Annotated in this window: 38 protein-coding genes, 1 tRNA gene and 1 pseudogene (2 of these 40 cut by a window edge); 9 read left to right on the top strand and 31 right to left on the bottom strand. The window is 36.7% G+C overall.

The features are described 5' to 3' along the window. Positions 1-2883: the 5' portion of a SusC/RagA family TonB-linked outer membrane protein gene (locus AC2A07_RS05715; protein ID WP_484049620.1), read on the bottom strand. Its footprint begins 162 nt before the window's first position; the window shows 2883 of its 3045 coding nt (coding positions 1-2883); it begins with the start codon at positions 2881-2883; its stop codon lies off the left edge, out of view. A 355-nt stretch (positions 2884-3238) separates the two neighbouring features. Further along, the gene (gene rhaT / locus AC2A07_RS05710; protein ID WP_484049619.1) at positions 3239-4327 is read right to left on the bottom strand and encodes an L-rhamnose/proton symporter RhaT; all 1089 of its coding nucleotides are present in this window, start codon (positions 4325-4327) and stop codon (positions 3239-3241) included. Between the two features lie 211 nt (positions 4328-4538). Between rhaT and AC2A07_RS05705 the strand changes: the two genes are divergently transcribed. Next, on the top strand, positions 4539-4916 hold the full coding sequence (locus tag AC2A07_RS05705; protein WP_484049618.1) for a GxxExxY protein: 378 nt from the start codon (positions 4539-4541) through the stop codon (positions 4914-4916). A gap of 158 nt (positions 4917-5074) precedes the next feature. Here the strand turns inward: AC2A07_RS05705 and AC2A07_RS05700 are convergent, their stop codons facing one another. From AC2A07_RS05700 to AC2A07_RS05670, 7 genes are all read right to left on the bottom strand, one after another. Beyond that, positions 5075-6235 (bottom strand): glycoside hydrolase family 88/105 protein, encoded by a 1161-nt coding sequence (locus AC2A07_RS05700; RefSeq protein WP_484049617.1) that lies wholly within the window; start codon positions 6233-6235, stop codon positions 5075-5077. A gap of 492 nt (positions 6236-6727) precedes the next feature. Then, positions 6728-8599 carry a rhamnogalacturonan lyase gene (locus AC2A07_RS05695; protein WP_484049616.1) on the bottom strand — a complete coding sequence of 624 codons (1872 nt, stop codon included), beginning with the start codon at positions 8597-8599 and terminating at the stop codon, positions 6728-6730. A gap of 269 nt (positions 8600-8868) precedes the next feature. Then, entirely contained in the window at positions 8869-9675 is an 807-nt protein-coding gene (locus AC2A07_RS05690; protein ID WP_484049615.1) for a DUF4350 domain-containing protein, read from the bottom strand. 158 nt (positions 9676-9833) lie between these two features. Continuing rightward, entirely contained in the window at positions 9834-12611 is a 2778-nt protein-coding gene (locus AC2A07_RS05685) for a glycosyl hydrolase (RefSeq protein ID WP_484049614.1), read from the bottom strand. A 907-nt stretch (positions 12612-13518) separates the two neighbouring features. Then, entirely contained in the window at positions 13519-14844 is a 1326-nt protein-coding gene (locus AC2A07_RS05680) for a rhamnogalacturonan acetylesterase (protein WP_484049613.1), read from the bottom strand. Next, the gene (locus tag AC2A07_RS05675) at positions 14844-17699 is read right to left on the bottom strand and encodes a glycoside hydrolase family 2 protein (protein WP_484049612.1); all 2856 of its coding nucleotides are present in this window, start codon (positions 17697-17699) and stop codon (positions 14844-14846) included. Before AC2A07_RS05675 ends, AC2A07_RS05680 begins: the two co-directional genes overlap by 1 nt. Beyond that, positions 17696-19120 carry a rhamnogalacturonidase gene (locus tag AC2A07_RS05670; protein WP_484049611.1) on the bottom strand — a complete coding sequence of 475 codons (1425 nt, stop codon included), beginning with the start codon at positions 19118-19120 and terminating at the stop codon, positions 17696-17698. The genes AC2A07_RS05675 and AC2A07_RS05670 overlap by 4 nt, the downstream gene beginning before the upstream one ends. A gap of 600 nt (positions 19121-19720) precedes the next feature. Here AC2A07_RS05670 and AC2A07_RS05665 point away from each other — a divergent pair. Further along, complete coding sequence (locus tag AC2A07_RS05665) at positions 19721-21160, top strand: peroxidase, FMP-type (RefSeq protein ID WP_484049610.1); 1440 nt, start codon at positions 19721-19723, stop codon at positions 21158-21160. A 203-nt stretch (positions 21161-21363) separates the two neighbouring features. Here AC2A07_RS05665 and pgl read toward each other — a convergent pair whose 3' ends face one another. Genes pgl through gndA form a run of 3 tightly spaced genes read right to left on the bottom strand, consistent with a single transcriptional unit; the run spans position 21364 to position 25013 of the window. Further along, positions 21364-22074, bottom strand: a complete 711-nt coding sequence (pgl, locus tag AC2A07_RS05660) for a 6-phosphogluconolactonase (protein ID WP_484049609.1) — start codon at positions 22072-22074, stop codon at positions 21364-21366. A 27-nt stretch (positions 22075-22101) separates the two neighbouring features. Next, positions 22102-23583: a glucose-6-phosphate dehydrogenase gene (gene zwf / locus AC2A07_RS05655; RefSeq protein WP_484049608.1), complete on the bottom strand. Its 1482-nt coding sequence runs from the start codon at positions 23581-23583 to the stop codon at positions 22102-22104. A gap of 11 nt (positions 23584-23594) precedes the next feature. Beyond that, positions 23595-25013 carry an NADP-dependent phosphogluconate dehydrogenase gene (gndA, locus tag AC2A07_RS05650; RefSeq protein WP_484049607.1) on the bottom strand — a complete coding sequence of 473 codons (1419 nt, stop codon included), beginning with the start codon at positions 25011-25013 and terminating at the stop codon, positions 23595-23597. 704 nt (positions 25014-25717) lie between these two features. On the opposite strand from gndA, the gene AC2A07_RS05645 reads away from it, so the two are divergent. Continuing rightward, positions 25718-26725: a helix-turn-helix transcriptional regulator gene (locus tag AC2A07_RS05645; protein WP_484049606.1), complete on the top strand. Its 1008-nt coding sequence runs from the start codon at positions 25718-25720 to the stop codon at positions 26723-26725. Between the two features lie 107 nt (positions 26726-26832). On the opposite strand, the gene AC2A07_RS05640 is transcribed toward AC2A07_RS05645, so the two are convergent. Further along, a complete protein-coding gene (locus AC2A07_RS05640; RefSeq protein ID WP_484049605.1) occupies positions 26833-27558 on the bottom strand; it encodes an NUDIX hydrolase in 726 nt (241 codons plus the stop codon). 122 nt (positions 27559-27680) lie between these two features. Here AC2A07_RS05640 and AC2A07_RS05635 point away from each other — a divergent pair, with 122 nt between their 5' ends. The 4 genes from AC2A07_RS05635 to AC2A07_RS05620 all read left to right on the top strand — a co-directional run bounded on the left by AC2A07_RS05635 (position 27681) and on the right by AC2A07_RS05620 (position 34163). Beyond that, positions 27681-27983 (top strand): CIS tube protein, encoded by a 303-nt coding sequence (locus AC2A07_RS05635; RefSeq protein WP_484049629.1) that lies wholly within the window; start codon positions 27681-27683, stop codon positions 27981-27983. A gap of 206 nt (positions 27984-28189) precedes the next feature. Beyond that, positions 28190-29305 carry an alpha/beta hydrolase gene (locus AC2A07_RS05630; RefSeq protein ID WP_484049604.1) on the top strand — a complete coding sequence of 372 codons (1116 nt, stop codon included), beginning with the start codon at positions 28190-28192 and terminating at the stop codon, positions 29303-29305. 293 nt (positions 29306-29598) lie between these two features. Further along, the gene (locus AC2A07_RS05625; protein ID WP_484049603.1) at positions 29599-31974 is read left to right on the top strand and encodes a PAS domain-containing sensor histidine kinase; all 2376 of its coding nucleotides are present in this window, start codon (positions 29599-29601) and stop codon (positions 31972-31974) included. A gap of 467 nt (positions 31975-32441) precedes the next feature. Further along, a complete protein-coding gene (locus AC2A07_RS05620; RefSeq protein ID WP_484049602.1) occupies positions 32442-34163 on the top strand; it encodes a S41 family peptidase in 1722 nt (573 codons plus the stop codon). A 400-nt stretch (positions 34164-34563) separates the two neighbouring features. On the opposite strand, the gene AC2A07_RS05615 is transcribed toward AC2A07_RS05620, so the two are convergent. From AC2A07_RS05615 to AC2A07_RS05545, 15 genes and pseudogenes are all read right to left on the bottom strand, one after another. After that, a complete protein-coding gene (locus AC2A07_RS05615) occupies positions 34564-35169 on the bottom strand; it encodes an NAD(P)H-dependent oxidoreductase (protein ID WP_484049601.1) in 606 nt (201 codons plus the stop codon). A 31-nt stretch (positions 35170-35200) separates the two neighbouring features. Then, positions 35201-35884: an NAD(P)H-dependent oxidoreductase gene (locus AC2A07_RS05610; RefSeq protein WP_484049600.1), complete on the bottom strand. Its 684-nt coding sequence runs from the start codon at positions 35882-35884 to the stop codon at positions 35201-35203. Between the two features lie 370 nt (positions 35885-36254). After that, a pseudogene (locus AC2A07_RS05605) lies at positions 36255-37097 on the bottom strand (SDR family oxidoreductase). A gap of 436 nt (positions 37098-37533) precedes the next feature. Next, positions 37534-38052, bottom strand: coding sequence for a DUF2911 domain-containing protein (locus AC2A07_RS05600; protein WP_484049599.1), 519 nt, complete (start codon positions 38050-38052; stop codon positions 37534-37536). A gap of 32 nt (positions 38053-38084) precedes the next feature. Continuing rightward, positions 38085-39776, bottom strand: a complete 1692-nt coding sequence (locus AC2A07_RS05595) for a sodium:solute symporter family protein (RefSeq protein WP_484049598.1) — start codon at positions 39774-39776, stop codon at positions 38085-38087. A 100-nt stretch (positions 39777-39876) separates the two neighbouring features. Then, the gene (locus tag AC2A07_RS05590) at positions 39877-42384 is read right to left on the bottom strand and encodes a PIG-L family deacetylase (protein WP_484049597.1); all 2508 of its coding nucleotides are present in this window, start codon (positions 42382-42384) and stop codon (positions 39877-39879) included. A gap of 523 nt (positions 42385-42907) precedes the next feature. Next, positions 42908-44041, bottom strand: a complete 1134-nt coding sequence (locus AC2A07_RS05585; RefSeq protein ID WP_484049596.1) for an aldo/keto reductase — start codon at positions 44039-44041, stop codon at positions 42908-42910. A gap of 136 nt (positions 44042-44177) precedes the next feature. Then, complete coding sequence (locus tag AC2A07_RS05580) at positions 44178-45044, bottom strand: helix-turn-helix domain-containing protein (protein ID WP_484049595.1); 867 nt, start codon at positions 45042-45044, stop codon at positions 44178-44180. A 1371-nt stretch (positions 45045-46415) separates the two neighbouring features. Beyond that, entirely contained in the window at positions 46416-47132 is a 717-nt protein-coding gene (locus AC2A07_RS05575; RefSeq protein ID WP_484049594.1) for a hypothetical protein, read from the bottom strand. Then, the gene (locus tag AC2A07_RS05570; protein WP_484049593.1) at positions 47125-48318 is read right to left on the bottom strand and encodes a DUF262 domain-containing protein; all 1194 of its coding nucleotides are present in this window, start codon (positions 48316-48318) and stop codon (positions 47125-47127) included. The genes AC2A07_RS05575 and AC2A07_RS05570 overlap by 8 nt, the downstream gene beginning before the upstream one ends. 289 nt (positions 48319-48607) lie before the next feature. Continuing rightward, positions 48608-50533 carry a DUF3732 domain-containing protein gene (locus tag AC2A07_RS05565; RefSeq protein WP_484049592.1) on the bottom strand — a complete coding sequence of 642 codons (1926 nt, stop codon included), beginning with the start codon at positions 50531-50533 and terminating at the stop codon, positions 48608-48610. Beyond that, positions 50530-51000: a three component ABC system middle component gene (locus AC2A07_RS05560; protein WP_484049591.1), complete on the bottom strand. Its 471-nt coding sequence runs from the start codon at positions 50998-51000 to the stop codon at positions 50530-50532. Before AC2A07_RS05560 ends, AC2A07_RS05565 begins: the two co-directional genes overlap by 4 nt. Continuing rightward, positions 50993-52231, bottom strand: coding sequence for an ABC-three component system protein (locus AC2A07_RS05555; RefSeq protein ID WP_484049590.1), 1239 nt, complete (start codon positions 52229-52231; stop codon positions 50993-50995). Before AC2A07_RS05555 ends, AC2A07_RS05560 begins: the two co-directional genes overlap by 8 nt. Before the next feature lie 200 nt (positions 52232-52431). Next, entirely contained in the window at positions 52432-53136 is a 705-nt protein-coding gene (locus AC2A07_RS05550; protein ID WP_484049589.1) for a hypothetical protein, read from the bottom strand. 32 nt (positions 53137-53168) lie between these two features. Then, on the bottom strand, positions 53169-53744 hold the full coding sequence (locus AC2A07_RS05545) for a hypothetical protein (protein WP_484049588.1): 576 nt from the start codon (positions 53742-53744) through the stop codon (positions 53169-53171). A gap of 153 nt (positions 53745-53897) precedes the next feature. On the opposite strand from AC2A07_RS05545, the gene AC2A07_RS05540 reads away from it, so the two are divergent. Together AC2A07_RS05540 and AC2A07_RS05535 are read left to right on the top strand one after the other, a co-directional pair. After that, entirely contained in the window at positions 53898-54755 is an 858-nt protein-coding gene (locus AC2A07_RS05540) for a recombinase family protein (RefSeq protein ID WP_484049587.1), read from the top strand. Beyond that, positions 54742-54924 (top strand): PTS sugar transporter subunit IIBC, encoded by a 183-nt coding sequence (locus AC2A07_RS05535; protein WP_484049586.1) that lies wholly within the window; start codon positions 54742-54744, stop codon positions 54922-54924. The genes AC2A07_RS05540 and AC2A07_RS05535 overlap by 14 nt, the downstream gene beginning before the upstream one ends. A 169-nt stretch (positions 54925-55093) precedes the next feature. Here the strand turns inward: AC2A07_RS05535 and AC2A07_RS05530 are convergent. From AC2A07_RS05530 to AC2A07_RS05520, 3 genes are all read right to left on the bottom strand, one after another. Next, positions 55094-55167: transfer RNA gene (locus AC2A07_RS05530), tRNA-Arg, on the bottom strand. 73 nt (positions 55168-55240) lie between these two features. Beyond that, positions 55241-57010, bottom strand: a complete 1770-nt coding sequence (locus AC2A07_RS05525) for a TonB-dependent receptor (protein WP_484049585.1) — start codon at positions 57008-57010, stop codon at positions 55241-55243. Between the two features lie 81 nt (positions 57011-57091). After that, a protein-coding gene (locus AC2A07_RS05520) for a tetratricopeptide repeat protein (protein ID WP_484049584.1) crosses the window boundary here: on the bottom strand, positions 57092-57671 show its 3' end. 2384 nt of this gene lie beyond the right edge of the window; only the last 580 of its 2964 coding nucleotides appear in the window; its start codon lies off the right edge, out of view — the gene reads right to left on this strand; its stop codon occupies positions 57092-57094.

The following is a 57671-nucleotide window of genomic DNA, read 5'->3' as shown; positions in this document are numbered from 1 at the left end:
TGCATTGGATAATTTGACATGGCTCAAAAATTCTTTTGGAAAAGAGTATCCAACTGTTACCATAGCAATTCTTAAATATGAACCATCTTCTACATAATAGGATGAAGGATAAGTAATGTAGCTGGAATTTGTATTTCCTAAGCTCCAAAGTCTATCGCTTTCATTAGGGTTAAGTTCTTTTAATCTCACCAAACTCGTTGCAGCCTGACCTGTACTAGGATCAACCACACGATAATAGTTGTCTCCAAATTCTGACGGTACGTTTTGGAATAAAGCATATGGGCTCATACTGTGTTTAGTTGCATTGTAAATATCACCACCTACACTGAATTTCATAAATACTGCCAAATCAAAACCTTTGTAAGAAAAGTTATTACTCAATCCGCCAATAAAATCCGGAGTACCGTTTCCTATTTTCACCAGTTTTCGTGTAAACTGGTCTCCTGCTTCATTATCAGCTGCAAACTTGATATCTCCTGGTCTTGGAGTTCCGGTAGCTGGCTTTACAACTCCAGGCTTTAAAGTAAGTACTCCATTTGAAGCCTGTGTAAAGTCATCAGTTGTATAAATCCCCTGATAAACATATCCATACATATCGCCTAATTCTTCTCCAACTGTTGCATAATAAGTTACCATACCTGCTCTATTGCTACCGACACTGAAGTTTCTGAAAGTTCTTCCTTCATCAAGTGACAGTACTTTAGACTTATTAAATCCAACATTCGCATCAGTAGACCATCTGAAGTCTTCTGATTTTAAGTTTACCGTATTTAAGGTGAATTCCATACCGGTGTTCTTCATAGAACCGATGTTTTTAAACTGTCTAGAATATCCTGTAGAAGTAGGAAGTACCGTTTCTAATAACATACCAGTTACATTGTTATTATACCATTCCGAAGTTAGTTTAATTCTATTATTAAATAAAGCTAAATCCACACCTACGTTGGTAGATTTCATCTCCTCCCACTGTACCATACGGTTACCCAAAACACTGCTTGTTACTAAAGCCAGGTTTCCCACAGTACTATTGACAGGATAATCTGTACCAATCACATTTGTTCTGAAAACATTATTTGGTATACTGTTATTCCCCACAATTCCAAATTCGTATCTGAATTTCAGATCATTAACAACTTTTTCAATCTTAGAATCTTTCCAGAAACCTTCCTGAGAAACCCTCCATGCTGCAGCAACTGATGGAAATACTCCCCATTTGTTTTCTGGTCCAAATTTTGAAGAACCATCACGACGCACTGTTCCTGTTAATAGATAACGGTTGTCATAATTATAATTTACACGTGCAAAGTATGAAAGTAAAGCATTGCTAGATTTGTCTGCATCTTTATCTGCCACTGTAGCATTTGTAATATCATCCAGCCCGTAATTTAGAATAGAAGGAAACCTTATCAGCCTCATGCTGCTGCTTTCAGATTCCTGATAGATAATTTCATTACCAATCAATGCAGTTAACTTATGTTTTTCAGCTAACGTTTTATTATAAGTTAATGTATTTGTGATTTGATATCTGTACGCTTCAGAATTTCCGATACTTCCGTTGATTCCTGTATTTACAGGATCTGTAAGAAATGCACGCGAGTTTTTATCTGAAAATGATGTAGATTTACTGTTTGTCCAGTTATAAGATCCTGCAGTTCTGAATGTGAAATCTTTCATTAAATCAAATTCTAAACCTACATTCGCCAAAAATGTTCTCGCTCTTCTGTTTGAAGTAGAAGCTCTGGTCTCAACATAGGGATTCTCTGTATCAAAACTTGAATCTAATGCAGTATAATCTGGAAATGTCTGAGTATTGAATAACTGATCCTGAGTAAACAATGTTCCTCCTGTAATAGGCTGTAGCAATATTTTTTTCATTCCGGAATATGCTCCTCCTCCATTTGTTGAATTGGCAGTAAACATTGAACTGAAATCCAATCTTATCCCTTTGTATAATTCAGAATTGATGTTGGCTCGTAATGAATTTCGTGTTTCACTGAAGTTCTGCAGCAATCCTTCCTGCTTATTGTAGTTGTAACTTACAAAGACCTGCGTTTTATCGGTACCTGCAGAAACGTTGACGTTATGGTTTTGAGTGAGTCCTGTCCCGCCAAGCATTTTTTCCTGCCAATCTAATGCAGGCGCTGATGCATAACGGTTACTGATCCTGTTAAAAGCACCTGTATAAAATCCCGGCGAATCTATACCTAAGGCGTTATCAAAAACATTACTCCAAGTGGTCGTTTTTGCCTGAAGCTGCGCCATCTCGTACTGATATTTCACATACTGCTCAGCGTTTGACACCATATCTAATTTCTTTGAAAGCATATCAAATGCCATGAAAGAATTGTACTGAATAGTAGTTCTGCCTTTTTTACCTGTTTTAGTTTTAATAACAATAATACCATTTGATCCACGAGCACCATAGATTGCGATTGCTGAAGCTCCTTTTAAAACATCTATACTTTCAATATCATTTGGGTTGATGATATTCAATGCGTTATCAAACTGGAAACCATCTACAATGTAAAGTGGTTCTGTACCCTGAGTAATCGAAGCTCCCCCACGCACGGTAACGTTGGCACCTGCTCCGGGAGCACCGCCTGCCGTGACAATATTCAGACCTGCCGCTCTTCCCTGCAACGCTTGTAAAGCATTCATTGCCGGTGTTGCCGCCAAATCTTTTGCAGAGACAGAAGATACAGATCCGGTAAGGTCAGATTTTTTCACTTTGCCATAACCTATAACAACCACCTCTTCGATATCTTTTGTATCCACTTTAGCAGTATCACTCGTTGCCTTCTGACCGAACATGAAGCCGGACGCAAGCAAAAACAGCGGTGCGATAAGCGGCTTAAAATTCTTGTGTTTAATTATTAGAGACATATATTAATTTTTATTTATATTGTTTATCATTCGCCAAAGTACACTGTTACTAAAATTCCTGCATCCTGCAATATCCTGCATTATAAAATTCTTAATTTATCTTAATTATTTATAAACATTTTTATGATAATATAAATACATTAATAATTTAATCACAGAATCTTATAAAATATTTGAAATATATAACCAAATCAACTCTAAGTACAGGGATGGTTTTCTGAAATAATTTCACAAAAAAACACATTATTTGACCAAAAAAGCACTGAAAAAATCAGTGCCTTACAAAACAATTAAAATGTAACTGTACTTTCCGTTTTAGAATCCCTACAGGATTGAATACTTATTTATACAAAATTTACCGTAAAGAATTTCCATATCCGACAATCAGTATTGAGATCAGCAACACCAGCATCCCTGCTGAAATGGTCCTGATAGTTTTTTTGGAAACTCCTTTCCATTCTTTGATGACAACTCCCCAAAGATTAGCGATTAAAATAATAAATGCCATGTGTAAGATCCACGAACTTGCTCCGTTGCCCATTTTACTTTCTCCCATTCCGTAGAAGAAAAACTGTAAATACCACATCGTTCCTGCCAGTGCGCAGAAGAGAATATTTTTGACAACAGGTACATTTTTTTTGGTATAATCTGTATACGATTTGTTTTTGAAAGCTAAATAAAGACAGCCGATCAGGTTAGAAGCCATACCACCCCACAAAACAACAATATACGTTACGTTATTCTGAAAAAGAAATTCTCCCTGATCCGGATTAGCAGCTTTCCATGCTTCGTTAGCAACCATTGCCATGGGCTTTCCTGCTTCCAGACCGAAATTGAAACATGCGCTCAAAACTCCGGAAATAATGGCTACCGTTAAACCTAAACCAAATTTATATTCTGTTTTTACAGCTACACCGTGGGGATCTGTCGATTCACTCTGAAGTTCTTTATCCTTCATCACCCCGGCTTTTCCGCTGATAACAATTCCGATCACACAAACAAATAGTCCCAGAAGCACCATCTGTCCCCAGGAGCTTGACATCATCAAACCTATACTGTCTTTTCCGGTCTCCGGAGAAAATTCGTAAAAGATAGACGGGACGAGTGAGCCGATTACCATTGTAAGTCCCAACATAATGCTGCTTCCCAGTGCTACGCCCAAATAACGAACACCCAAACCATACATAAAGCCTCCAATTCCCCACAAAGCACCGAATAAAAAGGTCAAGCCTAAGATTGATGAACTTGCATTCTGAATAATATCCCAAAATCCCGGAATGGTAAGATACGCTGCCAATGGCGGAACAATGATCCATGAGAATGTTCCTCCAATCAACCAAAATGTTTCCCATTGCCATCCTTTCACTTTTTTATAAGGCAAATAAAAACTTCCCGAAGAAAAGCCTCCTAAGAAATGAAATAAAACTCCTAATAATGCATTCATAATTTATTCTATTGGTTGAATTTGAAAATTAACAATATGCATACAACTTTGCATCTTGTAGTGTCATGCATGCTGAATTTGACAAAGGTATTTTTTTCACGCAGATTTCCGCAGATTTTCTGCGCGGATTTCTGTAGATTTATCTTTGAATATTTTTTAGAATCGTAGGGAAAGTTTTCATTGAAATTTGTAATTTTAATAAAAAACAGTGATGAATGAAAATGATATTTCCTACGAAATCCGAGGGTGTATTTTTACTGTGTATAACAAATTGGGACCAGGATTGCTGGAGTCCGCTTACGAAGCTGCCTTAGCTTACGAGCTTATAAAGAAAGGCTTGCAAACTTCCACACAAATTGGCTTACCGATGATTTACGAAACCGTAAAAATGGATATCGGCTATCGTCTTGATATTTTAGTGGAGAACAAAGTAATTATCGAAATAAAATCTGTAGAAAATTTACTTGATGTACATCACAAACAATTGATTACTTATCTAAAATTATCCGGCTTAAAACTGGGATTGCTCGTTAATTTTAATTCCGGCGATATCTCCAAGACAATTTTCAGAAAAGTAAATGGGCTGTAATTTTAGCTTTCTGGATCATTCCACTACAAGTTTTCCATTAAAAAAATCTGTGAAAATCTCCGCTCTACATCTGCGAAAATCTGCGGGAAAATCCCGGAATTTAAAAAAATAAAGCGACAATGTCTGTCGCTTTATTTAATACTGCTTGCCTCTATAGCCTATTTCAATTTATAAACCTCACTTCCAGCCAGCAAGAAACACCCCAATCCATAATCTTCAAAATCAGGTACTTTGCTTACAGAAAGAGGCTGCCCGTCTTTTGGCTCTTTTCCGGTTCCCTGAACCCAGCCTAAAAATCCATTGGGCTGAACAGAATCTTTTACCATTGCGTTCCAGGCTTTCACCAAAACAGGCAGATAAGTTTCTCTGTCAATCAATCCGTTATTGACTCCATAAGCCATTCCATAAACAAACAATGCAGTTCCCGTTGTTTCTTTTCCTCCAAAATTGTTTGGATCATGTAAACTTACATTCCAGAAACCATCTTCTCTCTGAACAGGAAGCAGAGCCGCCAGAAGATCTTTATAATCCTGTAAATATTCCTGATAGTGAGGATCTGATTTCGGAGTGTCATGTAACGTTTTTGCTAAAGCAGCTACAACCCAGCCGTTTCCTCTGCTCCAATAACAGTCTTCACCATTCGGCTCTTTGTAAGGTGGAACAAAACTCTTATCTCTCCACCAGATTTTATCCGCCTGATTGTACAAGCCGTTTCCGCCATGCTTATATTTCGTGTAGGCATACATTTCATAATTTCTGTCGAAATACTTCTGCTCACCAGTTATTCTTCCTAATTTCGTGAAAATCGGCATTGACATTTGAAGCGCATCAATCCACCACCAGTCATCCACTTTTGGAGTAGCAATCATACTGTCCATTGCAGCTTTTACATTTTTAATTCTTTCCGGATGCTTTCTTCCGTCGATTTCATAAAGGTCAATATAGGTTTGTCCGCAAGCCTGATGATCAGCATTCCTGGTATATGTCCCACGCTGTAACTCCCAGTTGTGACTGTTTGCCCAGGACATTGCATAATCATAGTACTCTTTCTTCGGATCAACCGTATAAAGTGCCATCAAACCTTCATAGTAAACTGCTCTCGTCCAGAGATTACTGGGCCAGACTTTTTTGCCGACAATCTCTTTTTTCGTATCCGGCCACTTGTTCATAAAATACTGATTGGCTCTCCTGGAAACTTCCAGGACCTCTTTTTTGTTAGGAATTTCCACTTTACCTGCCGAACTGTTTTTCTGTACCGAGCAGGAAACGAGACCTGCGATTACCAGTGCAAAAAAACCTGTTGTTAATAGTTTTTTCATAAGTAATTATTTATTTTTTTAATTTTTATTTAATTTATAATTGAATAATTTTATTAGAATTTGAACACGAAGTTCACAAAGTTTTTTACATGCTACACTTTTTTAAGTTTCACAAAGCCGCTAACGCTTATATAAGATTAATATGAAAATCTTTGATTTTGAAACTTATGTGCTCTTCTCATAAGCCGAATCAAAAACTTATATGACTTATGTGTTTATTAAGTCTCACAAAGCCACTGATACTTAGAGAAGACCACTACGAAAATCTTAGATTTTTAAAACTGATGTGCCCTCTTAATAAGCCGAATCAAAAACTTATATGACTTATGTGTTTATTAAGTCTCACAATGCCACTGATACTTAGAGAAGACCACTACGAAAATCTTTGATTTTTAAAACTGATGTGCTCTTCTCATAAGCCGAATCACAAACTTATATGACTTATGTGTCCAAAATCTTTTGTGACTTTGTGGTTAATTTTTTTCTCTAAATCTATTTTATGGTTACAACATTAGGTTTTGGTATTTCCTTAATCGATTCATCCAGATAATAATCGGTGTGCGGAGGCTGATTATACCCAACATTTTGCCACACAATACTTAAACGATACTGCGGGTTATGCATCAAAGTATACAATCTGTGCTTCGTCGGAATATTTGTGGAAAAAATTCTCAATTCCTGATTGTCTGCGGTCCTGTATATTACTTCTTCCCTCCAGTCTCCAAATAAATCAGCAACTAAAGCAGGGTTTTTCTTCGTCCCGTTATTCGATTCACACTGGAATTTTTTTGCATCAAAAATAACATCGGGTCTCTCTTTCTGCCAGTTCCATTTTGAAACAGTGGTTCCGTCTAAAATTTCACTCAAGAAATCACCGTCCCAATATATTCCCATATTCGCCGGCGGATTTTTGTCACTTATTTTTTCACCCTTTGTATTGTAAATTCCTTTTAGACCAGCACCTGCTGCCCACGACTCTGAACCTTCATGACGAGTGTCAATATTTAAGGACAACCCTCTTCCCGGACCCTGGAACTTACTTCCGGCACTATACACAGTAGACGGCAATTTCCACAGCACTTTTCCTGTTTTGCCATCTCTGAAATGAGCTCCTGCATCATCAAACCTTTCCTGGATATCAAAAATTTCCAGGCCTGGATTGGATGGGTCTAAATCTCCGACGTGCAAAGCATCTCCGTGACCAAATCCTGTACTGTTCAATACTGTTCCATTGTCATCAACGGTCATTGCTCCGAAAACAATTTCGTCTTTTCCGTCGTTGTCAACGTCTGCAATACTTAAATTATGATTTCCCTGCCCGCGGTATTTTTTATTCTCTTCTGAACTTTCGGTATCAAAAAGCCATCGCAAAATGAGTTTTTTATCTTTATAATCCCAGGCTGCCATTGCGGTTCTGGTGTAATAACCTCTCGACATAATCACACTCGGTGTTTTGCCGTCCAGATAAGCTACAGCTCCTAAGAATCTGTCGAGGCGGTTCCCTTTGGCATCGCCCCACGTGTCGGTCATTTCTTCGCTGGTCGGATGTAGGCTGCCTGCAAATCTTGGAACCAGGTAATTCACAGTATGAATTTCCGCGCCGGTTTCTCCGTTAAAAACGGTCATAAATTCAGGTCCTGAGAGAATCATTCCGTTTTCATTGACGTAATTTTTTGTCGGATCGCCAATGAATTTTCCTTTTCCGTCTCTGCTGCCATCGGCTGTTTTCATCACGATTTCGGCTTTGCCGTCCTGGTCTAAATCATAGACTAAAAACTGGGTATAATGCGCACCTTCCCGGATATTTTTGCCTAAATTAATTTCCCACAGAAGCTTTCCATCCATTTTATAAGCCTGAATGATTGGCGGGTCAGTTTCTCCTTTCTGGCTGTTGTCTTTCGATCTTCCGGTTTGATGGAGAATGATTTCATATTCGCCGTCACCATCCAAATCGGCTACAGAAGCATCATTGGGCGTGTAACCTTCAGGCGTTTTCAACGGAATTGAAAAGTACGGTTTTTGATTGGCTATGTATTTTGCAGAATCTATATCGACCGATTTGTCCTGAGTATTTGATTTGACGAAATACGTGTAATTCTTTGTTTTATCTGCGGTTTTATCTAAGAAATTGGTTTCGTTAAAAAGTGGTTTTCCGTTCAGTTTTTTTGAAGAATTATTTTCAGTCCGATAGATATCAAAATGGGTATCCTCAGCTTCAGTACCGAGCAGACGCCAACTCACAAAAACACCTGAATCTGCAGACATGGCAACGATTCCTCTTTTCAGATATTCCATTTGTCTTTGGGCTGAAAATACCTGTGAAAGAAAAATGGCAGATGTAATGATGATATATTTAATTCTCATAATTCTATTTCTCAATTTTTGTAAGCTTAATGTCGTTTATTCTTTATCAAACAATCAGTTCTTTGTCTTGAAATCGAATATTCGACAAAGTCAGACAAAAGAAACAATCCTGAATCTTCGGGACAATGCCTGGAAATTCAGCTAAGATTTTAAATAAATTCCTAAAACTTTCAAGCTCAGGCAGAAAGTCGACCAGGTTGTCCGATAACATTTCTCGCTTTGATTCATTTATTCTGATTAGTCAAATTCAACCGATTGCACTCCAAAAATTATTTACCGGAAGTTTGCTTCAATAACCATTTTACCCACTCTTCAGTTCCCTGATAATTGGTAAAATCTGCGGGAAGTTTTTTTCCGTCGATGTACTCGTTATAACACCAAGGATCGCCCAAGGCGAAAACCGTCCCCTTGCCGAATTTGGCAATCGCTCCGATAGTCTTTCCTTCAGCGGTCAAAATTCCTTTGGCAGGGGATTTAGCATCGATGGAACTCACTTCTTTCATGTATAATTTCTGCTCAGAAAAAATTTCATTGCCGGCCGGGACCATGACTTTTCCCTGCTCAAATTCTCTTTTCTGAACGCGGTTGTAACTGTCATCATTGAAATGAATCCCAAATTCTCCTGCCAGTTTATTGAAATGTTCAAACTCCGAATTGCCATTATCATTGCTCATCAAAACCAAAACTCCCCCTTTTTTAACCCAGTCCGTCAGGTTTTTAATGCTTGTCGGGTCTATCAGATTGGCCTTTCCGCCATATGCTTCTTTGTCAATATCCGCATCTACGATGATGTAAATACTGGCGTTCTTCAGATCTTTCCTGGAGGGAGCAGTATTCAAAGTACTGATTTCTGCGCCCTGCTTTGTGAATATTTCTCCCAACAGCGAAAATCCTCCGTTACTGGTGTCGTTCCACGTGTAATGCCACGATTCTAAAACTTTTGTTTCCTTGTTTTCCTTTTTTTCGTTGTTGAAAAAGTTGTCTAACACGACTTTTGGTTTCTGCTGGGCATTAGAGAAACTAAAGGTCAGTAAAGTTGCTAGTGCGAATGTTTTTATGATGATTTTTGTATTCATTTTTAATTATTTTATTTTAATTTTTTGTCGTAATTTTTTGAACGCAGAGTTCTCAAAGTTTTTTAGACTGCTAACTGTTTAAAGGGGTACAGAGCCGTTTCACTTATATAGAACGCAGAGTTAAGTTTTATAGATTTCATGCTTAGTCATTGTTAAAATCACTTTGAATAATGAATTGGAATTAACTGAATTTCGCCATCAAGACCGGAAGGCTGAACTTTCCAGTTGGATGCATCGAAAGGCTTGTAGTTAATATTCACAAAATTGATTTCATGGTAATTTCGCCACTGAATTTTCTTTTGATCCATATCGCGGATTCTGTTGGCCATCAGGTTGCAGACTTCGATTTGAATGGTATTTTTTCCTTTCTTTAAATATTTTCCAATGTTAATTTCGAAAGGCAGACTCCATACAATTCCTGCTTCCTGACCGTTGATCGTCACTTTTGCACTTTCGTAGAGTTTACCGAATTTCATAAGATAATCGTCGGCATCTTTCTTTTTTAATTTTAAAGTGGTCGTGTAAACTCCGGTTCCCGAAAAGCTTTGCGTTTGAGTGTCTTCTGTGAAATTCGTCCACGGCTTAAGCTTTGTTAAATTTTTCGCTTTCGGAAATTGAGGCCCGCCTTCTTTAAAAGTCAGTTGCCAAGGTTGGCTGAGAACTATCGGCGAATCAGCTTTTTCTGTGTAATGCCAATTAGGTATTGACGTATTGATATTTTCAGTATTCCTTATTATCAAAGATTCTCCTGATTTCAACTGAATACGAACTGAATTATTCTGAGTCTCAGCAATTCCGAAATCACCATTTCCGGGATTCATCAGAACTACCTGTTTCCCTGTAAAATTCAAATTAATATTTTGATTGATATTCTTTGAAGTGTGATTGACGATGTAATAGTATTTTCCGCCGTCAAATTGTCTTCTTACGAATTTTAATCCGGTGTCAGTCAGCTTTTCTCTATCAATTTTTAAATATTCCAAAGCTTTCGCAACATCAGGACTCATAACAATTTTTCCTTTACCGAAATTCGCAATTGTCATCTTTCCGGCTTGGTTTTGGAACCGAATCTGATGCCATAAGGATTTTAACTGAGTTTTTCTTTTCTCCACCTCAAAATTCCCGGGAATATCTTTTGGTTCGTTCTGAAAAATGATTGAAGCTCCGTTTTGAGCCAGATCCAGAATGTTTTTTAAAGTAGATTCGGGCAGATACGTCAGCTCAGGAATGATCAAAACCTGATACGCAGAACCATCTTTTGACACCTGAATTTTCTGGTTTTCCGACTTCGATTCGCCAATCATTTTATCCGAAATCATATCCAAAGAATATCCCATTTTACTGAGTTTATTCAGATTTTCATACATTGGAGTCGGCTGTAACCATTTTTCAACATTATGAACTTTGAATGTCATATCTTTCCCTTTCGGACTCGCCCACTGATCGTAAATCGGCCAGTACATCAGCAGTTCGTTATCCGGTTTTCCGCTTTGTAAAACAGATTGAGTCCTTTCGACGTATGAATTTAACCCTTTCAAATGCGGCCATAAACTGTTTTCCGGAACGAAATTCACCGAGGCATAAAACAGCCATCCGGGAAAAGGTACATCCGCCGGCGTATATGTTGTTCCGTGATAGAAAACGTGGTTGATTCCTGATAAAAACACCTGTTCCACTTCCGGTTTTGCCTGAGACCATGAGGTTTTAAAATGTTCGGTCAGCCAAGTGAAAGTTTCATTGGAAGTAAGTTTTTTGCCCGTAACATTCGCAGCGGACGAAGCAAACTTCAACATAGTAAAATCCGGCATATCCGATTTCTGAATGTCTGCGGTATCTCTTTTCAACCCCGGAATTTCAAAAACTGAACTTCCGAAAGTTTCAGAATCGGGAATGTCGACTGCAGCGTACAAATCCAGTAGATTTCCTGGCGAACCATGCGCCTGATTGGTGTTTTTTGAGTTTTTGGCATGTGCCCAATTGGTAAAATCTCCGGTAAAACGATTTAAAATCAAATCGCTCAACGTTTCTCTGTAATCTGATTTTATTCTTGCTGCTGTTTCATTTTCCTCATTGCTCACGAGATATTTGATGTACGGACTTATATCATAACCCCTTCTTTTCTGAAATTCCTCTTTAAAATCAGGCGTCCAGTCTGCGTTGTACACTTCATAACTGTCGTTGAAAAAAGAACGAATCCCATAATTTGAATTGCCAAAAGCTTGATCAAAAGTTTTCAGATAATCTTTTGTAGCATGGGACGAAAAGTGGTCTAAAGTATAGCCTTCTCCACCCGGTGCAGCACGTTTTACTTTTTGCAGGGTTTTCCCAACGAAAACTGCATAAACTGACCATTTTCCCGATGTGGGTTTCCAGTCTAAAGAGCCGTCAGCACTCACTTTATCAGTTAAAATGAGCGCTTCGTTTTTTTCATTATAGGCGGTAACAATATCAAGTTTTACGGTCTTTAAATTCCTCTGTTTTTCGTCTTTCAGAACAATTTTATCTGAAAATTTTTCATTCGGTTGAATTTCGTAAGTCTGCACGATCATCTTCGTTGCCGCATCATTTTCGCTGACCTGAGGTCCGCCAATTGGCCAACCTGTTCCTACTGACAGATCAACGCCCATATTCAGGCTTTTTGCTTTGTTGGTGGTAAACTGCAGCATTTTCATCCATTCGGGAGAAAGATAACTGAGGTATTGTTTTTCAAAACCTTTTGCACCGTAAATGGGTACAATCTCTACGCCTCCGAAACCTGCTTTATTTAAAGTTGTCAATTGCTTATCCAATCCTTTTTCATCTACGGCATTTCCCATCCACCACCAGCGCGTCCATGGTTTTGCGGTCTCTGTGGTTTTAGGCCACGGATTTTGTGCGGAGAGATTTCCGAAGGCAAAACAGATAACACTGAATTTTATAATATTTTTGATATTCATTTTTACTTTTTAAATTTAACCACAGTTAAAATTAACCACAAAGTCACAAAATATTTTGGACACATGAGTCATATAAGTTTGTGATTCGGCTTTTTAGAAGAACATATTAGTTTTAAAAATCAAAGATTTTCTTCGATGCTGCATCACGATTTCGTCCTTTCAGGGCTTTCATATCTTATTAAAATTATTTCCCCGAACCAAAAGGAAACGATTTTGATACAATTTTCAAAGGACTTTTGCTCCCTTTAGGGTTGGGGTAAACAAAATCCCTTTGAAATCATTTAACAATTAATTTCCATCAGGCTCATTTTTACTTTTTAATTTAACCACAGTTAAAATTAACCACAAAGTCACAAAATATTTTGGACACATGAGTCATATAAGTTTGTGATTCGGCTTTTTAGAAGAACATATTAGTTTTAAAAATCAAAGATTTTCTTCGATGCTGCATCACGATTTCGTCCTTTCAGGGCTTTCATATCTTATTAAAATTATTTCCCCGAACCAAAAGGAAACGATTTTGATACAATTTTCAAAGGACTTTTGCTCCCTTTAGGGTTGGGGTAAACAAAATCCCTTTGAAATCATTTAACAATTAATTTCCATCAGGCTCATTTTTACTTTTTAATTTCACCACAGTTAAAATTAACCACAAAGTCACAAAATATTTTGGACACATGAGTCATATAAGTTTGTGATTCGGCTTATAAAGAGAGCACATCAGTTTTAAAAATCAAAGATTTTCTCCTGCGGCTGAATCACGATTTCGTTCTATCAGGACTTTTATATTTTATCAAAATTATTTCCCCGAACCAAAAAGAAACGATTTTGATACAATTTTCAAAGGACTTTTGCTCCCTTTAGGGTTGGAGTGAACAAAGTTCTCTTGAAAATTTTTATAAAATATCTAATTTCCATCCGGCTTCAGACTTTCCGTAAAGACAGATTCCGGCCAATTGAATTTTTCAACATCATCAGGTTTATTTGGATTAAAATTTTTATAATTTTTTGAAATATATCTCTTTAAGGGTAAATTTTGGTCAACGATGGATTTCACGACACATTTCGCTAATTCGTAAGCACCGTAAGTATTGAAATGCGTGTCATCTGCCAAAGCTGTCGGTTGATTCGGATTAGCGTTTGCCGGATAATGAACGAATGCTCTTTTCGCCTTTTCCGGTCCCATCGATTCAAATAAGGTTTTGCTCAACGCATTTAAATCGATTAAATCAACATTCTCTTCTTTCGCAATTTCCCGCATTGCATCGGGAAAATCATCCAGTGTATTGACAATTTTATTGTTTACATCAAAAACCCTGCGGTTCATTGACGTGACCAAAACCGGAATTGCACCCAATTCTCTGGCTTTCAAAATCCATTCTTTGAGTCGTTTTCTGTAACCGGATTTTGTACTGTTGCCCGCTTTTTGGTCGTTGTGCCCAAACTGAATGAACAAATAATCTCCCGATTTAATTTTATTCCGGATTTTATCGATTCGGTGACGGTCTTCAAAGGCTTTTAAAGTTTCTCCGCTCTCGGCGTAATTGGCAATCACGACTTCATTGGGAACGAAAAAGTACGGTAATATCTGTCCCCACGATGCCCAAGGTTCGTATTGTGCATCCACAACCGTAGAGTCTCCGGTCAGATAAATCGTTTTAGCAGTTTTGTTGGGTTCAATAATAACCGAAGAAACCTTCAGAGCTTTGCCATTGAATTCTATTGTCAGCAAATTGTCCCAATGTAAATATTTTCTTTCTCTCGGTTTCAACTTTACAATTCCAATCTGAGTACCGTCCTGATTTCGGATAATGCTGTCTTTTACATGAACCGAAATTTGTTTTTCAGTGATTTCGCCCTTTTTTGTTTTGATATCATTCAGCATCAGACGGCGGTTTTCAACGCGTATGGTTGTTTTGGAAGTTCCCTTTGAATCGCCCAGATTCAGTTTAATATCATAATTTCCTTCCGGAATTGCCACTGAAAAATAAAACGGTTTGTCGCTGGTGATAAAATCACCTGTCAAAGGATTCCCACCTCTGTCAACCGATTTCAAACTGGAAATATCCATAAATCCGTAACCCGTTTTTTGATCAAATTTTGACATAGATGTAATCGGAATAAATCCGTTTTCGATTCTGCTTCCGCCAAAATCAAATTTGAAACTGGTCTGTTGTCCAAAATAAAATGAACAAATCAATAGTATCAAAAACGCTAATCCTTTTTTCATCATTAATCTGTTAAAATATTTTCTTTTGGCATTGTAAACTGCTTATTTTCACCGCTTAAATCCTGCAGGCCAAAGTAGAAATACAAGGTTCTTTTAAATGTTCCGTTCAGATGATTCGGTTCGCTTTCAGGTCCTAAAGTTGAAGTATCATTATTAATATTAAAAGCCAAAGCTGTTCCCAGTGGCGGAATCGCATCAAGGAAAGAAACATTTCCTGCCGGCAGTTTCGGATACCCTTCAGCACCGTAAATTCCATAAAAATCAAAAAGTCTGACGAACATTTTTTCTTCTTTTGTTCCGATCGTAATCTTTCCTTCGGCAGTATTGAGCTGCAACCAGGACACATCATCGAAATACCCTTTAAATTCGGGATAAATCCAAGGTGAAAAACCTGTTCGGGTTGAGTTTTTCAGATTTTGCCAGACGTTGTAAGTTTGTCCCTGAGTTCTGTTTTTCCAAACGTGATACGGACCTTTTCCCAGCCATTTTGCGCTGATCACGTAATTTTCCGGATAGTCAAAACTTACGCCTGCAAACTGATAATCTCCTGAGAGAGAATATTCGTAATTTAATTCCAAAATTCCATTCGGATTTAGTTTCCAGACTGCTTTGTTTCCGTTTTTGTAGGCAATCTGAATAACCTGATTTTGTCCTTCTGCAAAAGATTTTACAGCTGATAATTCGGTTTTTCCGTTAACGAAAACCGGTCCGTTTCTGAAAGTCATTTTCTTGCCCTTTTTGTCGACAATAACTGACTTTAACAACCCATCTTTTTTTCTAAATGAAAATTCTTTTTCGTCTGATTTTAAAATAAATAATGAATCATTTTCAACCACTGAAACCGCAAATTCTTTGATTAAAGATTTCGAAAACTGTTTTGAAATATCATCATTAGATTTGATTTTCCAGTTCCACGTGTAGATTTCCTTTCCGAAAGAATCGGTTGCAGTCAGCATTAATGCCTCACTCTCTTTCCAGTTTTGAGGAAGATTTAGTTTAATATTTCCCTTTTCTGTTGGTTTAATATTCGGAGATACTGCTTTTCCATTTTGAAGTACATTAAATCCGGGTTCTGAGGAAAATGCTGTATTAAATTTGACCAGTTTCCATTCGAGCTGACATTCAATTAAATTCGTAAAATGATATCTGTTTTCAACAGGAACAATTCCATTGAAATCATTCGGCAAGGTTTTCAAATCAATTTTTACCGGACTGTAAATTTCCCGAATGGCATAAAAGCTCCCTTCTTTTTCACGATGCGGACCCACGACTCCGTCCGGAGCATTAATCGCATTGACGTCAACCTGATTATTAAAATCTGTCCGGACAAGACCTTCATCTGCAAACGCCCACAGAAATCCACCTGCTCCTTTTTTTGAATTCCAGTGAAGTTCCCAGTAATCGACCAGAGAAGTTCCGCCACCGCCGTCATCCTGCGCGTGCAGAAATTCGGTCGGCATATAAATATTTTCTCCTTCAAGGATTTTTTTGGTGCTGTAATAGTCTTCGTAATGATTGCAGTCGATACCGTTAAAAGCGTTTCCCGGTTTATGATGTGCATGAATGACAGGACGGTTTGACAAGTCGTATTTTGCATATTCTGCATCGAGATCAAAATTATGTCCGCCCTCATTTCCGTTGCTCCAGAAAATGATTGATGGATGATTGGCATCTCTATTCACCATTTCTCTCACAAGCTTTTTGCCAACTTCCGTGCTGTATTTTTTTTGCCATCCTGCCAATTCATCCAGAACATACAAGCCCAGTGAATCGCAAATCTGCAGGAAAGATTTATTGGGTGGATAATGAGCACAGCGAACGGCATTCATATTCATTTCCCTGATGAGCTGAAGGTCCATTAAATCAATATTTTTGTTGACCGCTCTTCCGGTTTCAGGCCACCAGACATGGCGGTTGATCCCTTTCATTTTGATTTTGGTTCCGTTGATGTAAATCCCGTCGCCTTTTTTGATTTCAATCGTCCGGAAACCAAATTTTTCTTCGCTTTGGAAGACGTTTTTGCTGTTTTTATATAAACTGAATTTCGCCCTATATAAATCAGGGGTTTCAGCCGTCCAGAGTTTTGGATTTATAACAGAGAAGTAAACCTGTTTTAAAGTATCTTCTTTCTGAATGATCATCTGCGATTCACCAACGAGATTATTTTTAGCATCAAAAATTTCGACCTTTACCTTATTGACAGACTGGATTCCTATTAAATGAATATTTGAACGGAAACTTCCGTCTGCTTTGGCATCAATCGCTGTCCATGAGATGTTTTCTTTTGAAGTGGCTTCAAGATAAACCGGTCTGAAAATCCCTCCCAAAACCCAATAATCCGCCAGCCGTTCTGCGTTGTTGACCGACTTATCTGCAGACATTTTGGAAACTTTTACTTCCAGAATATTTTCTTTTCCAAAAATTAATTTGTCAGAAATATCATATTTGAATTCATAAAAAGCGCCCTGATGCATTGCTCCGGCTAATTTTCCGTTGATTTTCACTTCGGTGTCCGTCATCGAACCTTCAAAAACGATGTTGACTGATTTTCCTTTCCACGAATTCGGAACTGAAAATTTATGTTTGTACAAACCTACTTCATCATTGAATTTAAAATTCTTACCGTAGGTGACGTAATCCCGTCCGTAGTTATACGAGCCAAATCCCTGCTGTTCCCATTGTGAAGGAACCTTAATTTTGTTCCAGCTTCCCGACTTTCGTCCGCCGGTTATCCAAAAATCCCATTCTTTCGTATGCTCAGAATCTGTCCCGCTCAGGAATTGGATTTCCTTAGATTGAGCATGCAGAAACTGTGAGCAAAAGCATAAAAGAACGAATATTTTGGAAAAAAAACTCATTTAGCAGAAATATCAGAATCGTCTTTTTTGTCGTAAGATTGCGTGAGAGAAGCCACCTGCGTTACACTGACATTTTTTTGCTTTAAATTCTGAATACTATTTAGATTTTGCATTTCAGGTTTTAAAGCTTTTATTTTAATGTTTTCAAACGTAAAATCCTTCAGATCAAAAAGGTCTGATTTTTCAATAGAGAATGCTGTTTCACAACTGATGTCAATGTTCTTTAGCGTAATGTTGTTTGCCAATCCTTTTTTAGGTCTTTCTTCACCCTTCAAATCAAAAAACTGGTTCCAGCCTTTCACATACAGGAACGTTTTTACATTTCCGGTAATATTTTCAACCGTCAGATATTCGTAATGCTGAGGCGTGTCGGGACGCATTTTTAAATGTAATAATCTTGATGCATCATTCACTTTGGAATTTCTAAGAATCACATTGTAATTGTGAATTGATTCGCTTCCGCAAGTCAGAACACTGTGGCAGAATCCGAAACTGTTATCTTCGATAATGATGTTTCTGTTTTCCCCGTTATTCGGGTCTTTATCGGACTTCGGACCTTTCCCACCTTTCAATGCTATCGCATCGTCGTTAACCGACATATAGCAGTTTTTGATCAGGAAATTGGTACACGCATCGATGTCAACAGCATCTGTACTTGGTGCTTTTACAGGTTCTTTAGGAGCAAGAATCGTCAGGTTTAATAATTTAACAAAATCACTCTTATAATAATGCGTGCTCCAGAAAGGTGAATTTTTAATCGTAATCCCCTCTACCTGAACGTTTTTTGAATTGGAAACATAGATAATTCTGGGTCTCATTTCGTCCATATTGGTACACTTGGGATTCCATTCGCGTCTTTTCCAGAATGATTTCCAGAAGCGAAGTCCGTTTCCGTCCAAAGTTCCTTTTCCGGAAATCGTAAAACCGTCCAGCCCGTCAGCATTAATTAAAGCCGGAAAATATTTTACAGTCTGACCTTCCATCCTTGTGGTTACTACCGGAAAATCATTAATATCATCACTCCCTTTTAATTTCGCCCCATTTTCCAGATGCAAATGTGTTCCCTGTCTGAAGAAAACCGAACTGATGAGAAATGTCCCCTTTGGCACTACTACAACTCCGCCTCCGTTTTTCGCTGCCAAATCAATGACAGCCTGAAGTTCTCTGGTCTGAAGAATCGTACTGTCATTCTTCATTCCGTTCGCTGTAAGAACGTATTTCTTTCCCAATCGGTTGATATCGGTCGGTTTGTTTTCCTTAAACCACTTTGGAATTGTTGTTCCGTCAGGGAATTTGTCCTGGCTTTTCAATCCTGCGGAAGAAAGAAGAAGCATCAAAAAAGAACACAGGATATTGGATGTATTTTTAAATTTCATAAGATAGTTATATTGCTGTATCACCAGATTTATCTGACTGTTCATTTATAAAGCACAAAAATCAGTAAAATAACCTTCAGTCAGACGTTCCTCATAATAGTAAAATGCTGACATGTAACGCAAAGTTTGTATAAACGTTCTGCTCAACACAGAGCACAAAGACTTTTTTAATTAATGTGCGTAGAGGACCATCATCTGGAATATTATTCTTTCATTTCATTTTCATAAAAATATATATTCTGAGCGCTTACAGCATCCTGCTCTTTCATGTGAACAGTTTTGAGATACGTTTGAGCCTGCTGATCAATCAAATTCAGCTTATCATTATAACAATAATACAATTTCCTACAGGATTACCTCTCCACTTATCAAAACAGATTTGAGTAGAAATACTGAATTTAATTCAACAGTATCTGAGTAATTTTGGGATTGCTGAAACCGATCATTGTGAATCATTTATAAAACTGAAATCATTCATACCGTGTTTATTCTTGTCAGAAAATTTACAGTTTACCGGAATATACTGATTTTCATTAACATAAACTGTGACTATTAAAGTCCGAAGTCAATGTTCTGATTCACAACAATTCAGTACTGCATTAACCTACTTATATGATTTATTAATAACCATAAAAACGATCTATCATGCTTAAAAGAAAAAAAGAAAGTAAAGAAACAGGTGAACAGTTATTCCGAAAGAGCCCGGGAGAGCATAAAAGTACTTTGGCTCAGATCATGTCGGGGTACTCAAAACTTCTCATCGATGATCCTGTGCTGCCCTTCAGGAAAAAAAACCTGCAGGAGATAGCCAACAATGTTGATTATGGTGTTTTAGCAGCATTGGACGGCACATGGGTAAGTTATAATGCCAACTACAATAAAAATATAAATCAACCTTCACTGGGAAGCGGAATCCATACGACAATCATGCCCTCGCCGGGAACAAATTCCGGAACGATTCCCGGAAAATTCAGTTTCGACTGTGAGGAATATATTGAAAAGTTAACATTTTCACTGGTTCCCGGAGGGGTCCGTAACCGTGGCGGTGCAAGTGAGTTATTTTGTGGTGCTGTAAAATATGAGCAGACGATTAAAAGTGTCAACAGAGAAGCTGGAAAGCAGGATTTGCAGTACATGTCTATCCATGAGGAAAACGGGATGTATTTATGGCTTAGCGATGTGTACAATCATGCTGCGACAAAGGAATCCATCGAAAAAGACCGCGGTATTCATGCATTTTCTGAAGAAGATTATAAAAATTACGGATATACCGGAGAATACAGAGATGAACCTTTAGTTCAGATATCAGCCGATGAAAATCATAAGAAGTACATTCTTTTAAGCGAACTGCAGGAAGGACAGGAATATTACGAGATCATACCTGCCCAGGAACTCCAACCGGGAGACGGGATCAAAGGTCCTTACTTTATTCCTGATTACTCTATTTCAAGAAGCGGTGTTATTCCTCACGGCAGTACAATTACTTTACTGGGAGATATTGCGCCGGAAGGTTCTGATTATTTAATTAACGGTTCGCCTCAATTTCCATACGGCAATGCTGCATGGGAACCTGATCATCTTGCCATCTCCCGCACAATGGGTGGTGCAGGGGCAAGTGTTTCATCTCCCATTGACCTTGATGAACCTGCTCCTGCGTGGGTGCATGAGAAACTCACTGATGAAAATGACCCGGGCTCCAATAAAATTTATACACAGAGAATACTTGCTGATGACCTGTATCCGTACTCCGTAAGGCCTGATCTGCGTCTGAGAGATACTTTAAGCGGGCAGAAGGTAACGAATTATGTGCTCGTGCAGATGTCCTCAAAGATGAAGACCGGAGCGCAGGGTGGGATTTTAAATGTTCCTTTTGTCAACCGGTTTGTTCCTACGGTTGAAGTGGATTTCCGCCTGTGGATTGAAACAGTAGTAGAAGACGGAAAGGAAATTATTCAGCTGCAGTACGAACAGATCGTATTTTTCGAATTTGATTTCGGAAATGACGGTGGTACGACAAGCTGGCCTCACATTCAGGTCATACCCTTCGTAAACTGGAAGATCTCCCTGCTGATCAGAGACGTGTGATCGAAGAGCAGTTTTTTGACAGTCAGAAATTACAGACTGTTCCTCTGACTGAAAGTGCGAATCCTCCGGCAGGCTGTCCGTATCATAAAGAGTAAATAAAACAGTCTCTGAAAATAAAACAGCACCAATAGAAATCTGATCTATGGTGCTGTTTTGATTCTGACAGGAAATATATTCTTTATATAAATTTCATGCTGTTTTTTTTAACCCATCGCTTTTTTGTCTGTGAAAAACAGGAAACCCTCTTTTTTACGGATAAGCTGTAAAGGATATAATTCCGGATTGTATTCTCCATTCAATACTTCATTCAGAGCATGTTTTTTGGATTCACCGAATGCAACCACCAAAATATTTTCGGCATTATTAATTACCGGTGCAGTCAAAGTGATCCTGAACATTTCCTGTGGTTTCAGATAGTACGCCGAAACCCATTTTTCATTCTCATTCAGAACTTCTTCACCCGGAAACAAAGATGCGGTGTGACCGTCATCTCCCATTCCCAACAGAATAAAATCAAAAACACCTTTTTCTCCAACAGTCTTTTTAATCTGCTGTTCGTATTCTTCAGCATATTTTTCCGGCTCTGTTCCATCCTTATACATAGGGAAGATCCTGTCTCTGCTGACAGGAACTTTATCGAAAAGTGCTTCAAATGTCATTTTTGCATTGCTTTTTTCATCCTGCAGTGAAACCCAGCGTTCATCAACCCAGAAAAAAAAGATCTTATTCCATTCTATCTTTTCTGCATATTCATCTGTTGCCAGTAAATTAAAAATAGCTTTCGGAGAAGAACCTCCGCTCAGAGCAACCGTAAAACAATCATGCTTCTCAATTGATTTTTTTGATAAATCAACAAAATGATCTGCTGCTTTTTTATATAGTGTTCCTAAATCTTCAAATACGGTAATATTCATTTTCTTTTTTTTTACATGTAAATCATTCTAAACCCAACTGTGCCCCTGTCTCTCAACCAAAGCAAAACTTTCTTCCGGCCCCCAGCTGCCTGCTTCATAATCCGGAAATGAAGAATCTTTTCTGCCTTCCCAGGTTTCCTGAATTGTTTTGACCACATCCCACGCTTCTTCAACCTGATCTGAACGCATAAACAGGGTAAGATCACCGATAAGCGCATCCAGCAGTAAAGTTTCGTACGCTTCGGGAGTATCTTCCTGACATGCAAAATTATCAAAGATCATTTCAACAGGCTTTAAAACCAGGGAAAGCCCCGGCTGTTTGGCCATAAACTGCAATCTGATATCCATCAATGGCTGAATATTGATGATCAGCCTGTTGGCAGACAGTTGCTGAGAAGTCTCTGAGAATGTTGAAGTTGGAAGCGGTTTAAACTGAATCGTGATGTAAGAATGTTTTTCTTTCATCTTTTTTCCGGTGCGGACGTAGAATGGGACATCCTGCCATCTTTCGTTATCGAGATAGAATTTTACGGCTGCAAAAGTTTCTGTATTTGAATCGGGAGCAATTCCGTCCTCCTGGCGGTACCCTTTTGCTTTGACACCGTTGACAGTGCCTTTTCCGTATTGTCCTCTTACCGCATAATGATCTACTTTATCAGAAGAAATCCTTCGGATGGATTTCAGGACATCTACCTTCCTGTCTCTGATTTCTCCGGATTCAAGCGAAGCCGGCGGCTCCATGGCGACCATGCAGAGGATTTGCAACAGGTGATTCTGAATCATATCCCGAAGTGCTCCGGTCTGTTCGTAAAAACTTCCTCTCGTTTCTACGCCCACTTCTTCAGCGACCGTAATTTGTACGGATTCAATATGTTTACTGTCCCACAATGGCTCAAAAATAGAATTCCCAAATCTGAATGCAAGGATATTCTGTACAGTTTCTTTCCCTAAATAATGATCGATACGGTAGATCTGTTCCTCTTCGAAAGTCTCAGACAGCAGATCATTCAGTTCTATCGCCGACTGTTTGTCGTGTCCGAAAGGTTTTTCGATGATAATTCTGTCTTTTTGAGGATCGGAAGCTAACTCAGTATTTTTAATATGATTGGATATCGTCGAAACAAAATTGGGACCGATTGAAAGGTAAAACAATCTGTTCCCCCGTTTTCCGTAGACGTTATCAAATTTTTCTAACTTCTGATATAAATCTTTATAAGAACTTTCTTCATCCAGCTGATGTCGGAAATAGGTGATATGTGCCTGAAAACCTGCCCAGTCTTCTGAACGTACTTTTTTTCTGGAGAACTGTTCAAGATTTTCTCTGATGTAATTTTTAAAATATTCATCGCTGTTATCTGCTCTTCCCAATGCCAGAATATTGAAGCCTTTGGGCATTCTGCCGTCGATATACAGATTGTAAAAAGCAGGAAAAAGTTTTCTTTTGGCTAAATCTCCCGTTGCACCAAAAATAATGATCGTCGTTGGCTGCAGGATTTTATTTTCACTCATTTTTCGGAATATTAAATATTTTCAGTTTTCCAGAAAGTATGGAAAATACCTTCCCTATCTGTTCTCTGATAGGTATGTGCTCCGAAATAATCACGTTGGGCCTGAATCAGATTTACAGGCAGAGATTCTGTTGTATATGCATCAAAATATCCTAAAGCGGTCTGAAGACCCAGCCCTGAAATTCCGTTTGATGATGCAAATGCGGCAGTTTTCCTTAATGATGAAATTTTCGCTTTTACGATTTCAGAAATGTCCTGATCCAGTAGGATATTAGATAAATCTGAATCTTTTGAATAGGCTGTATAGAATTTTTCCAGTAAAACAGAACGGATGATACACCCTCCTCTCCAGATTTTCACCACATCTTTAAGAGAAGTTTCGAAACTGTATTCTTCAGAAGCTTTTACCAATAATGCCAACCCCTGCGCATAGCTGATCAGGGTTGCCAGGTACAGCGCCTCACCAACTTCTTTGATGAATAGTTCTCTATTTTCAGGATTGATAATTTCATTTTTTGAATAGATCTGAGATGCTTTTGTACGTTCTTCCTTGTAGGCAGATAGGATCCTGGAAGTTACCGCAATATCAATAGTCGGAATAGAAACACCGATTTCCATGGCTTGCTCGGAAGTCCATTTCCCTGTTCCTTTTGCTCCTGCTTTATCTAAAATCCGGTCAACAAGATAGCCTTCTTCCAAATCATCTTTCTGCTTAAAAATATCTCCTGTAATCTCAATCAGATAAGAATTCATCTCGCCTTCATTCCATTCTCTGAAAACTTCGTGTAACTGATCATTATTGAGACGGGCACCTTTTCTCAGTAAATCGTAAGCTTCACTGATCAGCTGCATAATGGCATATTCAATTCCGTTGTGAACCATTTTTACATAATTTCCGGCTGCACCATTTCCCATATAAGCTGTGCAGGCATCACCATTCACTTTTGCAGAAATTGCTTCCAGCATAGGCTGAATTAATTTAAAAGCTTCCAGATCACCTCCAGGCATGATACTCGGTCCTCTTCTGGCTCCTTCTGCACCTCCGGAAACACCAATTCCCATAAAATGAAGGTTTTTCTCTTTCAGATCAGCTACCCGTCTTTCGGTATCTTTGAAATAAGAATTACCGGCATCAATTACGATGTCACCGGGACTTAAAAGCGGTTTAAGACTTTCCAGAACGGCATCAACAGGGACGCCGGCAGGAACCATCAGGATAATTTTTTTAGGACTTTCAAGTGTGGCAACAAAATCTTCTACCGTTGCAGTACTGATGACTTTTGTTGCAGGAGTAACCCCTTCCTGCAGTTCTCTGATTTTGACAGCATCGAGATCAAATCCTGCTATTGAAAAGCCGTTATCGGCAATGTTATAAAGAAGATTTCGTCCCATTACGCCGAGACCGATCATTCCGAAATTATATCCTTCCATTTTACTGATATTATATGAATTCTGTTATCAGCGCATAAATTTACGGAAATGCCTATAAGTAAAAAACAAATGGAGGTAAAAAATATAGGGTATTTTTGCATTTGCCTGATTTATAACAGAATAGTAAAAATCTGTTTTTTTATTATTCCAACTGGTAACCTGCGATTGAAAATGAATAAACACCCCAGAATTACTTCGAAAAATTAGTAGATTTCCTCTATTCATTTTTAGCCAACATTTATTTACGCCCGGATCATACGTACTATTATCTCTCAAAAACGTAAATAGATTTTTCTGGAATTTCTATTTTTTAAGGATAACCTACGTTATCTATTCTTTTTAAAAACATTGTGAAAGTTGCACAGTGGCAGCTATTTTTAAAATTAACCTTTAAGAAGATTATTCACAGTCTTTTCATCCCCTTTTATCCGTTTTACAAAGAACTGATTGTCAATCACTACACAAATAAAGAATACTTAAAATTCCACGCGTGGTATTTCGATTGCCTGAAATTTCGTGCCTTATATATCAGAATATTATATTTGCACTCTTTTGCATGATTTCTTGCAAGACGGAATGTTATCTACATTCGTAAACTGTTGCTCAATTTCCCATTTAAGTTAATTTGATTTATTGATCTATATCAATGCTGCTTACTGTTATATACAACGAAATTTACAATCTATTAAAAACACAATCAATTTATGAAATTAAGTTTATTCGATGCCCTGTTCTCAAAAATTTACAAAAGTATCTCATTTTATGGCTTAGAAGAGTCCGCCAGTAATCGTGACAGGGATCTGCATATTATGATCAATCAATATCTATCGGTTATTTTTATTATACTGATTATTCAGTTCTCTGCCTCAATGTACCTGATCGGTTTTACCTACCATCTGATCATTATATTACTGACTGTAGCTGCAATCACTTTAATAGGATTATTTTTACAACGGTATATCAGAAATAAATACCTTACATTTTCTGTATTTATGTATGTAATCATGCTGATTACTTACTATTCGTCATTGATGGGAGCAGAGAGCGGCTATTTCCTCTTTTATTTTTCTGTCTTTCTTGCCGTACATCAATTTTTCAGTATCAAAAAAGACACTGTTTTTGTCATTACTATATTTGCTTTTACCTTGATATGCCTCTATATTTCTGTTTTAAACAATTTTCAGTTATGGGGTCCGTATATTTCTGAACCCTATAAAAATATTGCCCACCGTTTGTTGCTTATTAATATTACATGTAAAATTTTCCTGCTGGCAATCAATTATTTCTTTTTGGAAGAAAAAAGAAATGACTATTATAATTCCCTTTACCGAAACAGCTATAAAATTTCTCAAATTGATGATTTAAGTACTGAAAATAAACAACTTAGAAAACAGATAAGTAAAAAAGAACTTTCTGATAAAGATTTAAAAGATCTTCTGGATTCTATCTCCTTCAACGACATACAGTTCCTTGAAAAATTTGAAGCAGCATTTCCTCTTTTTACTAAAAAATTATCTGATTATACCAATGCATCATTTTCTTCTTCGGAACTGACCTTGTGCGCTATTCTTAAACTTGGACTTTCAACAAAAGAAATTTCCATGTATACCAACTCATCATTGAAAGCGATTGAAGGCAGAAAATACAGGTTACGCAAAAAGTTTAATATTTCTTCAGACGCTGATTTAAATTTATGGTTTTCCAACTTTTAAGATTTGTCTTAAAATATATACTTTTCAGATCTGCCCCTATAAGACAAACTTTTACAGAAGAACTGCCTATATCATAAACTGATAAATACATAACATTGGAAAATGAATCATTTAATTAATTTTGAATTGTTTTTTTTGAAAGCCTTTCCGTCAAATTTATAGAACCTGGCTGCCCGGTGTGAGACATTCTTCTCAATCTCATCCAATGGAATGATGTAACTGAACGAAGAAACTTTTTTATGAAAATTTTTAATGTCAATTTTCTTCTCACTTAATGCACAATATAACTGATACAGTTGTCTTATTGTAAATTTTTTAGGTAAAAGTTCAAAAATAATTGAAAAATCAATCTCGATCCATTTTCGGATTTCAATCATGGATTCCTGTATGATCTTATTATGGTCAAACGGTAAGGACGGTACTTTGTCAACAGGATACCAGTCAACATTGCTGTATTTTGTACTGTTGATCTTATGGTCTATTTTACAGAGTGAAAGATAAGCAACCGTAATTATCCTGTCAATATTATGCTTATACTCCTTATCCATCCATTTAATATCATTTTGGTTACTTGCACGCATAGGATCAGCATAACATTTAAATTGTTTCAAAACCATTTTTTTGATTCCTGTAAGTTCATAGAGAACTCTGCCTGCAGCAGCATCAACATCTTCATTACTGTAGATCAGACTTCCCGCTAATCTTTTCTGCATTTCGCTCGGTGAACCTTCAGAATCGTGCTGAACCAATAAGATGTTTAGTTTATTGTCAAAGTCAAACCCAAAAACAACACAGTCAACTGAAACATAAGTATGAATAAAATCCGGAGCCATAATCAATGTTAACTTTTACGTAACATCACAAATATAAAAATTCAATTGATAAAAAAATAAAATTTACATTATATATTATATTCCTGATGGATATATGCGGGGTAAATATATAGGGCAGGTGTATCTCCTGTGATAAACTGATTACTGATAACGTTGATCCCAAACATATCGATGTGACAAACGCAACAAATGCACTGGGAATGATTGTTTACACATACAGCGGTAAGATCCACCATCCGAATTTTGTAAAGGTACAAGAGTTAAATTCTGACAATTTTAACGGCATGCCCAATTTGACTGACATTTCTTATACTTGGTGTAACCCTGATGGAAATATTTTAAGAGCAGAAATAACGTTCGTGTTCGGTCCCTGTATCTTTTCCTTTGCCTTAATGAAAGTATTTACAACCTCATCTCCGGACTAGTCATATCGTGACGGCTGACGAAGGAATATTTTCACTGCCATTGTGTTTACATTCGTGGAATGGAGCCGCGGTTTATACAGAAGTTGTAATTTAGTTAGTTTCCGGTTAGTTTCTCTAAAAGTTTGTTAAATAAAGAAAGATAAAACAGAATTGATCATAAATTTGGCATATAATTGGTAATCAGCATGGTATCAAATTATATTTTTATGAAAAAATACATTATTAAATTGTCTGTAGCACTCAGCTTTCTGACAGTTGCAGTATCATGCTCGAAAAAGAGTGAGTCAACACAGTCCGGAGATTCAAAGTCCGGAGATTCTACCAATGTCTCATCTATCAAGCCAACTGAAAATAAGCCGGAATGGGGGAAAACAATCAAACCGGAAATGCAGGCTGTTATGGAAAAACTTGCCAGCTATGGTGATAAACCTATCGAATCACTTTCACCTGAAGAAGCCAGAAAAAATCACACTCCCACAGATGCAGTGATGGATTTGGTGAAGGAAAACAATATTGCTATGCCAGCAGCGAAAGTCGATACCACAGGAACAGATATTGATGTCACGGGAGGTAAAATTCATCTTAGAATGTATACACCTAAAACCGGAAACGGACCCTTTCCAGTTATCGTATATTATCATGGAGGCGGTTTTGTAATTGCTGACCTTGACGTTTATAATGCATCGGCTCAGGGACTTGCCGAACAGACGGGTGCTGTTGTGGTATCTGTTGCTTACCGTCTGTCACCCGAGCATAAATTCCCGACTGCCCATAATGATGCTTTCGCAGCCTACGAATGGGTCGTTAAGAATGCTGCGTCAATAAAAGGTGATCCTAAAAAGATTGCTGTTGTAGGCGAAAGTGCAGGGGGAAATCTTGCTGCCAATGTTGCGATCATGGCAAGAGATAAAAAAATAACCTTACCGCTGCATCAGGTTCTTGTATATCCGATTGCACAATCTGATATGAACACAGGCTCTTATACAAAATATGCAGGGGCAAAGCCATTAAACAAACCGATGATGGCATGGTTTACAAAACATTACATGAATAATATGAACGAGGCTAAAGATCCTAGGATTTCTCTGGTGAATGCAAACCTGAAAGGGCTACCGGCAACAACCATTATTACTGCAGAGATCGATCCTTTACATGATGACGGAAAAATGCTGGCTGAGAAACTCACTGCTGCAGGCGTCAAAACGGACAGTAAAAATTATGATGGAGTAACACACGAATTCTTCGGAATGGCAATTATTGTTCCGGAAGCTAAGGATGCGCAGGCTTATGCTGCCGAACAGCTGAAATCAGCATTCAGATAATTTCTAAATTAGCTGTTAAAGATTTAAACGATCATTTCTTTACATTTAAAATAAAATCCCCGGTTTAAGAGACCGGGGATTTGTATTGATCATAAAAAAATGATACTGCTGATACCACAAAACAACAGAAAACTAATTATTTTTTTTTAGCGTTCTTCACTTTGTTGTAACTTTTCCGGCAAATTTAAGGCATTGAATTTTAGGTATTGCCAGAGACCTAATCCTTTGAATCTGTAAAATTTAAAAACCTGAAATTGTATTTTGTTACTAATTAATATTCTATCATTTAGCTTATGACAAATTTTTCTGACCAGCATCCATCCGAAAAACAGAAAATTGCCGAAACAGAAGCCCGTCTGAAAGCATTAATTGATGCTACTTCAGATGTTGTCTACTCTTTAAGTCCGGACTGGAGTGAAATGCGAGAACTTGACGGTAGAGGATTTCTGAAAGATGCACATGTCCCCAGTACAGACTGGAAGTCTCATAATATATATCCTGCTGATCTGGATCTTGTCAATGCAAAAATAGAAGAATGCATCCGTGAAAAAAAAGTTTTTCATCTGAAACACCGCGTTTTACGGGCTGATGGAACACCAGGGTGGACGTATTCCAAAGCAATACCTATTTTGGATGAGCATAACAATATTATTGAGTGGTTTGGATTGGCGAAGGATATTACCGACCGTAAAGAGAGTGAAGAAGCTTTACTTCAGGAGAAAGCAAAATCTGATCAGCAAAAACGGTTGTACGAAACTGTTACTTCATCAACGCCTGATCTCTTATATGTATTTGATCTTGACTATCGGTTCACGTACGCCAATCAGGCACTTCTTACTATGTGGGGTAAAACGTGGGAAAATTCGATAGGTAAGAGACTCGTGGAGAATGGTTATGAGCTATGGCATGCAGAAATGCATGAGAGAGAAATTGATCAGATAAAAAACACGAAACTTCCCATCCGTGGAGAAGTATCATTTCCGCATGCTGTTCTGGGAAGAAGAGTCTATGATTACATTTTCACACCTGTTTTCAATGAATATGGTGATGTTGAAGCAATTGCCGGTGCAACACGGGATGTCACGGACCGGAAAAAATGGGAAGAAAGTTTGGAAAACAGTTCTAACGAACTTCAGAAACTGAATGATGAACTTGCAAATACCAATCAGGAACTTGCCGCAACACTTGAAGAGGTAGCAAAAATCAATGATGAATTAGTTAAAGCCTATGCAAAAGTTGAAGAAAGTCAGACTGCTTTCCGCTTAGCGGTCAATGCAGCTAATTTCGGTACCTGGTTTGTCCACTCCATTACCAGGGAATTTATCACTGATGCCCGTTCAAAGCAATTGTTCGGATATTATGAAGATGAGCCATTTTCCATTGAGCAGGCCCTGGCACAGATTACTGAAGAATACCGCCCGATGGTATCTGCTAAACTGGAAAATGCAATTTATAACAATGGCGATTACGATGTTACTTATCCAGCTATCGGGTTTCATGATCAACGTCTCCGATGGCTGCGCGCTATAGGAAACCTCAAAGCAGATCCTTCCGGAGATTTTTCAGCATTTACCGGTGTTGTATTGGATATTACTGACCAGTACCTGGCCAATGTAAAGATCCAAAGAGCAGAAGAAAATTTAAGAATGGCAGTTGATGCGGCAGGTTTAGGGACCTTTCAGATCAGTGCAGATGACCGAGTCTTTACGGCTTCATCAAAACTTAAGGAATTTTTTGGTTTTTATCCTGACGAGCCAATGTCATATGACGCAGCAATCAATCAGATACATCCCGATTTCCGACAGGAAGTGGCAGTCAATGTTGAACGGGCATTTTCCGAAGGTATCCGCTTTGATATGGAACACCAGATCATCGGATACCATGATGAAAAGGTAAGATGGGTGCGTGCAATTGGTGAAGTACATCAGAAAGACAGCAAAAAATATTTCACCGGTGTTCTCCATGAGATTACAGAAAAAAAACTGGATGAAATCCGAAAAAATGATTTTATAGCGATGGTAAGCCATGAACTCAAAACACCACTTACCTCAGTTAAAGCCTATATTCAGCTGATGCAGCGTAAATTTGAAAAGATTGAAGATGACAATGTTTCTAAAATGCTGGATAAAACAGATCAGCAGATCACAAAAATGACTGCTATGATCAATGGCTTTTTAGATATATCAAGACTCGAATCAGGTAAAATACATATCAACAGAGAATCTTTTGACCTTGGCCTATTGGTAAAAGAAGCTGAGGAAGAATTTAATACGATCAGCAGCAGTCATCAACTTATCTTTGCCCCTGTAGAATCCGTGAAAATCAACGCTGACAGAAACAAGATCGGTCAGGTCATCCACAATCTGATCAGCAATGCCGTTAAATATTCTCCTACGGGAAGCTCAATTACGATCTCATGTACTTCGGATCATAAATTCGCCTACATAAGTGTTAAAGATAATGGCAGGGGAATTTCACCGGAGGATGCAGCACATATCTTCGACCGCTATTACAGGGTAGAAAATGATAATATGCATTCTATTGCCGGTTTTGGTATAGGGCTTTACCTCTGCTCAGAAATCATCAGCCGTCACCAGGGAAATATATCATTAAAAAGTGAAATTGACAAGGGATCTGATTTTATTTTTTCACTGCCCTTACCTGTATAGTTTCTGTTACTGTTTCTAAAATCAGTTAATAAATTATCAGATAGAATGGAAATCCACAGGATTTTACTAATTCACGATTTTTTGATACATCATTTCCTGGTTTTCATCCTGAAATTCAAATGTTGCTGTACTATTCATCCTGTAAAAAAACAGTTTGTTTAACCATCTGCTTAATCATCAGTATTTGTATCAGAAAAACAAAATTTCTTTTCCGAATCCCATTCTTTCCTGTAAAACATTCTGATACATTGTTGCTGTGCATTTTTGGAAGTGTGAATTTGCCATTTCTCTGCAACTGGCAACGTTTATGTAAAAGACAGTATGCATTTTTATTCAGACTTTCCATTTTACAATTTTAAATAATGCCAGCCCTGTATCTTTATTGCGAAATAATATATATATATATATATATATATATATTTAAAGCAAAAAGTCAACAGACTTTTCAACTGAAAATAAACCTTGAAATGAAATATATTGCTTTTACTTTAGTCTTTATTGCTTCAAGCCTGTCAGCTCAGCTTAACAAGTTTTCTGATCGTGAACTTTATGAACTGGGGAAAGTCTGGGGACTGGTAAAATATTATCATCCTGCAGTATCACAGGGAAAAATCGATTGGGATGCCGCTCTGCTTGAATCTTTTGGTGAAGTACCGAAATCCGGAATGAAAAACAATTTCGCAAAGTGGCTTGCTTTAGCTGATCAGACCAAATATGATCATATCGTGATCAAAGAAAGTGAGTGTGACAGCATCACAAACCGTAATTTTGATATTTCGTGGATCAGAAAAATAAGTAAAATCACTCCAGAAAACAGAACAAGGTTGTTAAATCTCGTTAACGAATCAAAAAATGTAGGCTCTTTCTACTCAAATTCTGCTAAGAACATCATTCGTTTCAACAGTACCAATGAAAAGGTTTTCGATAAATTTTCGGTTGAAGTCAAAATGCTGGAACTCTTCAGGATCTGGAATGCAATTGAGTATTTTTATCCATATAAATATCTGTTGGATCATAAGTGGGACGACATTTTAAAAAAGTATATTACTCTATTCAAAAAAATAAATACAGAGAAAGACTATCAATCAGCTTTAATGCTACTGGCCGCTGAAATTCAGGACAGTCATATTGAGATAGAAAAAAAGGTTCAATATGATGTAGTCGGTAAGTTATCATCACCCTTTATTTTCCAGATCGCTGACGGTAAGGTCATAATTACCGGCATTAAAGATATAGCTAAAATGAAGAAAGCCAACCTTGAGATTGGAGATGTTATTACGAAAATTGACGGTAAAACGGTCCTGAAAAATATCAATGAAAAATCTATGTATTTTGCCTATTCCAATGACGCTGTGAAATTGCGTGAAGCGTACAGCTATCTTTTCAGTAATGATGGTAAAAACATGCTCTTGGAAGGGATGAAAAAGAATGGAAAACCTTTTAAGACCACTTTGGAAAGGACAGAGCGTATTTTCAATAATGATTGGGACAAAGACGGAATTCCCAATTACCAATTGTTTTATAATGGCAAGACGTATACCTATTTAACCTATAATGAAAAAGAGAGTCGTCTCAATCCAAGTTTTCTGGTCGATGATAAGGTGTACTTCGAATTTTCTTCTTTAAGAGCATCCGAAATCCCATCATTGATGGACAAATACAGCAACACGAAAGGTATGGTCTTCGACCTGCGTGGTTATAGTAATGACGGTTCATTATTAAAAGTTTTTGACTATCTGTTCAGTAAACCGGAGCACTATGGAATTTTGATGCATGCTGATTTCAGCAAGCCCGGTACATTCTGCTTTGTGGACTATATTGTTGATAAAGATCATAAATTTGCCGGTAAGATCAATCCCAATCCTTACAAAGGGCAGGTTGTTGTTTTGATCAATGAATATACACAAAGTGCTGCAGAAATGTGGGCAATGATCTTTAAGAAAGTTCCGGGCGTCATCTTTGTAGGAAGTCAGACAGCAGGAGCTGACGGTAACAAAACCTCAATCAAACTTACGGACGGGAATGGCCTCATATTTTCCGGTCTTGGGATCTATTATCCGGATGGAGGTGAAACCCAGCGTATCGGCATCAGACCAGACGTCATTGTGCGACCAACTGTTGAAAGCATAAGAAATCAGCAGGATATGCTCCTTTTAAAGGCCTTTGAACTGATCGACAGGAAAAAGTAAAAGAGTTCAGGTTTAAAACTTATTCTAAACAGTTTTACTGTTTAGCTTTTAAAATTAATTAACCATCAAAAACCTGTTAAAATTATTTTTTAAAATAATGCACTGAAGGTAACCCATCAGATTTTTTACTGATTAGCTCCTGGTTAAAAAACTGAGCATGGATTGTAGAAAAACTACCTTGTTTTGTCAAATCGTTATGAAAACACGAACATCCATACCCGGAATATAACGTTCTTTCCACTCACTGTGACCTGCTTTTATCAATTTTCAATACACAAATTTGTTCTCTGTCAGGAGCTCATCATCTGCCAAACAGGTTAATTCTATTCTTCCTACAGGCTTTTACTTTCATAGTTATAAGCGTATCATACAGTCAGAACTTAACAAGTCCGATACGGTTTTATATATTGAAAACCTTTTGCAAATGAGCAGGATAATTTTCAAGTGTTCCAGTAATATCACCATCTTTGAAAATATCAAAACAGTTATAATCGGGCACAATTTCCACCCCGCAAAAACGATAGTTACTTGTAATTTGAATTAAGGCGTCAGCTGTACTTTTCCCTTCAAAAAGCATCTGAGCCGGGTCATCAAAACTGGCTTTGGGTGCATTCCAGGTCGAAGAAACCATGAATTTTCTGCCTTGCATTTTTCCCCCTGTCCCATATTGTTTAGTAGGATCTTCCCGCGTTCTGCCATCCCCTACCAAAAACTTTTCACTTAGCAAACCGCTGTTAAAGACATCATCCACATATTTTTTGTAGATCCAGGGTGCCCCGAACCAGTTAATAGGTGTTTGAAGGATAATAATTTCAGCTTGAAGGTGCTTCTCCACTTCTTCATCTGCATCATATCCATCTTCTACTTTGGTCTCTAATACCTTTACCCCTTTTGATAAGAAAAATTCTTTAGCCTTATTATGGAATGAATCATTCAGTTTACCTTCGCTCCAGTTAGGATAAGTTAAATGTGTATTGATCAGTAAAATTTTTTTTTCCGTACTCATCTTAATTCTATTTTTTTAGTTACTTTTTATTTTAAAACCCAAATACTTTTTTTAAATATTTTGAAAAATTATCAAGATCCTCTTTGATATGCTTATTATGAAATACATCGTAGCAGTGATATCCGGGAAGAACTTCAAAACCTACGAATCTATAGTTTGCACCAATATTAAACAAGGCATCATCGGCACTTTTACCTTGCCATGTTGGATTTTTGGGATTGTTGAAACTTTCTTCCGGTGCATTCCAGGTTGTGGAAATCAAAAACTTTTTACCATACATTTTTCCTCCTGTTCCATATTGTTTGCCAGGGTCTGTTTCGGAACGGCCATCGCCCGTTAAAAACTTTTTGCCAAACATGGCACTGGTGAAAACCTCATCGACATATTTTTTATAGATCCATGGTGTATTTTCCCAATTCACGGGTGTCTGCAATAGGATAATGTCGGCCTTCAGATGTTTCTCCACCTCCTCTTCCACATGGTAACCATTCTCAATTTTTGTTTCCAGCACTTTGAAGTTTTGAGACAGGAAAAATTCTTTAGCCCTGTCATAAAATGCCTGGTTCAGTTTTCCTTCAGAAAATCCTTTATACGTTAAATGTGCATTTAGGAGCAATACTGTTTTCTGTTTACCTGTCGATTGTGTCTGTGCATTGATTTTCATTCCAAATGTCAGTATTGTCACTAACATTGCTAAAAAAATTCTCGCTTTCATTTTATGTAATTCTAATATTTTTATATAATTTTTGACCATTTCTATTTAAAATATCAACCCAACCATTCAAGCATCACTTCAGAGATGCCATTAAAATTTGGCTACATATCCCGGACACATCATGGCTGTTAAAGAAAACTACATTAATTGGATTGGTAATTTTCGTCCAATATCCTGTACAGATCAATCAACGAAATTACTCTTGACAGAAATCCGGTAAATCAATGGATACAGATTTTGATTTTAAACGTAGTGAAAGGACATCATAGTATTCAATATCAATATTGCTGTTTAGAGGTATTCGCTCACCTAAGTACTCACTAAACGGTTCTATGTTTTTGAATAATTACGTTGAAAAAAAATTAATAATTTATTTATCAATTGCCAAAGAAGATGATAATACTCTGTAAGCATCAGCTTGCTCTTGCAATTCTTTTATTTTTCTTTCTGTTTCTGCGATGGCATCTGCCCCGGCTATCCAGCGTTTTGGAGGAGCAGTCTCGTGGGCAATGATCAGTATACCTTCTGCCAATTTAGCTGGATCACCTCCCTGAGTACCACTCATCGCCTGCCATCCAGGACGGAGAATCGCAATGCGTTCTGCGTAATCAGGAACGTTCAGTTCATTCCAGATCGTAGAAGATGGCTCCAGTAAATTGGTTCTGAAAAATCCCGGATTTACAATCGTAGTATTGATACCAAACTGGGAAACTTCCATTTGCAGAGATTCCATCCACCCTTCCAAAGCAAACTTAGACCCCGCCTACGCTGTGCATAGTTCGTATCCAACTAGACCTGCAGTCGATGAGATGGTGATAATGTGTCCTGCTTTATTACTTCTCATGATAGGCAAAATGGCTCGGGTCACATTCATGGGTCCAAAAACATTCACCGCAAACTGACGCTCGATCTGAGCCTGGCTCAACTCCTCGAAATAGCCCGCATAAAAGCTTCCTGCATTGTTTACCAGTATATCTACTGTACCGAATTTTTCGATGGCGTTATCTACTGCTGTGTTGATCTCTTCAATATTGGTAAGATCCATTTGTACCACCAATAGGTTATCGGTGTTATCACCGAATGCTTTTACGACTTTCTCAACATTTCTTCCGGTGGCGATTACTTTATTTCCTGCAGCAAGTGCAGACTTAGCTATTTCCAATCCTATTCCACTGCCTGCTCCGGTTACTAACCAAACTTTTGTATTTGTCATCTTTTTTATTTTTATTGTATACTTGCAGTACAAAGGTAGATACGGCCGACAATGTTGGTGGAAACAGATTACTAATAAAAAAGAAACATTTTACTGATAGAAAAAATGTTTAGGAAAGAGAACTCCTCTAGAAGCATCTGTAATGATCTGATCAATCACCTAAACGCGTGTAGATCGAGATAATAATTACAATGCACACGCCAAGTTATACAGGTGGTGATTATGGCTGAAAAGAGTAGTTCCAGAACCATGGTGATCGGATATTAATTCCTCCCAAACCCAATTCCAAAGGTCATCAAAAGCATAACAGCAACCATTAAGCACCTGCTACTGGATATTCAGACATAGTGATGCTCAGCCAAATCTACCATTCTGCAGGTTCGGCTTTAAATAAAAAAATCCCGAATTAACGGGATTTTATTGCTTATATTTAAATTTATTTTATCTCTAACGGAACTGAAATTTTATCCCAATCCATGGTGAATCCATTCCTGTTTATTTTGTAAACCAAAGCTTCCTGTTTTGTCTGTAAAGGTTTTGTTTTTACGTCAACACGAAGAGCATCTTTAGCTGCTTCGTATTTGTAAGCACCCCATTGTTTTGACTCTTTGTTAAAAATCGCAGTCCATGTCCCGCTTTCTTTTGGGATCAGGAAAAAGCTGTATTTACCTGCAGGGAGTTTTTTACCCTGAACGGTAATGTCTTTATCCGTTTCAAAAGTTGTTGCTTCATTGGCACCCGCACGCCAAACCTTATCATACGCTTCCAGACCACCCCAGATGGTACGTTCTTTTACAGAAGGACTGCTGTAGGCTATTGTAATTGTTGCATCTTTAACTTTTCCTGTCGCAGTAGCCGCAGGACTGGCAGGTTTTTTAGCATCCTGTGCAAATGCATTGACTGAAATCGTCATTGCAGCTAAAACCATGGTAGCAGATTTAATCATTGCTTTCATAATATTTTATTTATTTGTTTGTTGTAGTTCGTTTACGAATTTACGGTTTTCTGCTTATAAAAAATCAATCCGATTGACGAAAATATAATTACTGCCGCTGCCCCGATTACGTTAAGCCAAAGGAAAGAAACGATATCAAACTGATAAACCGCAATAACCGTAATTTCTGATAAAATTGCAGAAATAAATACATTCGCTCCGTTGATTTTTTTATAGTAAAAAGCGACAAGGAAAATTCCCAATATCGGGCCGTAGAAAAGCGAACCTAATACATTGACTGCCTCAATAAGAGAACCCATTTGAGTGGCAAACATCGCAACACCGATAGAGAATATTCCCCAGGCTAAAGTATGCAGTCGACTGTACTTCAACTCGGTAGCATCATCAGGAATTTCTTTTTTGAATATCAGATGAATATCTTTTAAAGAGCATGCTGCAAGGGAATTAAGTGCTGCCGAAATTGAACCCCAGCTGGCCAGAAAAATAACGGCAAACAGTAAACCAATCATTCCTACTGGTAAGGTGTTTTTTACGAAATACAGAAAAATATAATTGGTATCCGTTTTCTCCGCATTATAATTGGATCTGTTTATCGCTTCTTCTACCCTTCCGTGCAAATCTTTTACCTGAATCTGGGTATTTTTAAAATTCTGAATCGTTTTGTTAAGCCGGGGAGAATGAGTTTCTTTTAATTGTAGAATTTCTTTTGATTCCGTATTAAATTTTATCTGAAGATTCTGATGCTCTTTTTCAAATACCGCAGCCTGATCAGGTTTTGTTTCCTTTAAATGCTGATAAGACCGTTCGTTAAAATAAACCGGAGCCGGTTTTAGAGAAAAGAAAGCGAAAAGCAAAGCACCGATCAGGAGAATAGCAAACTGCATCGGAATTTTAACCAATCCGTTCAACAGCAAGCCCATCTTTGCATTGGTATTGTCTTTTGCTGTAATATATCTGCCAACCTGACTCTGATCTGTACCAAAGTAAGAAAGTGCGAGAAAAAAACCTCCGATCAAACCACTCCAAATATTGTATTTATCTTTCCAGTCGAATTCTGTGGTGATTACGTTGAGCTTTCCTGACTTCCCCGCCAAATAAAGCGCATCCTTAAAACCGATTCCATTCGGCATATTCTGAATAAGCAGATAACCAGCAAAAGCCATCGTTCCCAGAATGATGAGAAACTGTAATTTTTGGGTGTGAGCAATCGCTTTTGCACCGCCAACATAGGTATAAATCAACAGAATCCCGCCCGTTAAAACATTGGTCAAATAAATATCCCAGTTTAAAACACTTGACAAGATAATACTCGGAGCATAAATGCTGATTCCTGTTGATAAGCCTCTGGAAAAAAGAAAAAGAAGTGAGGTCAGTACCCGTGTTTTTTTATCAAAGCGGTTTTCCAGATATTCATAGGCGGTATAAACATTTAAGCGCTGAAAAATCGGGATGAAAGTAATACATATAACAATCATTGCCAAAGGCAAACCAAAGTAATACTGAACGAAACGCATGCCGTCTGTATAAGCCTGACCTGGTGCTGAAAGAAAAGTAATGGCACTTGCCTGAGTCGCCATAATACCAATCAGCACAATATACCAGGGCATTTTGTTATCTGCTTTAAGGTAGCTTTCATTGCTTTTTTGGCCACGACCGATGAATACGCCGTAAACCACCACTGCAACAAGTGTAAAAATCAGAACGGTCCAGTCTATAGTACTCATGTCCAGAATTTAGTAAACAAATAATAAAATACGATCTGTACTACCAATGCAATCGTCAGTAGTATGTACCAGATATTCCAATTTTTAAGCTGCCTGTTCATCAGTTTTTCTGTGCAGATAAAAAGTTTAAAAATAAACGGGCCGCACCAACATTACCCGCAGGTAACTGTCTGAAAAATGCCAATGGTGTATAAATAAAATTACCTTTCCCATATTTGGCGTATAAAGTTGATCCCTGCAGTGGCTCTTCATCTGTATCGTGCATTTCAAAAAGCGGTTCATATGCTGCATCCCACTGATCAGGGAAATAAGCACCACGCTCCTGTACCCAGCCATTAAAATCATCAGTCGTAATTTTGTTTGGAAAGTTCAGTAATTTATGACTGGGATTTAAAAATTTAACCACAGCATTTTCTTCAGTAACCCGCTTGTTGGCAATATTGAAGCTGTACATTCCCAATTGGTTAACTGTAGTATCCTGATTGGTGTTATACTGCATTACCAAATTACCACCAGCCTTTACATAAGACCATAAAAAAGGTATCCAGCGAGCTAACTTTTTCTCTGTGTTATTGGCACGAACGCCAAATATGATGGCGTCATATTGCGACAGTTTGTTTTGACTACCGTTTCCATCTGATCCATCTGTGTTTCCGTAAAAATCTTCATCTTTCAGTACATCTACCTGAATGCCTGCAATGCGGAGGAACTCCGGAATGAAATCGCCAGCGCCCTGTATGTAACCCACTTTTTTAACCTTCGCCTGTATATCGCCTTTCATCACGGTTACGCTTGCCGGCGCAAAATATTGTAACGAAGGTAAATGCGGATACTGAATTAATATTTGTTTTTTATTATAAGTAACCCCATCTACTATAAAATTTGCGTCCAGTTGTAAGCGGGATGAATGTATAGCGGCAAGCTTAGCTTTTGGAATAACGAAATTGAAGGTGGCATCTTTTCCATTGATCGGATTTAATTCGCCACCGCCCAAACTTTCTCCTTGATACATCAGGTTGACGATACCTCTATTTTTAAACGGCTTGTTTGAATTGACCTTAAAATGTAAACTCACATTTAAATCTTCATTTTCCTTAATGAGATAAAGCGGTTGTACAAATTTCAGTTCCATTGCAGGAACAATGCGCAATTGTTCCACCACATCACCCCGCACAGGGTCCAGTTTTTTGAAAGATAGAGGAAGTGTAACCTGAAACTTTTCCGAACCTATTTTTAAACTAAGCAAAACATTCAATGGTGATTCTGCCTCAGGCAAACCGGTTAAAGTATCATTCGGAATAGAGAAAGTTGCTGCGTCTGTGGCTGGCTTTGCCAACCAGTAAGGTTCGGTGAGTGCTGCATCTGCAGGAATCTGAATTTCGTGAGAAATGGTAATTAGAGAATCTTTCGATAGTTTTCTTCTGAAGCTTTCTGATTTGCTTAACCATTGTACATTTTCTAAAATGACAGGATTTTCTGCTCTTGAAATCAGATTTAGCCTGAAATTATAGTTATCCCCTGCAACAGCTTCAGCATGATTGGTAACAACCTCGCCCATGAACCCCGCACAGCTTAAAATGATAGCGTCAAGAGATTTAATTTTATCCCTTTTCAGATTTACATCAGTGAGCGCCATAATCTTTTTTCGTAAGACAAGTAAAGCAGGTAAGCTCAAATCAGGTTTATTAGGATTGAAGGCGGAAATAATTTTGTCTAATGACTGGTCAATATCAGCATTTCCTTTTTCGGTCCAGGTTGTCACGACTCCATCAAAAAGTGTTGTTTTAGCAGGCTCGCCAAGAACAGGGCTAAAATATTCAGTTTTGATGCCTGCTACAGACTGTGTTCCCGCACCCTGGCTTTTATGTAAACTTCTGCTTAATCCTGCCAATTCACCATATCCCATCCCCAATTGCGCATCATATTGCCCAACGGTAATTTTCAGTTGGTTTTCGGCAGTAGTATTGACCGCACCAAAACGGAACGTATTCCATAATATGCGTTTTGGTTGCCATGCACTGATATATTTCAGTTGGTTTGGGAAAGCAGTTTTGTCACCTGCCAGCTTAAAAGCTTTTTCCGCAACCACAGCCGAAGCAGCATGCTGTCCGTGGCCTGCCGCAGCAGTAGGCGGAAAACGGCAGATGATCACATCCGGACGGAATTTACGGATGACCCAAACTACATCAGCTATAATGCTGTTTTCATCCCACTGTTTAAAGGTATCGGTCGTATTTTTAGAGAAACCGAAATCAATCGCACGGGTAAAAAACTGCCGGGCACCGTCTAACTTTCTTGCTTCTAAAAGTTCATGCGTTCTGATTAAGCCCAATGCAGCACCCTGCTCTGTGCCCAATAAATTCTGACCACCATCACCTCTGGTTAAAGACAGATAGCCCGTTTCTACATTCTGGTAGTTGATCAACCAGGAGAGTAATCCTGTATTTTCATCATCGGGATGAGCCGCAAGGTATAAAACTTTGGGGATGTGTTTAAATGTTTTGAGTTCGCGATAAATTTCAGATGATTTTGAGGGACGGACCTGTTGCGCCGAACAAAAAACCGTATAAAAGCCAAGGATAAATACAGTGATTACTTTTTTGAACATTTGAATTTGCTTTGCGGGGCAAATATACATAATTGCTATTTGCTGACGATTTTAAAATCATTGTTTTATTACGCATGATTTATGATAAACTTTATTATTATTTTAAGAGGGACAAACTAATTAACCTGAGTTCGGGATAAACATTTTTTTAAATAATTGATTTTCAAAATAATGTTATTTTATCGCAAAGAAAAACAAAGAAATACTACTTTTTGAAGCTCTTTCAAGTTAAACAATGCCACTTCGTTTATCAAAGTTATACAGGAATTTTGTATTACCCTGATAAGTTTAACGCCTTTCTTTATCCTAATGTTGAAAAGCATATGATTACTATTTTTGTTTAGCTTTGCGTTTTACAGAGCCTTATCCCGAACTGAGGTTAATTATGAAATTTCCTGCAGTAATACAAAGTATTATGATCTCATGCAGTGATAATAATTCCATTTTTTAATACCTGTAACCTAATTTCTATCCTTACTGTAGAAATTTCTGAGTCAAGTACGTTATAATGTTGTTATTCAAACTATTGGCAAAAGGTCATTTGCATTGCATTCATCCTTCCGCCGTACACTTTTAATTTTGCAAATTCAGTCTCCAACTCATGAAATTCCGAAGCTGTCAGTCTTATATCATATGCACCTAAATTTTCATTGAGGTGGGGAGTATTTCTGGTTCCGGTAATTGAAACAATGAATGGTTTTTTTGCAAGAAGCCAAGCCAGTGCGATCTGTGAAGCTGTTGCATTCTTGTTTGATGCAAAACGGTTAAGAAGATTCACAATCGGCATATTCGCTGCCAGAACTTCAGGGGTGAATCTATCAAATGTAGAACGCAGATCCAATTTACTGTCGAAAGGGGTCTGCGCATTCAGTTTTCCTGTCAGATAACCCATTCCGAGTGGTCCCCAAGGTACAAAACCAATTCCCAGTTCTTCACAAAGATCAAGAACGCCATTTTTCTCAACACTTCTTTCCATAAAAGAATATTCTGTCTGAATGGCAGAAACAGGCTGTACTGCATGTGCCTTGCGAATGGTCGCAGTATTTGCTTCTGAAAGACCAAAATGTAAAACCTTTCCCTGTTGAATTAAATCCCTGACTGTTCCTGCAACATCTTCGATTGGCACATTCGGGTCAACTCTGTGTTGATATAACAGATCGATACGGTCTGTTTGAAGACGCTTCAGACATTCATCAACTGCTTTCTTTATATGTTCAGGTTTACTGTTCAAACCCACGTTAGGCCCACCGATATCAAAACCAAACTTGGTAGCAATTACTACTGTATCTCTAAACGGTTGTAAAGCTTCTCCGACCAGTTTCTCATTCGTATAAGGACCATAAACCTCAGCAGTATCAAAAAAAGTAACACCATTTTCATACGCTTTCCGGATGGTTCTGATTCCTTCTTCAATTTTTGCCGGGGCTCCGTAGTTAGCACTAATACTCATACAACCTGCACCCAATGCAGAAACTTTTAATTTACCAAGATTCCTTGTACTCATTTTATCTTTTTTATCGGTGTTGATACTATCTGATTCCATATCTCTGACGGACGCTGAGATCAGGGCAGGCGCAAACATCAATCCGGCTCCGGCAATTACGGATTGTTGAAGAAATTTTCTGCGGGAGTTTTCGCCATTGTTTATATTTTTCATTTTCCATTTCTAATATTTTAAATTACAGATCAAAGATAGCTTCAGAGAAAAAAAACCGTGGAAACAAATTACCAGTAAAAAAGAGACAAATTACCGATAACAGAAAAACGCTCTTTTAGGAGCGTTTATTTTTACATTAGTTATTCTGAAGAAATTGTTGTCTGTAATCTTTCGGACTTAATCCTACAAATTTTTTAAAGAATTTTGAAAAGTAGTTGGGATATTCAAAACCCAGTTCATAGGCAATTTCAGTTGTATTTAATTTTTGATTTTCTGTAAGAAGTTCCTTAGCTCTTTTAATTATGAAATCATGAATATTCTCCAAAGCAGATTTTTTTGTAAAATGTTTAATGATATCACCCAGATAATTAGCTGTTATCCCCAGCTGATCTGCAAAATACTGAACATTGGGAAGATGTTTTACAGGTCCATTATAGTAGTCAACCAGACTTTGCTGAAAATCGGTAACTACACGGTTGTATTGTTTAGGATCTGTAGAAAATTGTCTTTTGTAAAAAGATTCCACCAAAGAAAGCAGCACATTGACATAAGACAGTAATACTCCAAAGTGCCTGACTTCGTTCTCATAATATTTGATCATCAATTTAAAAACAGCGCTCACTTCTGTGACCTCATCATCTGTAAGATACAAAGCCTCATGCTGTCCGTAATCCAGATAAGTCTTGAATAAAAACCGGTGTTCTTCAATGATGTTTTTCGAAATTTGGAGATACATGCCTGTAAAAGTAGGTTCAGCGTCCCAACCTGGTTGGATGATCAGATCCGGTGTATTGAAAAATACTGCAGAAACGGGATCGACATCCGGCGTAGATTTTCTTTTGTATCTGATCTTTATGGAGATTCTATAAAAATCGACAACGACCGGCCCGGAATCAATGATGATCTTTGGCGGATCATAATAACCAACGTCTATATCGTTATCCATAGGCGCAGGCAGCCCAATAGCCTGATTGTATGCCGCAAAGTCTTTATAGGTTTTCATTTTACAAATTTATAGAATTGAAATTATTCTAATCAAATTATACAGATGAGATTTAGCTGAACGCAGCATTTGAAACAAGCTGAAAAATGTAATTATTATTAAAGCTTCAGCACATTACTAAAAGATGTACTTTTGGATAATTTGAAAAATGGGCAATAACATTTAGACATTTATAAGAAGGAACTAGCCTTGCAGATTTCCCATTCAATAATAGACTGAGTAATGCCGGAGAGAAACATTTGAGAGGTAGGGTAGATTATGAAGAATATCAATATCAACTGATCAAAGATTAAGGTAAGTGGAAATTGAAAGCCTAAAATGAAACTGATAAATAATAAAAACACTCATCTCCTAATGAGATAAGGTAAGGTGGTAAAGTATTGTCTGATTAATTTATCACATCTCTATGACAAAATTGGTAATGAAACAAAAAAAAGGCAGGTATATATTCAACTAATGCTGAAAAATTGAATTTCACAATACAGTATTTCGAACATCCGCTAATACTTCACAGTATTTCGCATCTTACTGATTTGCAAAACTTAGAGATTAAAATAAAAAAAGCACTCCTAAAAGTGCTTTTTCTTTGGTGACCTCAGCGGTGCATTTTTCGAAAAATTTTGTAGAGGATTTGAATAAACTTGCAGAGCTTTCGACAATCATCTATAATCAAAAATAGGGTATCGTAAATTATTTTTTTAACCAAGTATATAAATTAAATAAACTTTAAAGATACTGATCAGACTTTTCTACGTCGGTGTTTTCTACGTTAATGAAATCATTTCTGTTACTGAAGAATTATTTGTAGAATTATACAGCTCAGAGAATACTCTAAACGGCTGGACTAAGGACCGTTTTAATTTTAATATTAAAGACTGGCAACAATTTGATATTGTTACAAATTTAATTGGGTGACGAATTGCGTAAAGCATAGAGACGGCTACATTACAAAAAACCTAAAACAAAAGAGTATGAGAATGCTAGTGAAGAAGAAAAATTTTAAATTAATGTCAAAAAGTTTGAAAATAACTATAAATTGATCATTCCCTTTTTTCCAATTTACTTACAGTTAATGTTTCTTTTTGCACAACATAAAATTCTTGTTGAGGATCTTGAAAACAATCAGAATCTGCAAGATGAGTTCACAATCGCGCAAAACGAACGCCTTACAAAACTTGAATATTCGCTAAGACACTGCTGCTAAAGCATTTAAGAATAATATAAGACATCGAATGGATAAAATATAAGGATCATCAAGCCTCTGTTTAAAAGAGTGAGAATCCGTAATCCTTCAAAAAATTATATGCTTATTAATAATGCTAGACGAAATATTTCCACAAGGCTTTTGTTAAAATTCAGATACGCTCCAGTCTAATGTTCTGCAAGCACCGCTAAATACTTCTTATATAGCACGATAAAAATTTTATCCAACAAAATCAGCAAGGCAAATCTTATGATATAATTATCATATCTGTTATCAACATTTAATAATTCTGTGAGAGTTGGTAAATTTTCCTGATAGGATAAAGTATTATGTGCACACCTGTTTCTATGTTTATACAACAAGGCATATTTGTCTTGTAGAACATTTTCAAATAATCTGTCTTCAACAGCAAAGTGAATATCTTTAATCAAATCGCTTTGATTAGTTACAAAATCATCAAAGCCACTTTGAGCCCAGGTAGATAAATTAGAATTTGAACATATTGCTTCTAGTTCATCTACTGTTTCTTGTCTTATTATGCGTTTTTCAAGACTGCTAATCTCACCCGCAGAAAGATCGTATTTTTTTATACAATTTATCAGATCTTTATATACGCTCTTTTTGTCTGCATAAGAAGAACATTCTCCCAATGTGTTTTGTGTGTATCGATAATATCTGTATTCATAATCATTAGTTGCCAGCTCCCAACAAATGCATTTCATTTTTTGTTCCTGTGAGCCTGTCATTCTTAAAAATGCTGATTGAAAAATATGCTCACTTAAAGGATAGGTTTCGATACCACTGCCGATAGCGTAGCTAGCAGATGCCGCTTCATGGAGAATATGAGTTATGGGAGACAAAATAAAATCTTTATGTTTACTCATTTGTATATTCATTATAAATATCAATTGAAGACTGGATACGCTCTTGTAAGTACTTCAATGCACTTGGTGCTTTTTTATGTGCCTCGCTACCTTTAAATTCTGTTATTTTGGTCTTTACAGCATCTTCCAATTCATCTTTTTTGGAAAGGTCGATACTCTTGCTTTCAAATACAATTACGTAAATCAAACCGAAAAGATAAACATCCATATCAATAATGGACGGAAACTGCTTCTGAAAATGCAAATCATCAATTGTTTTTTCTAAACTTTCGAGTCTTGTTTTGTAATTCCCATCGGGGAAAATAGTTGAAAAGTTTTTGAATAGTGAAGAGGTTCTTGCCCCGATAACCGAGTAGATAAAATCTTCATAATAGGATTCCATTTTAGGTTTGTAACCAGCTGCAATTTTATTGCTGATTCCATCTTTTGCATATTGGGACAACAAGGCTAAAAACCTGACAAAATCGGCTTTTGTTTCCTGACTTACTATTTTTATTGATATCTCTTTACTGAACTCTGGATCAAAATATTCGGCCAGATTCTCATTTAAGAAATATAAAGCAGCTCGGCTTTCCTGTGCCAATAATCTTTCCCCTTGGATATTGATGTTCCTGAACACTGAGGAATAGTATTTTTGTTGCGTTTGTGTATCATTGGTTTGAGGAACTAAATAGGAAAAGCCAAGAAATGTATTCTTCAGAAAGTCATCATCAATACCAAAATCCACAAGTTTATAATTACCGGGTGCTATTTTTGAGAGAATGTCTACTTTATTTCGTCCCTTTTCGACCAGTTTTTTCAAGTTCCAACTCAAAATATTGTCAAGTACGACAGGAGCAATTTCTTCGTCGTCGTCATTTTCATCAGCAATTGGGCTCACATCCTCTATAGTTGCCCTAAATGTGACTTTGTCTGGGTATAATCCGAGGTGCGCTAAAAGGATGCTTGTCAGTCTTTGTTGGCCATCAAGAATCAAATTCTGGTTTATACTGCTTGCATTTTTAAAAGCTCCGATAGTGATGGGGGGAACAAATTGTTTGTTTCTAAAGGTCTCAATAAGTGTCTTTACTTTCTCTTCATCCCAAACAAATAATCGCTGGTAAACGGGAAGTATAATGTTTTCTTTCAGCATTAAATCAATCCAATGCTGTAGTGAGTACTGGCCATAGTAAATCCGGTTTTCCATTTTTAATTTCAGTTTATTTTGGTATTAGTTTTTACTTAACATTTGCACAAAAGCGCATATAAACAAATCTACTAAAAAAATATTATTTCCAATAAGTAACATCCTTTGAAAATCTCAAGATGACCTGATGGAAAAATTTTTATTACACAATTAATGATCCGAAGAATGAAAATATTTTCGGAATTCCGTTTAAGCAATAAAAACACTTTTTATCAATGGCTTTATTAGTAGCATCTAGAATATTTACATAGTAATGTTGCCTTTATCCTTAAATAAATCTAGTAGATTGCTATACTATTTTTGGCCAGGAAGAAGGAATTAATTTTTCAGTACCACTTTTTGGCCACTTATATTTCGTAGCATCCCTAAACTTTTTATTACTTCCAAGATATGCATGCTCTAACACAATTACTTGTAAATCTTCATCATTTTCAACCTGATTAAAAATAAAATCAAAGTGTTTAGCGAGAGCCAACCTATCATCGTCTTTATAAGTATCCTCATCTCTAACATCTCTCTCTTCATCACTATTAGAATAATATGGGCGACTTACTTGATCTAATATCAAGACCGCAGGCACTGAAGCTTTACGTTTACCCAAGAACTTCTGAAAAGCAAATGCTAAGGCCAAATGTATACTTAAATAATTTTCATCAGACCCCACACTAGCAAAATCAAGTGACTTTTGATCTTTATCAGTAATTATAATTTTGGGTCCTTTTAAAAAGAAATCGATACGGGCACCATCACAAGGCGGTCCTTTAGGTAAATCTTCCAAATTTTTAGTTGCATAGTCCGAAATTTTTCTCTGTGCTATCTCTATTTTTTCAGCCCTCTCACTTTTCCCATAAAATAATCCAATATTATCAAGTTCTGCTTTATAATTTTCATATTTTTCCATATTATAGTGTTGAACTTCAGATTGATTTTCTAAATAATAAGAGATACGCCCCACTACTCTAGCAGCTTGTTGAAATTCATGTAATCTAGAAGTAATAACTTCAGATTCTTTAATTAAACTAGTTATAGAAGTTTCCACTTTTTTTAATTCATCATTCTCCAAATAAATCTTTTGGTCAAGTTCTTTTAAATATTTTGATACATTAGGTTTATGTTTGCTTACGATAACACGTTCTTTCTCCAAAATAGATATAGACTCATAGATTCTCTTTGACTGCTGGGTTGGACTGGACATTTCAGAATTACAGATCGGACAGTTACTTTCAGAATGTTTAAAAAATTTCTGAACATCCAGTTTTGCGAGTTGATTATCTAGTACCAGTGAAAAGTCACTGGCCATTTCTTCATTGGCCTTCGCCAACCTTCTCATTCTTTTTAGCTCATTTAATCTAGATAAAATTTCTCCCTTTTTAGCTAGCTGGTTCTCTAATATTGCAGCATCCTCGTATACAAAAATTTTGTTGTCATCCAATGTTACCTTTTTCAAAACATTAAATAATTCCTCTTTTGTGATAGGGATTTCATTTTCAGGAACTATCCTAAATTGTCGAGCTTCGTTCAGCAGTAAAAAACCATCTTCATATATCTTACTTTGATTATTCTCAAATTGAAGTTTTCTTTTTTCCTCAGAATCTATTGCTTTAATGAGCAAAGACTGCCGTTTCATCGCATCTAGCTCTTCTTCATCCATAGCTCCTAAAAAATAAGGTAATGCTTCAGTAAAGCTTTTTGTAAATATCCTGTCATCCAAATGATGCATTAATGTATTTCGACTATCAATTACCTCTTTATCTAGAAATATAAAAGGAGTTATATAACGTACTGAAATTTTGCTTGAAGTGACGTCCGGAGATATTTCTTCAGTAATTCCAAATAAATGTTCTAGAACAATTTTTATACTATCTTTATTACCTGCTCCCTTTAAATCTTGCGAACGATTAGGAACCTCTACTTCTGTTCCATAATCAATAAACATTCTAGAAGAAGATTTACCTGTTTTCGTAACTTCTCTTGCTACATAAAATTCACTTTCTCTGTTTTTCCATTTACAACCTACATGAGTTATTCGTTCGGTTATAAAACTGGCGATGCGCGAAGAGCTAGAACCAAGGCAATAATCAATTGAATCAATAATTGCAGATTTACCCGTGGCAGATCCACCTGTAATAATGGTTACTCCTTTGTTAAATTCGATACTGCGAATTTCACCGTGCTTACTATAGAAAACTAACTGCGTAATATTCCACCTACTCATAATCTAATACCTAAATGATTAAAAATTGTTTTTACTGATTGAACTTCTCCAGTCCATGCACCTAGACGAGCTGAAAACTTAAAATAATTTTCTATCAAATCATTATTTGGACTCTTTATCAAATTATTCGTAGGAAGTAACTCCCCATTATCATTTACTTCTAAAATCTTTCTGGAGACACCATATTCTAAAGCAGGTTTAGTGATTTCATAAGTATCTTCTATTCTTCTAGTTAATCCTATCACCAAATTTGGATTATTTTTAACCCAGGTTAAAAATCCGGTCTTTATATTTGTCGATTCAAAGGTCGTTTGTAGATCACCAGATAATATTATGGGTAGTGGAAGAATTATCAATGGAAAAGGTATAGGTTTTTCTTTTACAGCAAAATATCCTTTACAAAAGTTATACAGAATGACTGAACAAAATGCGGGATTCGTATTTGCAAAAATATCAATACTATTCATCTTCATCTTTCTTTGTTATTAATTTTTTATAATTTACATGCCAACCTATTTTTAGAACACTAGATAACATTTGATAACTTCCTCTAATAAGATCTGGATTAGTATAAGTATTAACAATTGGGGTAATTTGTAAATGTGCTTCTTTATGAGACCACTCCAATAATTCTCTCCCTTTTTTCTTAATCTCTTCCTCCGTTAAATTCATTGAATCAGAACAGTGTTCATCAAAAATATATGACCATTCTTCTATCAAAGTCTGGTCGTAAACATCTAATTTTCGAACTGTTGAAATTGTATTATTCATCCAAATATCCCGTTGAATTCTCGCCTTCATTTCTGTTTTGTAAGATCTTCGCTTTTGCGACTCTGTAGCCTCGATGATCTCCAACTGTTTACAATGAATGGGATCTGGATTAATAACAGCAGGAAATTCCATATCTTCTAAATCATTAGTAAAAGGGGTCTTATAAAGCTCTGCATTCTTCTTACTAATAAACTCCAACAACTCTGATTTTGATATTTGTCTATTTCTTTCTCCTGTTAAAGATTCAACAGCTTCACGATCCCACCATGCGAGGGTATATTTTGCAATCACATCTATATTCTCTGACATAACTGTGTACTTCAACCTACCAGCAACTTCTTTTTTAGCTTGATCTATTGTAAAACAGCCTGAATTAAGAATAATTTTCGAAAGCAATCTCTGTTGTTTTATAGGTGGCAATTTCATAAAAGCCTCACATCCTTTAAAACGTTTTTCAAATGGTAGTACCCTACTCTTACTTCCTAACGAAAGAGTACTGTTGTAAATTAGTGTATTTTCTCTCGCGTTCAGGACACGATTTGCTTCCTCAATGAGCAAAGTGATTAAGACACTGCGGTCACTTCCTATAGTAGTTAATACTGAAAGAGGATTACCATCTTCTAATTGAGCAACCGTTGACAAAGTGAATACAACTTCCTCGATAGATTCGGAAGCTGCATAATCGCTCCAAATTCGCAGAGTACGCCAAAGATTATCACTTTTTAATGATATTTTGGGATTTTCTTGAATAGAATGCTTCAGCTGATGTAATTCTTTTTTTTCACCATTAGTAATTGTAACATCATCAAGTGTCTCTATTCCAACACTTGCGTTTTCATCAGCATCAAATAGAAAAATCAGTGCATAAATCGCCTGATAGTAATATCCCAATGCAGACCCAACGGCACTATGTGGAGTCTCATCCATTTTTATTAAAATTAAAATGGTCTAAAATTAAGCTAAAAATCATGGTTAATAATTTATTATTAGACTTCTAATATACTAAGTTTTTGAAAAAATTTTATACAAAAATTCTATAAAATGAATTTTAAATTCTATTTTTTCATAATCAAATCTAGATTAAAATCGCTTCTTAAAAATACGGAAAACCGTATACCCCAAATATTTCATTTCATCCTTTCCTGCTGAAGATAATCATATCTTAATTTCAGCCATTCCAAATGTTCCTTCTTAAATTGTCTTCGACCCAACTCCTTGTCTACAATTTTATGAAGAACAGCTTCCACTTGTTTTGTAAATTGTCTCATAGTAGAAATAAGATCTACCTCTTCAATTTCTTTTTTTCTTCCTATCAGACTTAAATTACTACCCCATTTATCAATGCTTGTCATTGCTAATCTATAAAAATCAGTGTCCTCGTCTTCTCCAGCGTGTAGATAACTGGTTGTATGTGAGCCTAGTTTATTTCTAAGTTCGATAATTTTTGCAGATTTCAGATCAGCTCTAATTTGTTTTTGGCCATCAAGATTAAACAATCTTACCAGATCAGTAATAGCTCCTAACTGAAGATAGTAAGCATTCAATACTCCGTAAAGCCTTAAATACTGTTCTCCGTGGGAATTAGATTCAGTAATTAATCCATTTTTAAAAACTTCATCGATAGCATATTGTGAATCCTCCAGTAAATCTATACAAGCTCTGAATAAGTCCGGATCATAATTTTTCTCAAATTTCAGCACTTTTGTTAATTTACTTTGATATTCATCTTCATCAGAAAAATTTTTCACAGGTACATATCTTAAAATTCCTAAAAGTATTTCTGCATAAATAGCCACCGTTGAGGTAGAGTCCAAATATTCTTTATCAGGCATATTTAATTCTATAATTTATATTAAAATCCGATCTATTTTTCAATGTTAAACAATGGGTTTAACAAATTACATTGACTGATTCCCCATTCATAGTATTCTGCCTCATTTTCTGTGTATAAATTGCTTTCAAGAAGACACCTTTTTCTTTCATTTAGATAATTTAATATTTGTTGTGATTTATCAAAGTTTTCAGCATCCATCATCAGTTTTTCGACCTCCCTTTTTTCCTCTTCAATCTTCTTTTTCTTCTCTTTCTCCTGCTCCCTGACGATAGCCTGTTTCCGCCAACTTTCTTTTAACTCTAAATGATATTCATGCGAATATTTTGCATAAAGTTCAATATATGCAACCACGCGAATTAGTTTTTCTTCCATAGCAGAATATGGGGTATCTTTCCATTCTTTACGATTCCAAGTATCTTCATACATTTGCACGCACAAAAATTCTGTCATCACAAAATCTCTTGAAATATATTTACCATCATCATTCGTCTCATACTTTCCAACATTTCGAATACTTAAATGAATTTCTCGATCTAAAATCTTAATAATATTTTGATCATTACGGTGTGCAAAACTTATAGGTAGATATCCTAATAAAGCTCCCATAGGATTTATCAACGTAACATTAATTGATGGTAAAAAAGCTATTGTGCCTAAAGAACCTGAAGCTGAAATTATAAAATGGGTTTTCAGTCAAGTTACTCAAAATCATCATAAAATATCTGAAATTAGTAAAATAGCTAATGAGAAAGGATTGATATGCTCACGATCATACTTTTCCGGATTTTGCGCAATCCAATTTATTGTGGAATCATATCAGTTAAACTTAATTATAATAAAAGACAGATGATAAATGGATTACATGAACCATTAATATCTGAGGCATTATTTGATCAAGTTCAGTCTGTTATAAATACAAAAAGAAAAACGACAGCTAAAAGAGATGATTTAAAAGAAATGTTTTTTCTTCGAGGCTTTTTGACTTGTCCTGTTTGTGGTCGAAAACTTACCGGGAGTTTTTCAAAAGGTAAGCAGAATAGATATCCCTATTACCATTGCGACAATCGTTGTAAAATTAGAATTGGTGCAGTTTTACTTAATAACAGTTATCAAAATAAACTTCAAGAATTAATCCTAGCAGATAACATGATGGAATTGTTTAAGAATATTTTGGAAGATCAGAATATAAAGACTCAGAAAGCAAGTTACTTGTATGCTCAACAATTAGTAGACAGAAAGATGAAAGAGGAAAAATTAACGCTTTCTCGAGGCAGAAAATTATTTATAGCAGGAATATTAAAGATCGATGATTATAATGAATTAAAACAAGAAAGTCAAATAAACACAAAAAATCTGAAGAAAGAAGAGCGTGACATTACTGTTAATTTAAGAGTAATCGATAAAATTAATCAAATGGAAAGTAAAACATTCCGTGAGGTTTTCCAAAAATTTGCCGAGTTTGATACTTCAGATAAAAAGCATCTTGTGAATCTTATTCCTCCTGTCAATATTGATTATAAAACCGGAGATCTTTCCTTACAACTAAATCAAGCATTTTCAAAAATATTGTCAAAAAAAAGTAATCGCCAAAACAATAGGAAAAATGAATTTCATTGATAGAAATGTTTCAGTAGAACAAGCGATTCTTATTCTGGCCAAGAATGGTGTTCAGGTAAATGAGAAAGAAGCTAAGGATATATTAGAATTGCTATATTTAGTAGCAAAAACCTATAATAAGTCAAAAGAGAGAAAAAGCTCTGACATTAAGGAGATTTCGAACTCTTAATGATTGTAGATTAGAAGCATATTGTGGCACTTTCAGACTGTTTAATTCAAACAGACTAAGCATCTTACGTTTAAAATATCGAACACAAAATGTAAGATTATAAAAATTTGATAAATAGGCATTTATATATAAAAAAAGGAGACAACTATTTATTAGTTGTCTCCTTAAGTGACTTCGGAGGGGTTCGAACCCCCAACCCTCGGAGCCGAAATCCGATATTCTATCCAGTTGAACTACGAAGCCATTTTTTTGACTAATGAGTAATTAATGATAACTAATGCATCATTATTTATTACCAATTACTCATTATTCATATTTAGAATGTAATCTTAACACCTCCCAAAATCTGTGCACCTAAAACTTTGTAGCCCTTGTACGTCTGATATTTTGAGCTGAGAAGATTGTTTCCGAGTGCAAAAATACTGAAATTTTTGTGAACTTTGTACTCTGCAGACAAATTTAAATCAGCATAACCACCAACTTTATCATTTGTATCTTCTGCAGACTGAAACATCATCGCAGGGTTCCCCACTCCTTCAAGAGCGTAAGAGTTTGTAGTTCTGTCGCTTGCGAAGATTCCTTTGAAGCCTAATGAAAGCTTTTTCTCAAACATTGTATATTTGGCACCGATGCTTCCTGTTACTAAAGGAACGTTATAAATATTGTCATAGTTCTTTAAATCATACTTTAAAAACCTCACATCAGCATCAACAGTCAGATTTTCTAAAGGAAAATACTGGATGCTCCCCTTGATATCGCTCACATTTCCATCATCATAGACGGCAGAAAAAGTATTGGCAAAATCATACGCCGGACGGTCAGACGTGAACGCATTGTCAAATAAGGTATTGCCTTTAAAAAACATGATATTTCTCATCTTTCCGAATCCGGCAGAGAAATCATACTTGAAAGCCTCATCAATATCACCTCTCAGACCTGCATAAAAATGATATTGCGTTTCCGTGGGTCTCAGCATCTGATCTGAAACCAGAAACGGGTTTTCCTGCAGCAATTCACTATAAGTATTCAGCTTCAGACCTCCGTCAACTCCTCCGTAAAATTTAAATTCTTTGGATGCAGCCACCTGAAATTCGGCCTGGGGAAACCAGTATGTTTTGTTATTTTTTAATTCTTCACTTAAAATAAGGCTGGAGTTTCTGGCGTTCAAAAATGAGAACGAAGAACCGATCATTAAATAAGATTCACCTTTCGCAAATGTTACTTTCGGAGCCAGGCTGGCATTAAAAAATGTTGATGAATTTTTATCCAGAATTGCAAAATCAGTTTTTACGGTTTCCAACCCCACTCCCAGATCAGCATTCATAACGATACCGCTTTTCGAAAGCTCTACGGCATGTTTTGAGAAATTAGCGAGGATGGATGCCTGGTTTTCTTTTGCATCAAAATGATCACTAAGAAAAGATGATTTTACCCTTACATCGTTTAGAATTTCATTAGAATAAAAGTCATAATAACCGTTTACCTTGAACTGATTCACTTTCTGCTTCAGATCTACATCTGCGGAAGGAGTCAGTGCATAAATCCCGTAATAGTTATAGTTATCCAATCCATACTCTGCATTGACATTGATTTTTCCTTTCTCTCCGTAAGAATTAAGGAAAGCTCCTAAAGTCGCTGAACTCTGATCAGAATCCCATGCGTAAACTTTCTTCAAACCATTGGTGGAAAGTACATGAACATCTGCCCCCACTTCAATCTTGTTCTTAAGGGTTTTAGAAATATTCGCATCTGCCAGAATTTTCCCGTAATTTCCCATTCCAAACTGGAAGTAGTTATTCTGAGCCGTTCCGTCAAATTTTGGGGTAACATCTTCACCCTGTATAGTAGAGGTTTTAAAATCCGATACTGCCGGAACATCTGTAATGGTATATTTTACAGGATTGGCTGATTTTTCCTCTGGCGGATAGTTTTTAACCGTCTCTACAGAAGTTTTTTTCTTCTCAATCTTTTTTACTTCCGGTTCTCTTTTCTTATTAAGAATCAGTTTTTCTTCTTTGATCTGAGAAAACGCCACCGACGAAATTCCCAGAAATAATATAGATAGTATTTGAATTCTTTTGTTCATTGCTTATTTTTTGATGCATGCATTATGTAAGATATACAATGTATTTTCATTGTCGCTTTTTACATAGTACATTGTACTTTTTTACTTTTTAATCTGCTTTTTCACTTCTTTAGCTTCTGCAACAATTTCAGGGAAATCTGCATAGTTGGAAATAATCTGATCACAGGTATAGCTGGCCTGATAGTTATCTTTGAGTCCAATATAGTTTTTCGCCATCAGAACCAATGCTTTGGCACCCCAATAATCTTCCGAAGCGTAGTTGTTAGCAAGTTTAAAGATGGTTTCATTAGATGATTTGAATGCTTTCCCTTTATTCTGATAAAAAGCTTTTGCATATAAGGCTTCTGCAGCAACCTCTGTATTCGAAGATTTCTCAAGTGAAACATATGCAGTCTGTGCATCTTTATCTTTTCCAGAATTCATCAGGCTTCTTGCTTTGATCACTTTTGCCGTTTCGATGACCGCAGCAGAGTTTTTATTATTGGCGATCACTGCATCGGCTAATTTTTCTGCCTGTGAGAAATTCTTTTCTTCTGCATACATTTTCATTAATTCTACATTGGCATAATTTCTTACACTGATATTTGAAGAATTTCTGATGTTTTCGAGACATTTTTTAGCTTCTGCTGAATTTCCCTGAGCAATATAGATCTGAGCAACA

This window comes from Chryseobacterium sp. HNCC26DJ238, from assembly GCF_057180465.1.
Note: the sequence above shows the minus strand (reverse complement) of the source record. Positions and strands in the feature narration are given on the sequence as shown.

Bases quoted from the DNA above. Each gene is read 5' to 3' on its own strand.
- rhaT (WP_484049619.1), bottom strand. From the start codon at position 4,327: ATGAATGCATTATTAGGAGTTTTATTTCATTTCTTAGGAGGCTTTTCT.
- AC2A07_RS05705 (WP_484049618.1), top strand. From the start codon at position 4,539: ATGAATGAAAATGATATTTCCTACGAAATCCGAGGGTGTATTTTTACT.
- AC2A07_RS05700 (WP_484049617.1), bottom strand. From the start codon at position 6,235: ATGAAAAAACTATTAACAACAGGTTTTTTTGCACTGGTAATCGCAGGT.
- AC2A07_RS05695 (WP_484049616.1), bottom strand. From the start codon at position 8,599: ATGAGAATTAAATATATCATCATTACATCTGCCATTTTTCTTTCACAG.
- AC2A07_RS05690 (WP_484049615.1), bottom strand. From the start codon at position 9,675: ATGAATACAAAAATCATCATAAAAACATTCGCACTAGCAACTTTACTG.
- AC2A07_RS05685 (WP_484049614.1), bottom strand. From the start codon at position 12,611: ATGAATATCAAAAATATTATAAAATTCAGTGTTATCTGTTTTGCCTTC.
- AC2A07_RS05680 (WP_484049613.1), bottom strand. From the start codon at position 14,844: ATGATGAAAAAAGGATTAGCGTTTTTGATACTATTGATTTGTTCATTT.
- AC2A07_RS05675 (WP_484049612.1), bottom strand. From the start codon at position 17,699: ATGAGTTTTTTTTCCAAAATATTCGTTCTTTTATGCTTTTGCTCACAG.
- AC2A07_RS05670 (WP_484049611.1), bottom strand. From the start codon at position 19,120: ATGAACAGTCAGATAAATCTGGTGATACAGCAATATAACTATCTTATG.
- AC2A07_RS05665 (WP_484049610.1), top strand. From the start codon at position 19,721: ATGCTTAAAAGAAAAAAAGAAAGTAAAGAAACAGGTGAACAGTTATTC.
- pgl (WP_484049609.1), bottom strand. From the start codon at position 22,074: ATGAATATTACCGTATTTGAAGATTTAGGAACACTATATAAAAAAGCA.
- zwf (WP_484049608.1), bottom strand. From the start codon at position 23,583: ATGAGTGAAAATAAAATCCTGCAGCCAACGACGATCATTATTTTTGGT.
- gndA (WP_484049607.1), bottom strand. From the start codon at position 25,013: ATGGAAGGATATAATTTCGGAATGATCGGTCTCGGCGTAATGGGACGA.
- AC2A07_RS05645 (WP_484049606.1), top strand. From the start codon at position 25,718: ATGAAATTAAGTTTATTCGATGCCCTGTTCTCAAAAATTTACAAAAGT.
- AC2A07_RS05640 (WP_484049605.1), bottom strand. From the start codon at position 27,558: ATGGCTCCGGATTTTATTCATACTTATGTTTCAGTTGACTGTGTTGTT.
- AC2A07_RS05630 (WP_484049604.1), top strand. From the start codon at position 28,190: ATGAAAAAATACATTATTAAATTGTCTGTAGCACTCAGCTTTCTGACA.
- AC2A07_RS05625 (WP_484049603.1), top strand. From the start codon at position 29,599: ATGACAAATTTTTCTGACCAGCATCCATCCGAAAAACAGAAAATTGCC.
- AC2A07_RS05620 (WP_484049602.1), top strand. From the start codon at position 32,442: ATGAAATATATTGCTTTTACTTTAGTCTTTATTGCTTCAAGCCTGTCA.
- AC2A07_RS05615 (WP_484049601.1), bottom strand. From the start codon at position 35,169: ATGAGTACGGAAAAAAAAATTTTACTGATCAATACACATTTAACTTAT.
- AC2A07_RS05610 (WP_484049600.1), bottom strand. From the start codon at position 35,884: ATGAAAGCGAGAATTTTTTTAGCAATGTTAGTGACAATACTGACATTT.
- AC2A07_RS05600 (WP_484049599.1), bottom strand. From the start codon at position 38,052: ATGAAAGCAATGATTAAATCTGCTACCATGGTTTTAGCTGCAATGACG.
- AC2A07_RS05595 (WP_484049598.1), bottom strand. From the start codon at position 39,776: ATGAGTACTATAGACTGGACCGTTCTGATTTTTACACTTGTTGCAGTG.
- AC2A07_RS05590 (WP_484049597.1), bottom strand. From the start codon at position 42,384: ATGTTCAAAAAAGTAATCACTGTATTTATCCTTGGCTTTTATACGGTT.
- AC2A07_RS05585 (WP_484049596.1), bottom strand. From the start codon at position 44,041: ATGAAAAATATAAACAATGGCGAAAACTCCCGCAGAAAATTTCTTCAA.
- AC2A07_RS05580 (WP_484049595.1), bottom strand. From the start codon at position 45,044: ATGAAAACCTATAAAGACTTTGCGGCATACAATCAGGCTATTGGGCTG.
- AC2A07_RS05575 (WP_484049594.1), bottom strand. From the start codon at position 47,132: ATGAGTAAACATAAAGATTTTATTTTGTCTCCCATAACTCATATTCTC.
- AC2A07_RS05570 (WP_484049593.1), bottom strand. From the start codon at position 48,318: ATGGAAAACCGGATTTACTATGGCCAGTACTCACTACAGCATTGGATT.
- AC2A07_RS05565 (WP_484049592.1), bottom strand. From the start codon at position 50,533: ATGAGTAGGTGGAATATTACGCAGTTAGTTTTCTATAGTAAGCACGGT.
- AC2A07_RS05560 (WP_484049591.1), bottom strand. From the start codon at position 51,000: ATGAATAGTATTGATATTTTTGCAAATACGAATCCCGCATTTTGTTCA.
- AC2A07_RS05555 (WP_484049590.1), bottom strand. From the start codon at position 52,231: ATGGATGAGACTCCACATAGTGCCGTTGGGTCTGCATTGGGATATTAC.
- AC2A07_RS05550 (WP_484049589.1), bottom strand. From the start codon at position 53,136: ATGCCTGATAAAGAATATTTGGACTCTACCTCAACGGTGGCTATTTAT.
- AC2A07_RS05545 (WP_484049588.1), bottom strand. From the start codon at position 53,744: ATGGGAGCTTTATTAGGATATCTACCTATAAGTTTTGCACACCGTAAT.
- AC2A07_RS05540 (WP_484049587.1), top strand. From the start codon at position 53,898: ATGCTCACGATCATACTTTTCCGGATTTTGCGCAATCCAATTTATTGT.
- AC2A07_RS05535 (WP_484049586.1), top strand. From the start codon at position 54,742: ATGAATTTCATTGATAGAAATGTTTCAGTAGAACAAGCGATTCTTATT.
- AC2A07_RS05525 (WP_484049585.1), bottom strand. From the start codon at position 57,010: ATGAACAAAAGAATTCAAATACTATCTATATTATTTCTGGGAATTTCG.